This window comes from Achromobacter kerstersii (assembly GCF_902859595.1).
GTDB classification, from domain to species: domain Bacteria; phylum Pseudomonadota; class Gammaproteobacteria; order Burkholderiales; family Burkholderiaceae_B; genus Achromobacter; species Achromobacter kerstersii.
This window is the reverse complement of record NZ_CADIJQ010000001.1, coordinates 1,031,358-1,088,870: the sequence shown is the minus strand read 5'-3', so window position 1 is coordinate 1,088,870 and position 57,513 is coordinate 1,031,358. Positions and strand designations below refer to the sequence as shown.

The window sequence follows — 57,513 nt, the reverse complement described above, 5'->3', positions numbered from 1 at the left end:
CGCCTTCCAGATGCCGGCTTACGCCGCAGTGCAAATCCTGGCCGACAGCATCAACGCCGTGGGCGAAGATCCTGCCAAGGTTGCGGACTACATGCACAAAACCACCTTCAACACCGGCATTGGCAAGGTTGAATACGATGCCAAGGGCGACCTGAAGAACTTCGAATTCGCCGTTTACAAATGGGACAAGGACGGCAAGAAGACCCAGCTGTAAACTCGCGATCCCGCCGGCCGGTGCCGGCGTGTAGGGCCTGCTGTCTTCGTTGTGCCGTAATCCGCGTAGCGATGCGCCAAAAGCGCTGTGCGGCCGGCTATCGGTGACAACAGGCCCTTATAAAATACGCCCAGGTTTCCGGCTCCGGGTCTTACTACCGGGGCCGGAACCATTTGGAGCAAGAGAAATATGTCTGACCTCATACCCCAACTTACCCAGCAATTCTTCAACGGATTGTCCCTGGGCGCGATCTATGCGTTGATTGCCATCGGCTACACAATGGTCTACGGCATCATCGGTATGATCAACTTCGCCCACGGCGAAATCTATATGATCGGCGCCTATGTAGGCCTGGTCACCTTGACGTCCATCGGCACCAATAGCGGTTTGCCGGTGCCGTTCATCATTGCCGCCATGCTGCTTGTGGCCATTACCGTGACCGGTATCTACGGCTTCTCGGTTGAGCGCGTGGCGTATCGCCCCGTGCGAGGCAGCCCCCGATTGGTAGCGCTGATCTCGGCCATCGGGATGTCGATCTTCCTGCAGAATTGGGTGGCCCTGGGCCAAGGCGCGCGCGACATGGCCGTGCCTTCGCTGGTATCCGGCGCTGTGCAGTTCCACATGGGTACCGACTTCGACGTGACGGTGCCGTATTCGCGCATCATGATCATCGTGGTGACGGTGGTGCTGATGATCGGCCTGACGCTGTTCATCAAGTATTCCCGCATGGGCCGCGCCTCGCGCGCCTGCTCGCAGGACATGCACATGGCCAACCTGCTGGGCATCGACACCAACCGCGTGATCTCGTTCACGTTCGTGATGGGTGCGATTCTGGCGGCGGTGGGCGGCGTACTGATCGCCATCACCATTGGCAAGCTCAATCCCTTCATCGGCTTTTTGGCCGGCATCAAGGCCTTTACCGCGGCAGTGCTAGGCGGCATCGGCAGCATTCCTGGCGCGATGCTGGGCGGTGTGCTGCTGGGCCTGGCCGAGACCTTCGCGGCCGCCTATATCTCGTCACAGTACAAGGACATCGTGGCGTTCTCGCTGCTGGTCCTGATTCTGCTGTTCCGTCCCACCGGGCTGCTGGGCAAACCTGAGGTGGAAAAAGTCTGATGTCGAAAAACAATATCAAAAACGCCACGATGGCGGCCGTGCTGACGGCAGTCATCGTTACCCCGGTCTTTGGCCTGCAACTGATCCGTCAGGGCGCTCGCACCTCGATGGAATCGCACTGGGGTCTGGTGGCGCTTGCCGCAGCCGTGGTGTTCTTGTTCCAGATGCTGCGCCCCTGGATCGCCATTCCGTTCAAGAAGCTGAAGACGTCACTGCCGACCTTGCCGTCGGCGCCCGCCAAGAGCCACAAGGGGCTTGCGCTATTGCTGCTGGCCATCGCCGTCGTCTGGCCATTCTTCGCCGGCCGCAGCTCGGTCGACATCGCGACGCTGGTGCTGATCTACGTGATGCTGGGCCTGGGCCTGAACATCGTGGTGGGTTTCGCGGGGCTGCTGGACTTGGGCTTTGTGGGCTTTTATGCCGTGGGCGCCTACACCTACGCCTTGCTGTATCACTGGGGCGGCTGGAGCTTCTGGGAAGCGCTGCCGTTCTCGGGCGCGATGGCGGCGTTGTTCGGCTTCGTGCTGGGCTTTCCGGTGTTGCGGCTGCGCGGTGACTATCTGGCCATTGTCACGCTGGGTTTCGGTGAAATGATCCGCCTGTTGCTGATCAACCTGAACACGCTGACGGGCGGCCCCGACGGTATTTCCGGTATTCCGAAGCCCACGGTCTTCGGCCTGGAAATGACGCGCCGCGCCAGTACGGAAGGCGGCACGACCTTCCATGAATTTTTCGGCCTGACGTTCCAGAACCAGGACATGGTCATCTATCTGTACATGATGGCGTTGTTGCTGGCGCTGGTGACGTTGTTTGTCTCCACGCGCTTGATCCGCATGCCGGTCGGCCGAGCCTGGGAAGCGTTGCGCGAAGATGAAATCGCGTGCCGTTCGCTGGGGTTGAATCCCACGCGCATCAAGCTGTCCGCGTTCACGCTGGGGGCCACGTTCGCCGGTTTCGGCGGCGCGTTCTTCGCGGCCCGCCAAGGCATGGTGAACCCGGAATCCTTCACCTTCATTGAATCCGCGCTGATCCTGGCCATTGTGGTGCTGGGCGGCATGGGCTCGCAGGTGGGCGTGATTCTGGCGGCCATCCTGTTGACGGTCCTGCCCGAATTGGCGCGCGAGTTCGCCGAGTACCGGATGCTGATGTTCGGTCTGGTGATGGTGTTGATGATGATGTGGCGTCCGCAGGGGTTGTTGCCCATGAAGCGTCCCCACGTGGAGCTGTCTAAATGAGCGAGGCATTGCTGAAAGTATCCGGACTCACCATGCGGTTTGGCGGCCTGTTGGCCGTGGACAGCGTGGCGTTTGAAGTGAAGTCCGACGAGGTGTTCGCCATCATCGGCCCCAACGGCGCCGGCAAGACCACGGTGTTCAACTGCGTCGGCGGCTTTTACGCGCCGACGGCGGGCGAGATCATCATGGACGGCAAGCCGATCACCGGTTTGCCCAGCCACAAGGTGGCGCGCCACGGGCTGGTGCGCACGTTCCAGAACGTGCGCCTGTTCAAGCAGCTGACCGTGCTGGAGAACCTGCTGGTGGCGCAGCACACGCAAGTTGAATCGCGCTTGCTGCCGGGCTTGTTGAAGTTGAGGGGCTATCGGCAGTCGGAGTCGGAAGCGCTGTCGCGCGCGGCGCAATGGCTGGACTTCATGGGCCTGCGCGAATTCGCCAACCGTGAAGCGGGCAACCTGGCCTATGGCCACCAGCGCCGCCTGGAGATCGCGCGTTGCATGATCACCAAGCCGCGCCTGCTGATGCTGGACGAACCGGCCGCTGGCCTGAACCCCCAGGAAAAGCGCGATCTGCAATCCCTGATCGATCAACTGCGGCGTGAGTTCGGCGTTGCCGTGCTGCTGATCGAGCACGACATGAGCCTGATCATGGGCATTTCCGATCGTATCCTCGTCATGGAGCACGGCAAGCCCATCACGACCGGCACCCCCGATGCGGTGCGCAACGACGAGCGCGTCATCAAGGCGTACCTGGGGGAGGAATGATGCTTAAGCTGGAAAACATACACACCTATTACGGCGCCATCCAGGCGTTGAACGGCGTGTCGGTGGACGTCAACAAAGGCGAAATCGTCACGCTGATCGGCGCCAACGGCGCGGGCAAGACGACGCTGCTGATGACGGTTTGCGGCAACCCCCGCGCGCGTGAAGGCAAGATCACGTTCGAAGGCGAGGATATCACCAACAAAGACACGCACCACATCATGCGCAATGGCATCGCCATTTCGCCGGAAGGGCGCCGCGTCTTCAAGGACCTGACCGTTGCCGAAAACCTGATGATGGGCGGCTTCTTTTCAAAGCGCGCTGAAATCGAGGCGGGCATCGAACACGTCTACGGTTTGTTCCCGCGCCTGAAGGAACGCTCCGCGCAACGCGCGGGGCTGATGTCGGGCGGCGAACAGCAGATGCTGGCCATCGGCCGCGCGCTGATGACGCGGCCGCGTCTGTTGCTGCTGGATGAGCCGACGCTGGGCCTGGCCCCGCTGGTGATTGCGCAGATCTTCGACATCATCCGCGAGATCCGCGAGCAGGGCGTCACGGTGTTCCTGGTGGAGCAGAACGCAAACAAGGCGCTGGGCGTGGCCGACCGTGGGTACGTGCTTGAGAACGGCCGGGTCGTGCTGCAAGACACCGGCGCCAATCTGCTGGTCAACGACCAAGTCCGCAAGGCGTATCTGGGCGGCTAAACAGGCGGCCGGAAATCAAGCTGACGCATTCCCCGCGAAGGGAGTGGGGCGCATCGAAAGATGCGCCTTTTTTTTCGTCTATGGCGGGCGTAGCGGATTAGGCCGCGATCTGCTGCTTCGCCAAGTCCGCTTCGTAATGCGCAATCGCGGCACGCGCCAGCGCATCAATCGAGTCTGTCAGCGTCACGCCCAAGCTCGGGCGCAGCGCATGCGGCACAGCCAGCGGCAGTTCGGTGCAGCCCAGCACCACGGCGTCGGCGCCGCGCGCCTTCAGGCGGGCGATGCATTCAGCGGCCGGCTCGAAGGCTTCTTCAAGACGGTTGCCCTTGACGGCGCGGATCGAGCCCATGCAGTAGCGCTCGACTTCATCATCGTTGGGGACGATGCATTCGTAGCCTTGCGCTTCCAGGTGCTGTTGATACAGGCCCAGTTTCAGCGTTGCCGCCGTGCCCATCAGTCCGATGCGGCCACGGGGCAAGCCCAGACGGTGCAGGTCGTCAATGACGGCTTCGATGATGTGCAGCACCGGCAAGCCGGTGGACGCGGCGATCTCGTCGTACCAAAGATGCGCCGTATTGCACGGGATGGCGATCAGCTGTGCGCCCGCCTGTTCCAGAAAGCGCACGCCGCCCACCATATACGGCAGCGGATTTTCGCCGCCGGCCATATAGGCGCTGGACCGGTCAGGAATGCGGGGATCGTTGCGCAACAGGGTGGGGATGTGTTGCTGGTCAATCGCGGCGGGGGTCAGCGCCGCCAGGCGAAGGGCAAAGGCCGCGCCGGCCATGGGACCCATTCCGCCCAATACACCCAGGTAGCAGCCCTGGGAAAACGTCTTCACTTTATGAACTCCGAGGTAATGCATCACCGGGCGTCAGAACCTGGCCCGGGCGTTGCGTACTGGTTCGTTCCCCATCCCACACCGGTTTGCCATTGACCCACACCGCGTGGATGCCTTGGCTTGCCTGAACGGGAGCTGAAAAAGTGGCCACATCTGTCACCGTGGCGGGATCGAACAGCACCAGGTCAGCATGATAACCCTCGCGCAGCAGTCCGCGCTGAGCGATGCCATATTGGTCAGCCGCCAGACCCGTCATCTTGTGGATGGCGGCCTCTAGCGACAACAGTTGTTGTTCGCGCACCATCGTGCGCAGCACATTGGGGAAGGTGCCCCATTGGCGGGGGTGCGGATGCGGGTCAAAGGGCAGGCCGTCCGAGCCGACCATCGTGAGCGGATGCGCAAAGATCCGGTTCACGTCGGCGGGGTCCATCAAAAAGTAGATGGCGCCGGCGGGGGCCAGACGCGCCACGGCGGCTTCGTCATCCAGGCCCAGCTCTTGCATGACGTCGCTGAATTCGCGGCCCGTCGCTTCGGGGTAGCCTTTGGACCACGTGATCATCGTGCGGCTGGCAAGACGTGCACGGTCCAGCCGCAGCATGGTGGACGTGGCCGGGTAGGGGTGGCAGTCCAGGCAGACGGGCTGATGGGCGGCGGCGCGGGTGATCATGTCCAGCGTTTCACGCGTGCGGCCATGATTGCGCTCGCCCGCCAGCTTGTGGTGCGAGAACACCACGCGGCAATCCAGCTCGCGCCCGATCAGCAACGCCTCTTCCATGGCGGGCACGATGTGGTCGGCCTCGTCACGCAAGTGCGTGGCGAAGATGGCGCGGCGGCCGATGCTGCGGCGGTCGTTGCTGCGGCGGTCGATACCGCGGCGGTCGACACCGCGGCTGTCGGTACCGTGGCTGCCGTTGCCGATACCGCGACCGTCGATACCGCCGTGGCCAGCATCGCCCGACGGCTTCAGCGGTTGGCACACGTCGATGATTTCATCGGTGGGCGCGGCGCTGGCCGGGGGGTAGAACGTGCCGGTGGACACACCGAAGGCGCCGGCGTCCATCGCTTCTTGCAACAGCGCGCGCATGGCGGCGCGTTCGGATGCGTTAGCGGCGCGCGAGGTGTCGTCCATGACGGCGACGCGCAGCGTGGTGTGGCCCACCAACGGAATCACGTTCACCGCGGCGGGTGTTTCGCGCAGCGCGTCCATCCAGGCGCGGAAGGTGCTGAAACGGAACAACTCGGCGGGGCCGAGCAGGTCCAGCGGCTGCGGGATGTCGGCGCGTTCAAGCGGCGCCAGACTGATCCCGCAATTGCCGGTGACCACGGTGGTGATGCCTTGCGACACCTTGGGCAGCATGTCGGGATGCGCCAGCAGGTAGCCGTCATCGTGCGTGTGCGAATCGATGAAGCCCGGTGCCAACACCTGGCCCCGGCCATCAATCACGGGCACGCCTGCGGGGTGGTCGAAACTGCCCACCGCCACGATCCGTTCGCCCAGCACGGCCAGGTCGCCCTGAACGGCCGGCCCGCCCGAGCCGTCGATAAGCGTGGCGCCCGCCACGATGAAGTCTGCCTGCAAGGTGCGATCCGTCATGGGGCTGCTTAGTCCAGTTTTTCGATGCCGGCGGTTTCGATGATCTTCTTCCACTTGGCGGTTTCACGATCGATCAGCTGCTTGAATTCCGCAGGCGAGCCGGTGGCGGGTTCGGCGCCCAGCGTGGCAAGGCCCGTGCGCACTTCCGGCGCTTGCAGCGCTTTCTGGATGGCCGCGTTCAGCGTGGCAACCACATCGGGCGGCGTGCCCTTGGGGGCGACAACGCCGCCCCAGGCCACGGTTTCGTAACCCTTCAGGCCGGACTCGTCCAGCGTCGGCACGTCAGGCATCAGCGACAAACGTTTCAGGCTGCTGACGCCAATGGCGCGCACCTTGCCGCTCTTGACCAGGGGCGTGGCTTCCGACGTGTTGACGAACAGGTAGTCCAGGCGGCCGCCCAGCAAGTCCTGAATGGCAGCGGGGCCGCCGTTGTAGGGAATGAACATCACGTCGACTTTCGCCATGCTCTTGAAGAGCTCGCCGCCCATGTGGCCGGTGGTGCCGACGCCCGATGCGCCATACGACAGGCGGCCGGGTTGCTGGCGGGCGCGGTCGATCAGGTCCTGCACGCTCTTGACGGGAGAGTCGGCGGGCACGATCAGCGCGTTGTACAGGTCGAACATGTGCGCAACAGGCGTCAGGTCCTGGTCCACGTCGTAGGGCAGGCGCTTGAACAGCGAGCGGTTCACGGCCAGCGTGTTGATGTTGCCGTAGCCCACGGTGTAGCCATCGGCGGCGGCGCGCTTGACCAGCGCGATGCCGATGTTGCCAGCTGCGCCCGGACGGTTTTCGACGACCATCGTGGCGCCGGTATCCTTGGCCAGTTGCGTGGTGATCAGGCGCGACAGCACGTCGGGCGAACCGCCGGCCGCCGACGGCACCACAAAGGTGATGGGCTTGTCCGGGTAGGCGCCCGCCGCCGAGGCGGTGCCGATCAGCGCGGCGCTAACGGCCAGCGCGGAAAGCGTGCGGAAGAATGTGCGTTGCATGGTGGTATTCCCCTTGTTTTGTTGTGTTAAGGGGCGCAGATTACACCCGCCTTGCCGCGCTGCATCATCGAAAAATGTGGCACTCCTATAATCCTGCGTTATCGATGCAAGGGGAAAAAAATGGATGCGGACGCCTACGCGGACGAGGTGGCTCCAAGCGCGGGGCGGCCCTTGAACCTGCGCCAGATTGAAGTGTTCCGGGCGATCATGATGTCCGGCTCGATCAGTGGGGCGGGGCGCATGTTGCACGTCTCGCAGCCCGCCGTCAGCCGCGTGCTGGCGCTGACGGAAAGCCGCTTGGGCTATCGGCTGTTCGAACGCGTGAAGAGCCGCTTGTCGCCCACGGCGGAAGCGCGGCGGCTGTATGCGGAAGTGGAGCAGGTGTATGGCGGCATCCAGCGCGTGAATGATCTGGCGGCAAGCCTGGGGCAATCGGGCGCGGGCATGCTGAAGATTGTGGCCAGCGCCAGCTACGGGCAGCGGCTGATTCCGATGGCGCTGGAGCGCTTCCGGGGCCGCAATGCGGATGCGCGGGTCGATTACCGCAGCGTCACGTTTGACGAGCTGGCGGCGTATTTTTTGTCGGGCCAGGCGGATATCGGCATCTCGATGCAGCCGCCCGATCATCCCAACTTGACGTCGATCCGGCTGGCGCGGGTGCCGGTGGTCTGCGTGCTGCCGGTGACCCATCCGCTGGCCAGCCACGACGTGGTGCATCCCGAGGATTTCTCATCCGCCGCGTGGATCGGCTATCCGCGCGATACGCCATTGGGCCGGGCGCTGACGACGTTCTTTGGCGGCGGCCCGCTGTGCGCGGCGGCAATCGAAGTGCATTCGCCGGTGACGGCATGCTCGTTTGTGCAGCAGGGCTTGGGCCCGGCGCTGGTGGACGCGTGGTGCGTCACGCCCGATCAGGCCGCGCACATGGTGTTGCGCCCCATCGCCCCTGAGGCCAGCGTCGAGGTCTGGGCGACGCATTCCAACCTGAGCGCGCCGCCGTTGCTGGCGCGGCGGTTTTTGGCGGCAGTGAAGAAGACGCTGGAAGGGGCGGGGTGGGGGGCGTCAGACGACGTGCCCGAAGACCATTGAAGCTTGCGAGGGCGCCGGCAAAGATAGGGCCGGCGCGGTCTCGCATTGGGCTTATAACCGCATTGGGCTTAAAAGCGCATAGGGCTTAAAACGGCATAGGGCTTAAAAGCGCGTCGGGCTTACAACCCTTCCGCCTTCAACGCCGTCTGCACGGCCTTGTCGGCTTCCATGCGCTTGAAGAATGCGGCCAGGTTCTCTTGGCCCGACAGGTCCACTTCCTTGGCGTGCGCCCAGCGCAGCACCACGTACAGGTAGGCGTCGGCGATCGACGGCGCATCACCCGCCAGATACGGCTTGCCCGCCAGTTGGGCGTCCAGTTGCGAGAACAGCTTGGTCAGCAGCTTGGAGGCCGAACCGGCCAGTTCCTTCTGCGCGCCTTCGTCAGACACGAAGCGGCCGGCGCCAAAGATCATCGAGAAGGTTTTGTGGATGTCGGAATTGATGAAGCCGAGCCAGCGGCGGACTTCAGCGCGCGATCGGGCGGTGCCGTCGCCCAGCAGTTTGCTCTGCGGCGATTGTTCGGCGATGTATTCCAGGATGGCGGCGTTTTGCGTGACGGTCCAGCCGTCGTCGGTCAGCGCGGGCACGGCGCCCAGCGGATTCACTTTCAAAAATTCAGGACCCTTGAGGGCTTCACGGCTGAGCTGATGCGTCTCGTAAGGCTTGCCCACCCACTCCAGAACGATGTGGGAAGCGAGCGAGCACGCGCCGGGCATGTAGTACAGTTTCATGTGATGGAGTCTCCTGAAAGGAAGAACGGGAGGCACCCGTCCTTGGGCGTTATGGTACGCCACCGACGGTGCGTTTCGCGTCACGGACGCGTCACATGTTGCGCCATTTGTTATGCCGTCCCTGCCCGCATTCAACCCCGTTGCCGCCGGAGATGTCCATGCAGTCACGCACCGCCGCGAGCCCGCGCGCGATTCCCCTTTTTGTTTCCTCGATGCTGATTGTGGCCGGTGCGTTATATGCCGCAGCGCCTGCGCGCGCCGCGCAGGAGCCGCCGTCGGTGGCCGCGCGCGTCACGGCCGTGGTGGGCGGATTGGATCATCCTTGGGCCATGGCTTTTCTGCCGGATGGTGGCGTATTGATCACGGAGCGGCCCGGTAAGTTGCGCTTGCTGCGCACCCCGGGCGGTTTATCCAAGCCGCTGTCGGGCGTGCCCAAGGTGGCGGCGTCGGGGCAGGGCGGGCTGTTGGATGTGGCGCTGTCGCCCGACTTCGCGACGGATCGCTACGTCTATCTGTCTTACGCGGAATCGGATGGTGATAAAAGCGGCACGGTCGTTGGCCGGGGCCGCTTGTCGGACGACGCGACCGGCCTGCAAGATTTCAAGGTGCTGTTCCGCCAAGAACCCAAGCTGTCTTCCGGGCTGCATTTCGGATCGCGCCTGGTGTTCGACGGCAAGGGCTATCTGTTCATCTCGCTGGGCGAAAACAACCAGCGCCCGACGGCGCAAGATCTGGACAAGCTGCAAGGCAAGGTGGTGCGGCTGAAGGTGGATGGCACGGTGCCGGCGGACAATCCTTTCGTGGGCAAGGCAGGCGCCCGCCCCGAGATCTGGTCGTATGGGCATCGCAATCCGCAAGGCATGGCGCTGAACCCCTGGTCGGGCGAGCTGTGGGAAAACGAGCACGGCCCGCGCGGCGGCGATGAGATCAATCTGATCCAGCCCGGCAAGAACTATGGCTGGCCGCTGGCCACCTATGGCATCAACTATTCCGGCCAGCCTATTCCTGAAGCCAAAGGCGAAACCGCGCCTGGCACCGAGCAGCCGCTGTTCTGGTGGGCGAAGTCGCCTGCCATCAGCGGCATGGCTTTCTATAACGCGGATCGTTTTCCCGCCTGGCAGAAATCGGTGTTCATTGGCGCGTTGGCCAATCAGAACCTGATCCGCCTGACGCTGGAGGGCAACCGTGTGGTGGGGCAGGAGTGGTTGCTGGTGGACCGCAAGAGCCGGATACGCGACGTGCGGCAAGGGCCGGACGGGTATGTGTATGTATTGACCGACGCATCGCCTGGACAATTGCTGCGGGTGGCGCCGGCCGAATCAGGGGGGTAAGCGATGAAGACCTATGAGCTGATCGGATCTCTGGGCTGCGGTTCGGCCATCGTTGAAATGGCGTTGGTGCTGGCCAATGTGCCGCACAAGCTGACGGACGTGCCGTATTTGAAGCCCGGCCCTGAGCGCGACCGCTTGTTGCATCTGAATCCGCTGGGGCAAGTGCCCACGCTGATTACGCCGGATGGCGAAGTTATGACTGAAAGCGCCGCGATGATTCTGCATCTGCATGACGTGGCCCCGCAGGCAGGCTTGGCGCCCGCAGCGGACAAGCCCGAGCGCGCGCATTTCTTGAACCTGCTGTTGCGGCTGGTGGGGGCTATCTACCCGACGTTCACGTATGGCGACAACCCTCCGCAATGGACAACGGAAGGTGCGGCCGCCGAGTTATTGCGCGAGCGCGTGCATTCCCGGCGGGCAGAGTTGTGGCAGGAATTGGAACGGCAAGCGGGCACGCCGCACATGCTGGGAAAGCGTTTTTCGGCGTTGGACCTGTATGTGACGGTGATGACGCACTGGCGCCCCGGCCAGGCGTGGTTTACCGCGGAATGCCCGGCCTTGACGGCGGTGGCGCGCGAAGCCGCGTTGGAGCCGAACGTGGCGCGGGTACTGCGACGGAATTTTCCGCCGCCTACTGAATAGCGGCGACGAATTGCGGCAACCAATGGCAGCAACCCGTAGCAGCAACCCGTAGCAGCAATCCGTAGCAGCATCCCGTAGCGGCAACGAATCGCGTCCGCTCAAAGCGCAATGCCTGGCGGCGAGCCGCACGCCGACGCGCACTGCTCGCCGCTATTCGCTTACGCCTTGACGCGGCGTTTGCCTTTGCCTCGCGCTTCACGCACCGCGATGTACACGCCGCTGCCCGCAATAAACAACGCACCCAGGTACGCAAAGGCATCTGGCGCTTCACGCCAGAAGATCCAGCCCAGAATCGTGGCCCAGATCAAGCCGGTGTAATCGAAGGGCGCAACGACGGATGCCGGGCCAATCCGGAAACCCTGCGTGATCAGCGCCAGGCCCAATGTGCTGAACAGCGCAATGCCGAAGAAGTAGGGCAGATGCTCCATGGCGGGCGTCTGCCATACCCACGGCAGGGCGACCGCGCTGCACACCAACTGCCCCAGCACGATATAGAACGTGGTTGTCAGCATGCCTTCGCCGCGGTTGATGCCGCGCGCGGTGATCATCATCACGGCATACAGCAGCGCGGTTGTCAGCGGGTACAGGGTGGCCGCCTGGAAAGTAGCGGAACCGGGCCGCACCACGATCAGCACGCCGGCAAAACCGGCCAGCACCGCCAGCCAGCGCTTGCCGTCCACGCGCTCTTTCAGGATCAGCACAGACAGCGCCGTCACGAACAGCGGTGCGGCAAAGGCGATGGCGGTGGCTTCGGCCAGCGGCAGCGCGCGCAAGCCCAGATAGAAGCAACAGGCTGACACGACGTTGATGGCGCCGCGCGTCAGATGCAGGCCCGGGTGTGTCGTGCGCAACACGCGCCGGCCGCCCAGCCACAGGGCCAGCGCGGTTACGAAGGGCATCGCGATCAAGGCGCGCAGGAACAGGATCTGGAGCGGGTTGTAATGTTCACCCAGCCACTTGGCGTTGGCGTCGCTGAGCGTCAGAAAGAAGATGCCGCCCACCACGCAGGCGATGCCTGCGGCAGCGGAATGGTCCCGGGCGGCGGGTAATACAGTCGAGGAAGACATCGGAAACCTGCAAGGGCGGCGGTTCCTGCCGCCGTGGGGAAAGGGGGGCGCAGCCCGCGTGTGCAAGGGGCGCTTGCGGTGGCCGTGCGGATCAGCGCAGAGGGGTTAGCCCTGCGCGCGGTAGGCGGCCAGCGCCACCATCGCCCACGCAGCCAGGAAAGCCGTTCCGCCAATGGGCGTAACTGCGCCCAGCCAATGGATGCCGGTCAGCGACAGCACATACAGGCTGCCCGAGAACAGCACGATGCCCATGAACATGACGAAGCCGGCGGCGGACAGCAGCGGCGAGCCGAATCGGGCGCCCAGCAGCGCAATCACGAACAAGCCCAGCGCGTGGATCAGGTGATACAACACGCCGGTTTGCCAGACGGACAACAATTCGGGGCTCAGCATGCGCTTCAAGCCGTGCGCGCCAAAGGCGCCAGCACCCACCGCCACCATAAGATTCAACGCCGCGAGTATCGTGAGCTGCCGGTCCGTCATTGCCAGTCCTTAAAAGTGATCGTGTGTAACGCCGCCTATGATATGCCCAAATTCGGTGCATGCCCGCCAGGCCGCGCCTTGTTTAGCGCATTCCAAATGGGATATCATAAATTCTGTTTGGAAAATACGTGCTTCTGGCGACAGGCCGGAAGCGACGCTACGGGAGCCCGCCATGACCATCGCCATCACCGGCAAAACCGCTGAAAAACGTGACGCATCGTCCAAGCGGCCGCCGCGCCGTGTGACTGCGGCCCGGGCCAAGCAACTGTTTCAGGAACTGGTGGACAGCCCGCTTAGCGACATGGCCCGCGATGTGCGGCGGGGGCTGCCCGCGCAAATGGTGGACGACGCGGCCGACTTCCTTCAAGTGCCCAAATCCGAAATCATGGCGATCACCGAGGTCAAGGCGGCCTCGTTGTCGCGCTGGACGCGCGAAGGTCAGATGCTGCCGCTGGGCGAATCCGACCGCCTGGCGCGCGTTGCCCGCGTAGCGCGGGTGGCGCGGCAAGTGTTGGGCAGCGACGAAGAGGCCGTGCTGTGGCTGAACACGCCCGTGCCGGCATTGGGCAACGTCAAGCCCTTGTCCTTGCTGACGTCGGATGCCAGTAGCCGCATCGTTGAAGACACGCTGGCCCGCGCGGCGGCTGGCGTCTACGCCTGACCCCATGAGCGACTACGTTTCCTTATGGCGTATCGGCACAACCGCCGGCACGTACCGCGCCGATGACTTGAGCGGCGCGGGCGCTGCGGCGGTGGGCGGGCGCTACAACAGCCCGGGTACGGCGGTGGTGTACACCTCTTCAAGCGTGGCGCTGGCCGTTTTGGAAACCGTCGTGCATTTCGCCGTGCGCGCATCCGAACAGGCCAACCGCTATCTGATCGAAGTGGCTGTGCCGCGCGCGGTGTATGACGCCCGGCAGGTGCTCACGGTCGACCAATTGCAGCGGGACTTTCCGTTCTGGGAGGCCGTGCCGTTTGCCGAGGCGTCGCAGGCGGTAGGCGACAACTGGGTGGAATCCGGGGTGTCGGCCTTGTTGGAGTTGCCCAGCGCCATCGTCGGCTACCGGGGCGTGCCGGATTGCAACGTCCTGATCAATCCGGGTCATCCCGATGCTGAGCAGATTGTGGTCGTGCGGCGCGAACGTTTTATCTACGACCCCCGGCTGCGGCCGGGCTGAAAATAACCCGATAAAAAGCAAAAAGGGGAGCTCGTGGCTCCCCTTTGTTGCGTTTAGGCCTCCGTCGTCAGCACCGCGCGTCCCACCACTTTGCCTGCGCGCAACGACGCCAGCACGCTGTCGGCTTCCGCCAGCGCGTGACGGTGCACCGGCATCGGCGGCACTTTGCCTGCACGCACCAGGTCCATCAGCTCTTGCAGTTCGGTCAGGTTGCCGACATAGCTGCCGATGATCGACATCGCCTTCATCGGGATCAACGCGATCGGCCACGACGAAGCGCCGCCGAACAGGCCCACGATGATCAGCTTGCCGCCCTTGGTCAGGAAGTCGAACGCCAGCGACGTGGTGGCGGGCGCGCCGACGAGATCGATCGCGGCTTGCACGGGTTTGCCGCCCGCCGCCTTGATGATCTGCTGCGCGGCATCGGGCGCAGCGCCGTCAATCGCGGCCAGTGCGCCGGCTTCCAATGCGGCCTGGCGCTTGGCGGGGTCGATGTCGACCACGATGGCGCCCGCGCCGCCCAGCGCCTTGATCAGCGTCAGGCTCATCAGGCCCAGGCCGCCTGCGCCGAAGATCACCACCGGGTGCTCGCGGTAGACGTCGGCGCCAATCTTCTTCAGTGCGGAGTAGGTCGTCAGGCCCGAGCACGCATACGGCGCGATCTGCGCGGGTTCCAGGTCGCCGATGTCGATCAGGTATTTCGAGTGCGGCACGACGATGTGGTCGGCGTAGCCGCCGGCGCGGTGCACGCCCAGGCAGGCGGGGGCGCTGCAATGGTTTTCCATGCCCGCCAGGCACGGTGCGCATTTGCCGCAGCCGATCCACGGGTAGACGAGGTAGTTACGGTCGTTCGACAGCCCTTGCGCGTCGGGCCCGGCCGCTACCACGCTGCCAACGGTTTCATGGCCCATCGTCAGCGGCAGCGACACGCCGCGATCTTTCAGGGCCAGGGTGCGGCCCTGGCCCAGGTCGTAGCCGCCTTCCCACAAGTGGATATCGCTGTGGCACACGCCCGCCGCGCGAACCTTGAGCAGCACCTGCGTGCCCTGCGGCGTGGGCGTAGGCTGCTCCATTTCCTGCAAGGGTTCGCGGAAGTTGACGACGCAATAACACTTCATGGGAAAGTCTCCTTGGGTTTTCTTATGTCCGGGGCCTCAGCCTACACCTGGGGCGAAGCGCTGACGATTCACTTTTTGATGAGGGGGCATTCGCTGTCGGCCAGCGACACGAACACCTTGTCGCCCGGCACCGTGGACAGGATGCGGTAGAAGTCACCCGGGTATTTCGATTCGGCGGGCTTTTTCACTTCGACCAGATACAAGTCCATGATGACGCGCCCGTCTTCAGGACGGATACGGGCATTCTTGATGAGTTTGGTGGTGATGGGCAACTCGCGCATCTTCTGATTGACGGCGGCGGCCTCGAAGGTGCCGGCGGCTTGCGCCGCTTGCAGATAATGCGTGGTGGCCACGTAGCTCAGCGCCTGCACGATTGACGGCGGACGCGTCACGCCCATCTTTTTCTGCCAGCGCTGCGTCCAGGCGCGGGTGTCTTCATCGGCATCCCAGTAAAAGCCGGTGGGAAACGTCAGGCCTTGCGCCACGGGCAGGCCCATCGCCTGCACATCATTGATGAAGGTCAGGAAGGTCAGCATGCGCTGCTTGCCGCCCGTCAACCCGAATTCCTGCGCCTGCTTGATCAGATTGACGAGGTCGCCGCCGGCGCTGGCCAGGCCCACGACATCGGCCTTGGACGATTGCGCCTGCACCAGGAACGACGCGAAATCCATCGCGCCCAGCGGATGCCGGGTGCTGCCCACCACCTTGCCGCCCGCGTTCTGCACAAAGCGGGTGGCATTGCTTTCCAGTGATTTGCCGAAGACGTAGTCGGTGGTGATGAAGTACCAGGACTTGCCGCCGCTTTCCACCACGCTTTTCACGACCGCGTTGGCCAGCGCATAGGTGTCGGGCGCCCATTGCGTGCTGAGATTGCTGCATTGCTTGCCGCTGAAGTCGCCGGCAAAGCCGCCGCTGATCAGCGCCGTGCCGCCTTTTTCCTTGGCCACGCCCTGGGCCGCCAGGCCGGCAGAGCTGGCGCCGCCGTCCACCACCGCTACCAAACCCTGCGTGTCGAACCACCGCCGCACCAAGGCCGAGGCCACGTCGGCCTTGTTCTGGTTGTCGGCGCCGATGACTTCCACGGTCTTGCCCGCCACCTTGCCGCCGAAATCTTCAACGGCCATGCGCACGGACATCTCAGAGCCCAAGCCGCCCAGGTCCGAGTAAATGCCAGAGCGGTCATTGGACACGCCCAGGCGGACGACGTCCGATTGGGCGTGGGCTGGCGTGACGGCGAACGGGCCGAACGCAGCCGTCGCGGCGGCCACAGCCGCCAACAGGGGTTTGATACGCATCTTTCTGTCTCCTCAGCCCCATCCGGGCCGAATGTTTGAGTTTTTTGGTGATGACGCGAGACCGCTGGCGGGGCGCCGGTTCTCCAGCCGGCTGAAATTTATTTCTTATTGGTGAATAAAAATTCCTGTGCAAGAATTTAGGTTCGCCCATATGAAAAGTCAACATAGTGGATTACCTAGCAGATTCAGGCATTTCGCTCAGGTAAATCCGAACAGGGGTCGCCACCATGGAAGTGAAACTTGTTGCCCGCACGCTGGATGTGATCGAGCTGTTTGCGCAGGCCCGCCGGCCGCTGCCGCTGACCGAATTGGCGCAAGGCCTGGGCGCGCCGATGTCCAGCTGTCTGGCGCTGGTGCGCACGCTGGTCGCGCGCGGCTATCTCTACGAAGTGCGTCGCCGCGGGGGCTACTACCCCACGGCGCGATTGCAGGCGTTGAGCGCGTTGATTCAGACGGGTGACCCCTGGCTGGAACAGGTGCGCCCGCATCTGCTGGCGTTGCGCGACGCCGCCAATGAAACCGTGATGCTGGGCAAGATCCAGGATGGCGCGGTGGTGTTCCTGGATGTCGTGGAATCCACGCAGCCCGTGCATTACGCGGCGCGGCCGGGTGAACGGCGGCCGTTGCATACCAGCGCGGTGGCCAAAGCGATCTTGGCGCGCATGACCCCAACGGAACGCGATGGCGTCTTGGCCGCCGCCGATTTCCGTCGCTATACGGAACACACCTTGGCCACGCGCGACGCGCTTTGTGCCGAGGTAGAACGGGTTCAGGTGCAGGGCTGGGCCGCGAACGTGGGGGAGAGCGTGGAAGATTTGACCGGGCTGGCCGTGGCGCTGGATCTGGGGGGGGAATGGTATGCGCTATGCATGGCGGGCCCGACACCGCGCGTCTGGGCGCAGCGCGAACCGAACCTGCAACATTTACAGGCGGCGGCAGAGGCCATCCGGCGCACGCGGGAAGGGTAGCGGTGGGGCCGGCGAAGGCGCAGGCCCACCAGGGGATCAACGGTGGATCAACGGCGGATCACCAGCGGATCAACCGCGGATCAACCGCGGATCAGCTGCCGCGCCGCATCAGCGTGGACTTGCCGAACAGGCTTTCGATCAGGTCCACCGCCAGTTCGGCCGTCTTGTTGCGCACGTCGAAGGCGGGGTTCAGTTCCACTACATCCAATGAACGCATCAAGCCCGTGTCGGCAATCATTTCCATGCAGAGCTGCGCCTCGCGGTAGGTCGGGCCGCCCGGCACGGTTGTGCCCACGCCCGGCGCGATGTCGGGGTCCAGGAAATCCACGTCAAAACTCACGTGCAGATGCGTGTCGGCATCCAGGCCGGCCAGCGCCGCTTCCATCGTGGCGCGCATGCCCATCTCATCCAGATAGCGCATGTCGAACACTTCCAGCCCCGCTTCATGCACCAGCCGCTTTTCGCCCTGGTCCACGCTGCGGATGCCAATCTGGCGCACCCAGCCGGGTTCGATGTCGGGCGTCTGGCCCGACATGCCGATGATCTGTTCCGGCCCATAGCCGCACAGGCACGCCACCGGCATGCCATGGATATTGCCGGTGGGCGTCAGTGCGTGGGTATTGAAGTCGGCGTGCGCGTCCAGCCACAGCACGCGCAGCTTCTTGCCTGCTTCGCGGCAATGGCGCGCGACGGCGCTGATGGAGCCGATGCCCAGGCAGTGATCGCCGCCCAGCAAAATGGGCATGCGGCCCAGGCTTAGTTCGGCATAGACGGCGTCGTGCACCGCCTGGTTCCAGGCGGTGACTTCTTCCAGATGGCGATAGCCGTCCACGGGAGGCAGCCACGGGTTCGCGGGCCCGTACAGGTTGCCGCGGTCTGTGACTTCAAACCCCTGGGCTTCGATGACCGCGCCCAGGTCGGCCACACGCAAGGCTTCCGGGCCCATCGATGCGCCGCGAGCGCCCGCGCCAATATCCGTGGGCGCGCCGATCAGGGTGATTTGGGTGGGCAGGGTGGCGGTGTTCTGCAAAGTGCGGACTCCGGTTGGGTTCATCAAGGGGCGGATAGTACCGCGGCTAATTGGTCGCACGCCCAGTCGATCTGTTGGCGCGTCACGATCAGCGGCGGCGACAGGCGCAGCGTGTGCCCGTGCGTGTCTTTGACCAGCATCCCGCGTGCCTGCAAGCGTTCGCACCAGCGGCGCGCGCCGCCCGCGTCGGGCTCCAGTTCCACCGCCAGCATCAGCCCGCGTCCGCGCACGTCGCGCACCGGGCCGGGCAGGGCGTGCAACCGCTCCAGGAAATAGGCGCCCATGGCCGCGGCGTTATCGATCATGCCTTCGTCGGTCAGCACCTGTAGCGCGGCGCGGGCCACGGCGCACGCCAAGGGGTTGCCGCCAAACGTGCTGCCATGCTGGCCGGGCTGGAACACACCCAGCACGTCCGCATTGGACAGCACCGCCGACACCGGATAGAAGCCGCCCGACAACGCCTTGCCGATCAAGGTGACGTCGGCTTCGATGCCTTCATGTTCTTCAGCCAGCAGCTTGCCCGTGCGGCCCAGGCCGGTCTGGATTTCATCCAGGATCAGCGTGATGCCTTGCTCGGTGCAGCGCTGCCGCACGCGCGTGAAATACCCTGGGGGCGGCAACACCACGCCCGCTTCGCCCTGAATCGGTTCCACCAGAAAGGCAACGGTGTTGGGGGTGATGGCGGCGTTGAAGGCATCGTAATCACCAAAAGGCACCACCTTGAATCCCGGGGCGAAGGGGCCATAGTGGCCGTAGGCGTCGGGGTCCGTTGAAAAGCCCACGATGCCCAGCGTGCGCCCATGGAAGTTGTTGGCGCAGACGATGATTTCGGCCTGGTCTTCCGGCACGCCGCGCACTTCGTAGCCCCATTTGCGTACGGCCTTGATGGCGGTTTCGACGGCTTCCGCGCCGCTGTTCATCGGCAGGATCTTGTGCGCGCCGGTCAAGCGCGCCAGGTCTTCGTAAAACGGCGCCATCTGGTCATGGCGAAACGCGCGAGACGTCAACGTGAGCTTTTGCGCCTGCTCGACCATGGCCGCCAGAATGCGTGGGTGGCAGTGCCCTTGGTTGACGGCGGAATACGCTGACAGGCAATCCAGATATTTGCGGCCTTCTACGTCATAGACCCAGACGCCGCTGCCGCGCGCGATGACGACGTCAAGGGGATGGTAGTTGTGCGCGCCCAGTTGGTCTTCGATCTGGTCGCGGCGGCGGGCGGCGGACCGCAAGCTGGGCAGGGTGGTCAGAACGTCGTTCATGGGGCCTCCCGAGGCGAATGACAGCCAACATCGGTGCGGTCATCTTAGCGCTGTCGCCCGCGCCATGGCATTGCCATTGCGTGACAAAGGCTATTGGGCGGGGGGCGGCCAAGCTGCTGCACAATAGCGCCTATGCCGGGCGGCGCCCGGTTTTCCCTATTTACCGGAAGGCATTCATGTTTTTGCACCCCTTGCTGTTGAAACTCACGCGCGGCGCCGCCGTGGCGGCCTTGAGCGTGGCGGCGTGCGCGCCCGCGCTGGCGCAAGACAAGCCCCTGCGCATCGGCGTGATTCCCAGCGTGGCGAACGAAGCCACCGAGCTGGCCATTGCCCAGGCCAAAAAGGAAGGGTTGGACGTCAAGCTGGTGGAGTTCAATGATTGGGTGCTGCCCAACATCGCCGTGGCGGATGGTTCGGTGGATGCCAACTTCTTTCAGCACGAGCCGTTCTTGCAGCTGTTCAACCAGCGCCGCAACGCCAACCTGACGCCCATCGCCTACGGCTACTCGACCACGATCGGCCTGTTCTCCAAGAAGCTGAAAAAGGGCGATACGGTGCCGGACGGCGCCACCATCGCTGTGCCGAATGACCCCGTCAACACGGGCCGCGCGTTGCTGCTGCTGGAATCCGTCGGGCTGATCAAGCTGAAGCCGGGTGTGGCGCATCAGGCCACGTTGCAGGACGTGGTGTCCAACCCGAAGCAGCTGAAATTCGTGCAGATCGAAGGGTCGCAATCCGCGCGCACGTTTGACGACGTGACTGCGTCGGTGACCTACACCACGTTTGCCAAGCAGGCCGGCCTGAATGAAAAAGATGGTCTGGCGTTCGACAACACCGACCCGGAAAGCATTCGCCGCTATGCCATCCGCTGGGTGACCACGCCCGACAAGGCGCAAGACCCGCGCCTGTTGAAGTTCATTGCCATCTACCAGAATTCGCCGGAAGTGAAGAGCACGCTGAAGCGCCTGTACGGCGATCTGATTTCATTCCCCTGGTAAAGCGGGCTCAGGCGCCCGGTCAGGCGGCCGCTTCGCTGCGTGCGGCGCGGCGGCCGTTCAAGCGCCAGTGCAGGCTTAGCGCCGCAATACCGACGGCGGCCGACGCGCACAAGCCCAGCGTTTCAAACCCGGCATGGGTGTAGAGGGTGCCGGCCACCGCGGTGCCGACGCTGGCGCCCAGATAGGTCGTGCAGGTGTTCAACCCGAGCACCGCGCCGCGCTCTTCAGGCCGGGCGCGCGAGAGCAACAGCACCAGCAGGTTCAGGCTCAGTTGCGACGCCGCGCCCCATAGCGTGGCGATGGCGAGCACCGCCGCCAGCGAATGCGCGGCCGGCAACAAGCCCAGATAAACCAGCGCAATCGCCGCCAACGCCAGTGGCAAGGCACGGCGCGGCCCCAGGCGTTCGATCAAGGGCGCACCCGCGATACCGGCCAGCAAGAACCCCGCACCATAGGCGAAAGCGATAAACCCCACTTGGCCGGCCGACAGCGCCAGCAGCGTGCGCACGTGATCTGCCAGAAAGGCATACACGCCGTAGAACGCCGACGAGAACGCCAGGCAGGCCAACAGCAGAATCGGCACATCGCGATACGACAAAGGCGCAAGCAGGCGCGACAAGCGCAACGGCGCGGGGTTTTCGGCGCGGCGCTCAGGCAGCGTGCGCAGGCCCAGCAAGGCAACCGTGCCGCACAAGGCCAGCACGCCGTACGTGGCGCGCCAGCCCACGGCGTCGGAAATCAGTGCAGACAGCGGCACGCCCACCACCAGCGACACCGACCAGCCCGCGATCACGCGCCCAAGCGTGCGCGCCTCTTGACCCGGGGCCGCCACCAGCGACGCAGACCCATAAGCCGCAGGAAGAATCACGCCTGCCGCCGCGCCCGCCAGCGCTTGCGCCAGCGTCAGTACGATCCAGTGCGGCGCGGCGGCGGACAGAAGCAGGGCGGCAATCAGCGCCACCATCGCCCCTAATAGCGACCGGCGGATGCCGATGCGGTCGATGCGCCCGGCCAGGAAGAACGCGCTGGCCGCGGTGGCCGCGCCGTAGGCGGAAATGGCCGTGCTGATCGTCAACGGGGACGTCGAGAAGGAACGTGCGACGTCGCTCAAGATCGGGCTGAGCGCCAGGCCATTGGAGCCAACGACGCTGACGGCGAACATCAGGGCGGGTACGGACGAAGCCGCCCGGGGGTTTTGCTTGCTACGATTCTGCATGGCCCGAATTTTATTGGAATAAAATAAGGGTTAACTCCAATAATTCCTTATTCCATAAAAGTTCGAATGCCGTAAGGCAGAACCTGATTCCGATGGCAGACCTTGACGATCGCGACCGAAAACTATTAACGCTGCTGGCGGACGACGCGACGCCCAGCTACGCCGAATTGGGCAAAGTACTGAACTTGTCCGCCCCGGCCGTGCACGAACGCGTCAAGCGATTGAAGCGTGATGGCCTGATCAAAGGCATTGCCGCCAAGCTGGACGGCGCACGCATAGGCCGGCCCTTGCTGGCGTTTGTGCACGTCGACACCAATAACTGGAGCATCACGCAACAAGTGCTGGGCCTGGCCGAGCTGACCGAGGTGGAAGAGATTCACACCATCACCGGCAAGAGCGCCATGCTGTTGAAGGTGCGCGTGCGCGACACCCAGGCGCTGGAACTGCTGCTGGCGCGCATTCATAAGATCGACGGCATCACCAACACCACCAGCGATATCGCGCTGACCAGTTATCTGGAACGTGGGCCGCTACCGGATACCGCGGGCTGATTTCCAGCGGGCATCGCCGGTATTTCGGGCATTGCGAAAGCGAAGGGCCGCGTTCTCAGACGCGGCCTTTTGCCGTGCGCAGGCGCAAGCGCGTGATTTCGGACGGCGCGCCCAGCCGCTTGGGCGGACCCCAGTAGCCGGTGCCACGGCTGGTGTACACCCACATCTTGCCCAGGCGATGCAAGCCGGCCGTGAACGGTTGCTGGAAGCGCACAAAGAACCCCCACGGAAAGAACTGGCCGCCGTGCGTGTGGCCGGACAGCTGCAAGGTATAGCCCACGGGTTCCGCGGCGGCGGCGCTGCGCGGCTGATGGGCCAGCAGGATCTTGGCGCAAGCGTCGGCGGGCGCGCCGGCCAGCGCGGCCTTAGGGTTGCTGCGCTGCTGCGGGTCGAAGGCGCCGGCGCTGTAATCCGTGACGCCGGCCACCACCACGGGCAAGCCCGACGGATGAATCACCGCGTGTTCATTCATCAGCACGCGCAGGCCCATCCGGCGGAACTCGGCGACCCAGGCCGCCGCGCCTGAATAATATTCATGGTTTCCGGTGACCAGGTACACGCCGTAAGGCGCGCGCAGGGCGCCAAGCGGACTGGCTTGCTCGGACAGATGCTCGACACTGCCATCGACCACATCGCCCGTGATGGCGATCACGTCGGGCAACTGTTCGTTCACGGCATCGACAATGGCCTGCACATAGCGCTTCTTGATGGTTGGGCCGACGTGAATATCGCTGATCTGCACGATGGTGAAACCGTCCAGGTCTTGCGGCAGGCCGGCCACAGGCACATCCACATCCACCACACGCGCCAGGCGGCGCGCGTTATAGAAGCCGATCAGCGTGCTGGCCAGCGCCAGCGCGGCAACCGTCCAGGCGCTGATGCTGCGAATCTGCATCCAGGGCAGCGCTGCGCCGATCACCAGATTCGCCAGCCACGTCAATAGCAGCACGACGTCGCGCACCACCGTCAACACGAAGAACGATGAGAACAGGCCCATCGCAATCAGCCCGACCCACGCAATGCGGTCGCCCCAGGGCGGGTTCACGGAGGAACGCGCCAGCATGCCCAGCGGAATCAGAATGCACGACAGCAGCAAGGCCAGGATGGCGGCGGCAGCGCCTGCGCCGCTGAGGAGCGCGTCGGGAATCAAGCGGGCGCCCACATAGACGTGGGCCAATGCCCCAAGCGTCAGAAAGCGCAGAAAAAACGAGGATTGGCGTAGGGACACGGCGCGGGCGAGAGGCGCGCCGGCCTTTTGACCCGGCGCGCACGTAGCAAAGGAAACGCCATTCTATGCCGGGCTAGCGTCCCCGGTTCATGGCAATGGGCCGGATGCGCTGGGCAAGCCGTCGCACCATAGGAGGCTGGCGTCCATCTCCCGGACGTTGTTGATGCCCAGCATCGCCATGTTGCGGTCCACTTCGGCCCGCAGCAGGTTGATGGCGTGTGCGACGCCTGCCTGTCCGCCCACCGCCGACGCGTAGTTGAAAGGCCGGCCCACGAACACAAAGCGGGCGCCCAAGGCCAGCGCCTTGAGCACGTCGCCGCCGCGGCGCACGCCGCTATCCATCATCACCGTCATGCCGCCCGCCGCATCCACCATCGCTGGCAGCGCGCGTAGCGGGGATATCGCACCATCCAGTTGGCGCCCGCCGTGGTTGGACACGATGATGCCGTCCGCGCCATGCTGGCGGGCCAAGGCCGCATCGTGGGGATGCAGAATGCCCTTGATGATCAGCGTACCCGGCCATTGGCGGCGGATGCGCGCCACATGCTCCCAGCTGAGATGGTCGCGCGCGGTGAAGTCGCGCAGCACCGACGCGGACACGATAGGGGCGCCGCGTGTCGCAAATGAATTCTCGAAGTGCGGCATGCCATGCGCCAGCAGCGTGCGCAGAAAGGTGCCGGCCAGCCAGCGCGGCCGCGTCAGGCCGTCCCAAGCCAAACGCAGGCTGGGCTTGAGTGGCGTGGAAAAACCCGTGCGCACATTGTTTTCGCGGTTGGCCGACACGGGGATGTCCACCGTCAGCACCAGCGTTTCGTAGCCAGCGCGGCGGGCGCGTTCGACCAGGGCGTCGATCTTCGCCGGGTCGCCCGGCAGATAGGCCTGGAACCAGGTGCCGGGCGCTTCCTGGATAACGTCTTCCAACGCAATGAGCGATGTGCCGCTAAGGATGGCCGGGATGTTCGCTTCGCGGGCGGCTCGGGCCTGAACCACGTCACCGCGATAGGCCGACAAGGCGCTGATACCCATTGGCGCTATGCCGAAGGGCGCGGCGTAGGTGCGGCCGAACAATTCGGTTTGCGTCGTGCGGTGCGACACATCGACTAGCACGCGGGGCGCAAAGCCGTACTGCGCGAACGCACGGCGGTTGTCTTGCAGCGATTGGTTGTCTTCCGCGGCCCCGACAACGTAGCCAAAGATGGGCCGCGGCAAGCGCTTGCGTGCGGCAGCTTCGAAATCGTCCAGGGACAACATGCGCGCAAGCGCGCGCGGCAAGGGCCGGGTGGTGGTGGCGCGGTCGGTGGCGCGATCGGGCGCGGTGGCGGGCAGGGCGTTGGATGTCATGGCGGGCCGGCAAAGCCCGTAATCTAGCAACGCCGATTTATCGCTGAAAGCGAATTAATAAAGAAAACCTTATTCGCTTTTTGGCGCATAGATGCGCCGGGTGTCCGAAGTTCATTCAACTTGAGATTTGGTTCACTGAAGTTGGCCGTAACCTAGGCGGAAAGTACCTCGAGCCAGCAGACCGCTTCCGACCCATTCCGGCCGTCTGGGTGTGTGGGCTCATAAGTCTCGTCTTAGGTGTGGCACAGTCGCCGCAGTGCAGATGTGCACTAATCCATCAGCTCAGGTTGCGCCCTATGGCTGTGGCTATAGCCGCTTAATTAAGCTCTTGACCCATGACATGCAGAACTCGATGGAATAAGGAAGGAACCGATTTGCTGCATGGAGATCCGGTTCCACGGGGTTTTCCTCGACGAAAGGAATCCCAATTTCACTAGCGAAAAAGGTGCTTACGACTGAAAGGTGGCGCTAATGCGGGCCGACGGCAGGCGCTCTGAATCTCCGTCCATACGTAAAAACCCGCTCGCTCGCACCGCCGGTCATGGGTAAAGTGAGGTAACGTGACTTCAGCCAGCACTCGGGCGGGCTGTTACACAGCAATGCTGCTGTCCTGAAACCAAGTAAAAGGTTATTCGCCCACTGTAATTTTTAAACCACAAAGGAGAGCATTGATGGCACTTAAACCAGGACCAAAGCCGATAGCACAATCAACAGGAAAACCGGATCAGCGCCGCCGCGATAACAAAACTACACCAGGGAATACACCATCCCTCAAACCTAGCAAATCTAGCAATCCCCCCAAAAGTAAATGATAGGGGGCTCTCGTTAATTTTCCGATCTAACCCGGCAGTCGATCGGATCTGCACGAAATACCGCGCAGGCCGATCACTTCTACATTGGATGACGGCTCTTGACCGATGATCCGGCCGACCGCTCCTGGCCGAAAGCAGACCTCCATGGCTGGAATGGGCGTCGCGTCGCGCGCTGGCAAGACGCAGCCATTTAGTGGGTGTATATCGGATAGAAGCCCCAGCTTTCATACTTGCCGCATCGGCCCGCAGCAGTTCATACAGGGGATGCAGACGCTCACGCGCTTGCCGCCCCATCCCCCAGCCGCTCCGCGATCAGTGGCGGTACGACAGCGTTAAAAGGGTGATGCGTCCATCGCCCAGCGCGACCGCGTTGCGTACTCCGCCTGCGTAATAGGGTTTGTCGAACAGGTTGTTCATGGTTAGCGCTGCGCGCCAGCGGCGCGCGTTATATGCCACGCCTGCGTCGGCAACGACATAGCCGGGGAGGTCATAGCCGTAGGTATAACGGCTTCCTTCACCGCGAAGCCCGCCGGTCAGTTCCCAGCCGGCCAGGTCGCCGTGCATCCGATAGCGCGCAGTTACATTGAAACTGTGACGCGGAACGCTGTTGAGGCGGGTATTGTTGGTGGACGGCTGCTGGCCGCCATCGTCAACGACGACGGCCGATAGATACGCGTATCCCCCCATCAAGCTCAGGCCGTCGGTCAGGTCCGTTGCCCATCCCAATTCCGCGCCGCGTGTGCGTTGCTTGCCGACCGCAATGCTGTAGCCGTCGTTCAGCGGATCGGATTGGAGAACATTGCGGCGCTCCAGATCGAACGCCGCCACGGTGATGCTGGTGGCGCCGTCGTTAAGGTCGAACTTCACGCCGGCTTCCCATTGCCTGCCGCTTTCCGGTTTGAATGTGCCGCCGTCTACGCGGGTGCCGCTGTTGGGATAGAACGACGTGGCGTAGCTGATATAAGGCCGCACGCCGGGCAGGACCTCGTACATCAATGCGCCTGAACCCGTGATGGCGTTATCGCTGCTGTCTTCGCGCGCCTGCGTGCGATGTTCCGTCGAATAAGTGGTGGCGCTGTCATGACGCAGGCCGAAGACCGCGTTCCATCGATCTCCCAGCGCGATCTGGTCGCGGGCATACAGGCCAATCGAGCGCACGGTGGTGCTGCTGTCGGTGCGCGGATTGGCAGGGCAGTTGATGGCGCTGCCGTATACGGGTTGGTAGACGTCCAGATCCCGCACCGAGCAGTTGTACGACAGGCTGTTCTCCCGCGTGCGCAGGTAATCCACGCCAACCGTGATGTCATGGCGGCCAAAGCCGGTTTCAAATCCGCGCTGTGCGTTGGTATCCAGCGTGATCGTGTCGCCGTCCCAGTGCTGGTCGGTGGCGGTGCGCCGCAGCGTTCGATTGTCCGCGCGCAAAAGGCCATTGGCGACCAACTGGCCATTGAGCGTAAATGACTGCCAGCGCGCGTTCTGGTTGACCGTCCAGCCATTGTCAAACCGATGCGTCAGCGCATAGCCCACGCGGCTTTGGTAGCCGCGATAGGGGTCCTGCCCGGGCTCGCCGGTAAAGCGGTTTCGGGGGATCTGGCCATTAGGATTTGACTGGACTGACCCGGCGACCGGCAATCCCTGCTGGCGGATGTAGCGGCGTTCCTGGTAGCTGGTGAGGATGGTGAAATCCGTTCGCGCGCCCAGATCCAAAGACAGCGAAGGGGCGATGAACCGATTCTTGAACCACACGTGGTCTGTTTCGTCATCCGAATTCATGGCCAAGGCATTGATGCGAAATGCCGCCTTGCCGTTGTCCGACAGCGGCGTACCCATGTCCAGCGTAGCCTGCCGGAAATCGTGGCTGCCCACGGTGGTGGCCACTTCCGCAAAACTTTCGGCACGCGGGCGCTTGCTGGCCATGTTGACCAGGCCGCCGGGCAGGACCTGCCCATAAAGCAGCGAGGCGGGGCCCTTCAACACCTCTACCTGCTCCACGCCGAACAGTTGTTCGGCGATGCGGTTGCTTGCCGCTGTGCGCAGCCCGTCCAGGAACAAGGAATCCGAAGCGACCTGGCCGCGGATGATGAGGTCGTCCCAGCCGCGGCGGCCAAACTGATTGCTGACGACGCCGGGCACGTTATGTAGCGCGTCGGCCAGGGTCTGCGCCTGCTGCGCGTCCAGGACCGCCCGGGGTATCACGGTGATCGACTGCGGCGTCTTGGCCAGGGGAACCGACGACTTGGTGACCGTGGGCGGCGCGATAGGGTTGAACAGGCTTTCCTGGCCTGCGTCGTCGCCAGTTACGCGCACGGCGGGCAGTTCCACGGCGGAATCGGAGTTCTGTGCAACGGCGGCAAAGGGGGCGGCCAGCGCCAAGGCGGCAGCGAATGCCGGATAGGGATGCAAGGGCATGAAGGGACGGCAGGGGAGGTGAAGCGGTGGAGAGGATGCGCCACAGCGCGCTTTCTGAAAGCGCACCACGATATGCGAATGAGAATAACAACGATTAATTATAAGCATTGCAATGCACGACGAGCGCGGCAAGGCGCTCGAAAATTTTGCCTTGCGATGTCTTCACGCTGGCGGTGATGGCGGCCGAGATTGATTGGCTGATTGAACCTGCCATGCGGGTCACGCCTCAGGAAAGGCAGTTCGGCGTGCCGCTGGTCGCCCTGATGTCCATCCCGCTCCTGTTGATGCTGGCCAGCAGCCTTTTCATCTACAAGCGCTGGTGGCGCGGCTTTCTGACATGGCCGCGCAAGGGAAAACCGCGATTGACCTGGGGTGATGTGCATCGGCTGGCCGGCGTCTGGAGTCTCGGTTTCATGCTGCTTATTGGCATGACTGCGTTCTGGTATCTGGTCGAGTCGCTGGGGGCGAAGGCGCCGCTTCTTCCCGCGATTGTGCAGCTCAAGGGCAATGCCAAGCACGCGCCGTTGGCGGCCGATGACGTCGACAGGGCAATCTCCGCGGCACAGGCGGCGTGGCCCGATCTGAAGATCTCCAGCTTGCGGCCGACCCCCAACGGGAAGGCCCTGTTGTTGGAAGGGCAGGCGAATGGATTGCTGTTGCGTGAGCGCGCCAACGTCATCGGTGTCGAGCTCGTTTCAGGCGAGATCCTGGGGCGCAACGACGGGCAGGACATGAGTGTGCACCAGCGCATCGGCGAGCTCGCGGACCCGATCCATTTCGGCACGTTCGGCGGGTGGCCTGTGCGCGTGCTGTGGTTCATTTTTGGGCTACTGTTGACCACGCTATCCCTGACGGGGGCGTGTCTTTATGGCATCCGTGTTGCCGAGGCCATGCGGGCGGCACTCAAGCGGCGCGGTGCGCCAGCCGGCGCACCGCATTCCCGTGACCTGTCCGCCTGGGCCGTCGCGTGGTTATGTCAGGTCTTGGCCGCTGGCAGACGTTCGTCAACCGCGTCTAGCTCACAGCCGTTGTAGGGTAGGGCAGGCGCACTGGCATGGGGGCCTCGAGATGTGATGGTCCCAATCATCACCCAAGTTCAATGAACTTCGACACCGGGCGTTTCAGCCCGAAAACTTCGGCAGGGCCAGCAGTTCGCCCATGCGCACCGGGCCCGTCACCGAGGGGGTATCGGCCCAGCGGATTTTGTCAGGGCCGAACAGCACGATGGCGGTCGAGCCCAGCTTGAAGCGGCCCATTTCCGCACCCTTGGCCAGATGGATCGGCGCACGCGCGGCGGCGTCATAGCGCACGGACTTCACGCGGCGCTTGAACGGGGTCACCAAGCCTGCCCAGACGGTTTCGATGGACGCAACGATCATCGCGCCCACCAGCACCACAGCCATGGGGCCATGTTCCGTGTCGAAGATGCAGACCACGCGTTCGTTGCGCGCGAACAGGCGCGGCACGTTGCGGGCGGTCAGCGGGTTCACCGAGAACAAGCGGCCCGGCACATGCACCATCTCGCGCAGCGTGCCGGCTACCGGCATGTGGACGCGGTGATAGTCTTTCGGCGACAGATAGATGGTGGCGAATTCTCCACCCTGGAAGGGGGCGGCGCGTTCGGCGTCGCCGCCCAGCAAGTCCACCAGGCCGTAGTTGTGGCCCTTGGCCTGGAAGATGCGGCCTTGTTCGATGGCGCCCATCTGGCTGATGGCGCCGTCAGCCGGACAGAGCACCGAACCGGGCTCGTCGTCCAGCGGGCGCGCGTCGTCTTTGAGCGCACGCGTGAAGAAGTCATTGAAGCACTCGTAGGCCAACGGGTCTTCTTGCAAGGCCTGGCTCATGTCCACGCCGTACTTGCGGACAAAGCGCGAGATCATCCAATTCTTGACCGCGGGTTCCCGGCAGTCTGAGGCGTATCCGAAGAAGCGCGACACCAGGTGATGGGGCGCAAGATACTGGCTGGCGAGAAATAGTTGGTCTTTGATCGTCATCTACGAGCGCTGAAAAAACTCGTCCCGCGTACAGCGGGACGGGGTTGAAGGTTGCGTTGCAAGCCGTCTAGCGGAGACAGCTGCGTGCAATTCGCGGGATTGTAACGCGATCAGGCGGCTTTGGCGGCCAGCTTGGTCTTGTAGAGCCAGTCCTTGTAGTCGTCAAGGTCGCCATCGAACGGTTTGACGACGCCGTCGGCCACGATGATGAACTCATCGGTGGTGGCGCGCAGCAGATGGCGATCGTGCGAGACCAGCATCAACGTGCCTTCGAACTGCGCCAGCGCGGTGGTCAAGGCTTCGCGCGTTTCCAGGTCCAAGTGGTTGGTGGGCTCGTCCAGCAGCAGCAGGTTGGGACGCTGCCACACGATCAGCGCAAGCGCCAGGCGCGCCTTTTCGCCGCCGGAGAACGGCGCGATGGAGCTGGTGGCCATGTTGCCGTTGAAGTTGAAGCTGCCCAGAAAGTTGCGCAGCTCTTGCTCGCGCACGGTGGGCGCGATCTTCATCATGTGCCACAACGGCGATTCGTCGTGGCGCAACATTTCAACCTGATGCTGGGCGAAGTAGCCAATCGACAGGCCCTTGTTGAATTGCGTGTCGCCCGCCAACGATTCCAGATCGCCCGCGATGGTCTTGATGAACGTGGACTTGCCCGCGCCGTTGATGCCCAGCAGCCCGATGCGCTGGCCCGCTTGCAGCGAGAAGTTGATGCCCGACACGATGATCTTGTCGGACACGGCTTGCGTGTCTTCGTCTTCCACGCGGTAACCCGCGCTGACCTTGTCCATGGTCAGCAACGGGTTGGGGGCGCGCAGCGGTTCGCGGAATTCGAACGAGAATTCGGCGGCGGCGCGCAACGGGGCCACTTCTTCCATGCGGGCCAGGGCCTTGATGCGGCTCTGCGCCTGACGCGCCTTGCTGGCCTGGGCCTTGAAGCGGTCGATGAACGATTGCAGGTGCGAACGTTGGCGCATCTGCTTTTCCATCATGCCGGCCGCCAATTCCAGCTGGGCGGCGCGTTGGCGTTCGAACGACGAGTAGTTACCCGAGTAGCGCTTGAGCTTGCGCTCGTCGATGTGGACGATGACGTTGACCACGCCGTCCAGGAAATCGCGATCGTGAGAGATCACGATGAGCGTGCCCGGGTAACGCTTGAGCCAGTCTTCCAGCCAGATGATGGCGTCCAGGTCCAAGTGGTTGGTGGGTTCGTCCAACAGCAGCAGGTCGGACGGGCACATCAGCGCTTGCGCCAGGTTCAGGCGCATGCGCCAGCCGCCGGAAAAGCTTGTCAGCGGCAGATGCATCTGTGCTTGCGTGAAGCCCAGGCCGGTCAGCAGCTGTTCGGCGCGCGAGTGCACCGTGTAGGCGTCGGCGTCGGCCAGCGCGGCGTAGATGTCGCCCATGCGCAGGCCGTTCTCGGCGCTTTCGGGTTCGGCTTCCAGCGCGGCGAGTTCCGCTTCCAGCTTGCGCAACGTGACGTCGCCGTCGATGGCGTATTCGATGGCGGGGCGGTCAAGCGCGGGGGTTTCCTGCGCGACGTAAGCCATGCGCCAGCTGGACGGATAGTCGAGATCGCCTTGGTCGGCGTGCAGCGTGCCGCGCAAAAGGCCGAACAGGCTGGACTTGCCAGCGCCGTTGGCGCCGATCAGGCCGATCTTGTCGCCGGGGTTCAAGAGCAGGTCGACCTTGTCGAGCAAGGGCTTGACGCCGCGCATGAGTGAAACTTGTTGGAAGCGGATCATGAATCTTGGGGCAGGGGGTGGCGCGGCAACCGCGCGGCAAGGCTCCCGCCACAATGGCGCGGCGCAAAAAAGGGAACCGGAGAGGGTTCGCGCCATGCCGGGAACTTGCTTGGGGCTATCGGGCGCGAAAGGCGAAGGGACGGGACGCCGGATAAGCGCGTCGTCGGATCGTGGGCAGTATTGTACCGGGCCGCGCGCATCGGCGCATCGGGCGGTGGAAAACGGGGCGGAATTGCCCCAGGAAGGGGGGGCGATGCCGCGCGTGGGAGCGGCTATGCCGCAGGCAAAGCAAGCGATGCCTCAGGCAAAGCAAGCTATGCGGCAGGCAAGGCAAACGATGCCTCAGACAAGGCAAGCTATGCCGCGGCGATGGCGGCGGCCAGCGCCAGCACCCGTTCGGCTTCTTGCGCGTGCAGGTTTTCCACCAAGGCGCCATCGACCACGGCAACGCCCAAGCCGGCGGCTTGCGCGGCGCGCCAGGCGTCCAGCCGTTTGCGCGCTGTGGCCAATTCATCTTCCGTGGGCGCGAATGCCGCATTGGCTGGGGCGATTTGCTTGGGATGGATCAGCGTCTTGCCGTCAAAGCCCTGATCGCGCCCTTGGCGGCACGCGGCTTCCAGGCCCGCGTCGTCCTGCAAGTCCAGATGCACGCCATCCAGCACGGCCAATCCGTGCGCGCGCGCGGCCATCACGGCCAACGAACGCGCCAGCAACGTTTCTTCGCGGCCAGGCGTGTGGCGCGCGTGCAGGTCTTTCACCAGGTCTGACGTGCCGACGACAATGGCGGCCAAGCGGGCGTGGCCGCCTGCAATCGCGTCCAGACGCAGATAGCCCAACGGCGTTTCAGCCATTGCCCAGAGCGGCAAATCCGGCGGCGCGCCGGCTGCGTCCAGCGCATCAGCCAAGGCCGTCAGCTGCGCGGCGGATTGCACCTTGGGCAGCAACACCGCATGCGCGCCGGCTTGAGCGATGGCGTTGATGTCGTCGTGGCCCCAGGGCGTGTCCAGTGCGTTGATGCGTACGATGCATTCGCGGCGTCCATATCCGCCTTCTCGCAAGGCGGCGGCCACTTGTTCGCGGGCCTGCGTCTTGGCGTCGGGCGCAACGGCATCTTCCAGGTCAAGAATCAGCGCGTCGGCATCCAGGCTGCGGGCCTTGTCCAGCGCACGTGCATTGGCGCCGGGCATGTAAAGCACCGAGCGGCGGGGGCGGATGGGAAGCGTCATGGGATGCGGATCAGGGTTTGAGGTTGCCAACAATCTGCACCGGCGTTGTGCAGACATAGCCCACGCCATACACCGTGCGGATGCCGATGTCGCCGCCCGCCAGCGCGCGCAGCTTGCGGCGCAGCCGGTGCATGTGCGCGTCCAGGCGGTGCGTGTCGTAGGCGTCGGCGCTGGCGCCCAGTGCTTCAACGAGACGCCCGCGCGTCAAGGGCAGCGGTGCGGCCTGGATCAGGGCGCCGATCAGCCGGCTTTCGGTATCAGTGATGTCCACGCACACTTGGCCGGGCGATGTCAGCATGCGCCGCGCGGGGTCAAAGCGCCAGGTGTCAGACTGAGCGTCGTCAGTCGCAGGCACGACGCGCAAGCGGCGCGACAAGGACACCAGCGTTGCGCCCAATTCATTCAGGTTGACGGGCTTGGTCAGGTAGTGGTCGGCGCCCAGACTCAGGCCCGACACCTTGTCTTCGCTGAGCAAGCGGCCGGTGAGCATGATGATGCCCATGGCCGGATATGTGGTGCGTAGATGCGACACGCGGGTCAGCGCATCGCCGTCGGGCAGCATGGCGTCCAGCACCAGGATGCCGGGCGTGACGCTCAACAGCAACTGATCCAGTTCCGCCAGCGAACCCGCAGTCAGGATGACTTTGTCCAGACCCAGGTCGTGGATGTATTCGGCGATGGTGTCGCGCCAGTCTCCGTGGTCGTCAACGACGATGATCGTCACGGTGTCGCCGCTTGCGTGTGCACGCAAAGCGCTCCAAGGGCAAACACGCTTTTCGCTCCTGACATGCTGGGTTTCTTGGTGTGGGGACGGTTCGCTTGCGCGGGGGGCAACGCCGAATGGGTGATACGGGGATGATACGTTTCGTATCGTTGATGTTTGCGGAGAATATCATCATCGACGATGCGGCGGCGCGGCAAACCAGACGGATGTGATCCAAGCCCTGCGCAAACAGCGTCTGATCAAAAAATGCGCAGCCCGTTGCGCATCGCCCGAACGGCCATCCACCGTGCTTGCGGGCGAGTTTTATCCACAGAAATTGTGGATAAAACTCACTCCACTGGCGCCATCCGATTTATGTAGGCAGGTATTCCACTGGCACCCCTTGTGGCACCTTGCGCATGCGGTCGCGTTCGATGCGCGCCGAGGCGAAGCGCGTCTTGCGCGCCGCCGCGTTCTGCAGCAGGACGGACAGCACGGCGCCCTTGTCCTGAATCCACTGCGTTTTGCCCCGCAGCAATTTCATCGCGTTCTCCGCCGTGCCCAAACGGTACGACATGGCGTTGATCTGCACGGACGTCTTGCCGTTGAACGCATCTGGCTCGTGTTCGGTGATGGCGGCAGCATCCAGATTGCTGCTTTCATGGTCGACGCGATAGATGAACTTCAGGCCGCTATGCGGGTCTTGCGCCACGACAAGTTTGTCGGAACCCGATATGTCCGACAGCATGCCGATGACAAGGGATTCGACCAGCTGGTTGCCCCGCTGTTCTTCCGTGTAGATAAAAATGCTGTGCCGGGACTTGGCGCCGGCGGCCGGGAGGAGGGGAGAACTATCCATACCTGACTTGAAAAAGGCGGGGCGGACAATGGCGTCCGATGATCCACCGGTGCTGCGGTACTGCATCGACGGCGCCGCTTGCAGAAATGCGGAACCGCCTGTGAAAAGAACAATGCGCGCGGTTTACGACGAGCGGTGCATCCGCGCCATCAGACGCGCTTTGACGGACGGCCAGTCGTCATCCAGGATGGCGAAATAGACCATGTCGCGGGCGCGCCCCGATTGCGCGATCAGATGCTTGCGAAACACGCCTTCTTCGATGCCGCCGATGCGCAGGATGGCCTGCCGCGACTGCGTGTTGCTCAATTCCGTTTTGAAGACCACGCGCATGATACCAATTGTTTCAAAGGCGTGCTGCAATAACAGGAATTTTGCTTCCGAGTTGGCGCCCGAACGGTGGCAGGCGGGCGTCAGCCACGTCGCGCCGATCTCCAGCCGTTTGTGCGCCAGCGCAATATCCATATAGCGCGTGGCGCCTATGATCTGGCCGGTGCTTTGCTGCACGATGACAAAGGGCAGACAGGCCCCGTCGCGCCAGCCGGCCAGCGCCCGTTCCACATAACGCCGCATGTCGTCCGGCGTGGCGACGGGCTCGGGCTGCAATCGCCAAAGCTCAGGATGCAGGCCCACCGCCGCCAGCGCATCGGCATGATGCAGGGCCATGGGTTCCAGGCGCACGATGTCGCCGTGAAGCGTGACGGGCTGCAAAGGGGGAAGGGGCATGGTGCGGTCCTGATGCGGGTCCGGGGGCGGTCTTGGCGCTAGGGAATAGCGCTAGGGAATGGCGCTAAGGCATAGACAATGAAGCATGCAAAGCCATGGCGAATTCTACGCGCGCAATGTCTTGCCGAACACGTGGGGCTGGCGCAGAATTTGGCGCATGAAAACAGACGTTGTGGTTCTAGGCGCGGGCATCGTGGGCGTGAGTACGGCGCTGCATTTGCAGGCGCGCGGCCGTTCCGTGGTGCTGCTGGACCGGCGCGGCCCCGGTGAAGAAACCAGCTACGGCAATGCGGGCCTGATCGAACGGGCCAGCGTCATTCCGTACGCCTTTCCGCGTGACTGGCGCAGCCTGTGGCGCTATGCGCGCAACAACACGCCGGACGTGAGCTATCACCCCCGCTTTCTGCCCCGCATTGCGCCGTGGCTGCTGCGCTACTGGTGGCATTCATCGCCCACCCGGCTGGCGCGTGCGGCGGACGCCATGCTGCCGCTGATCGAACGCAGCGTGGCCGAGCATGACGCGCTTAAAGACGACGCCAACATCACCCACCTGTTTCGCCGCAATGGCTGGATCGATGGCGCCCGCACCGACGCCGGCATGACGCGCGCCATTGCCGAAGCCGAAGCCCTGTCGCCCTACGGCCTGAACTATCGCGTGCTGGATCGCCAGGCGTTGACGGCGCTTGAGCCGTCGCTGTCATCGCGCATGGTGGGCGCGGTGCATTGGTTGGACCCGGTGAATGTGTCTGATCCCGGCGCGGTAACGCGGGGCTATGCCGCCCTGTTCCAGAAGCGCGGCGGCCAATTGGTGCGGGGCGACGCCCGCAGTTTGAAGGCGGCGGGCAAGGGCTGGCAGGTGCAAAGCGTACAGGGGATGGTCGACGCCCGCGATGTGGTCGTGGCGCTAGGGCCGTGGTCGGCCGACCTGTTGCGCCCGCTGGGCTACCGCATTCCGATGGCGGTCAAGCGCGGTTATCACCAGCACTACGCGCTGGAAGACGGCGCGACCTTGTCGCACCCCGTGGCGGATATCGATAGCGGTTTCGTGGTGACGCCGATGACGTTGGGCGTGCGGTTGACGACGGGCGCCGAGTTCGCGTCCCGCGATGCGCCGCCGTCACCGATCCAGATCCAACGCACGCGCGCGTTGGCAGGCCAGTTGCTGCCGCTGGGGGCGGCCGTGGAAAAAGAACCGTGGATGGGGTGCCGGCCATGCATGCCCGACATGCGCCCCGTCATCGGGCCTGCGCCCAAGCATCCGGGCTTGTGGATGGCGTTCGGCCACGCGCACCATGGCTTCACGCTGGGGCCGGTGACCGGCAAGCTGATGGCCAGCTTGATCACGGGGCAGGCGCCGGATATGGACCCGGCGCCTTACGCGCTACGCCGCTAGTAGCACCGCCAAGGCGGGGGGCACCGGAGCGGTACCTCGCGGCGGCAACCCGCGGCGGTACCCCGAGGCGGTACCCCGCAGCTGCAACCCCGGGCGGAAACCCGGGGCCGCAATGCCATTAACGCGACGCCGCCGCCTTTTCGCGGCGCTGACGCACGGCCAGCGCCAGCGTGTCCAGCACGGGCTCGGTCTGGGACCAGCCCAGGCAAGCGTCGGTGATCGACACGCCACGGCGCAGCGGCTGGCCCGGCTTCAAGTCCTGGCGGCCTTCTTCAAGATGGCTTTCGATCATGACGCCGGTGATGCGGGCGTCGCCCTGGGCGAGCTGCGCGGCGATATCGTTGGCCACATCAATCTGGCGCAAGTGGGACTTGTTGGAGTTGGCGTGCGAGCAGTCGATCATGACCTGTTCACGCTGGCCGGCTGCCCGCAGCGCGGCGCAACAGGCGTCCACGCTGGCGGCGTCGTAGTTCGGGCCTTGCTTGCCGCCGCGCAGGATCACGTGCGTGTCCTGGTTGCCGCGCGTTTCGAAAATGGCGGCCATGCCCATCTTGGTCATGCCCATGAACGCATGCTTGGCGCTGGCGGCGACCATGGCGTCGGCTGCAATCTGCACGCCGCCGTCGGTGCCGTTCTTGAAGCCCAGCGGGCAGCTCAAGCCAGAGCTCAGTTGGCGGTGGCTGGGGCTTTCGGTGGTGCGCGCGCCGATGGCGCCCCAGGCGATCAGGTCAGCGATGTACTGCGGGCTGAGCAAGTCCAGGAATTCGGTGGCAATCGGCAGGCCCAGGCCGCTAATGTCCAGCAGCAGTTCACGGGCGCGGCGCAGGCCTTCGTTGATGCGGAAGCTGCCATCCAGGCGCGGGTCATTGATGTAGCCCTTCCAGCCCACGGTGGTGCGCGGCTTTTCGAAATACACGCGCATGACGATCAGCAGGTCTTTCTTGTGCTGGTCCACGGCGGCGCGCAATTGGCGGGCGTAATCCATGGCTTGGCCATGGTCGTGAATGGAGCAGGGGCCCACGACGATCAGCAGGCGGTCGTCACGGCCGTGCAGCACGTCGGCGATTTCGGCGCGGCTTTGCTCGACGAGCGTCTGGATGGCGGGGGAAACGGGCAGCTCGTCCTGCAGCAACGCGGGCGAAATCAACGGACGCACGGCGCTGATGCGGGTGTCGTCGGTGCGCGTGTTGTCCTGGGTCGAGTCGGCCGTGCCGACCTCGCGGTCGTGCTGGGGGTCGTCAATGCGGGTCAAGGGATGCTCCGTGCCGTAGATGCTAAAAGACGTCCATTATCGCACTGGCGGGCGACGCGCGCGCCGGAAGGCGGCGTCCGTCCGGAGGAAGCCGGTGCGCTGCCTTCGGACAACGGGCCGCGCCGATGGCGGGAAGTCGGTCCCAAACCTACGCCTATCGGCCCGGAAATTGCATTAACCCTTTTCCAATCACGACAGAGTCGACGCGGATGCCGTAGGATTGAGTCCGGAAAGTTCAAGCGGCTGCCTGCAGAGGCCCCGCCCTATAAGCTAGGACGGAACGTAATGCCTAAAACCGAAGCCGGAGGCACCCGACGGATTCTTCTGGTCGAAGATCACCCCGTCGAACGCGCATATCTGCAGAACATGCTGCTGGCGTTGGGCTATCGGCGCGTGGCGGGCGTGGGCAGCAGCACGGAAGCCGTCAGCGCGCTGGGGCGGCAATTCTATGATCTGGTGATCAGCGACATCGTCATGAGTGACGGCGATGGCACGCACCTGCCCAATGAATTGCGCCGGCTGGTGGACGTGGGCCGCGTGAAAAGCATGCCGCCCATCATCTGGATCAGCAGTTTGGCCGACGAATTGCTGGAGTCCCACGTCAGGCTGGCGTTGCAGGCCGGTTGCCCATCGGCGCAGGCGCTGTCCAAACCGGTTTCGCGCACGGCCATGCAGCAGGCCATCAAGGTTGCGCTGGCCGCGGAAGACGTGGCCTCGCCGCGCCAGCAGTCGGTCCGGCGCGAAGTGATCGAAGCGGAATTGGGGCGGGCGCTGATCACCGGCGAGGGCATGAGCGTGGTGCTGCAACCCCAAATGAGCCTGTCAACGGGCGAGGTCTTGGCGGCCGAAGCGCTGTCGCGCTGGGACCATCCCACGCTCGGCCCCATTGCCGCAGCCGACTTCGTGCCGGCCGCGCATCGTCTGGGCATGGACCGGGTGTTGTTCCTGCGGGTGACAGATCGCGTTATTGAAGTGTTGCAGCGCATGCACGACGAGGACATCGCCGTGCCAATCGCCATCAATGCGTCGTCCTCCACGCTGTGCTCGCGCGACATGGCGGCGCTGCTTGAAAAGCGGGTCGCGCAGGCCGGCCTGCCCGCCAGGCTGGTAAAGATCGAACTGACCGAAGACGAGCCCGTCAATGACTGGCTGGCGCTGTCGTCCGTGCTGAATCTGTTGCGGGTGCGGGGCTTTGAACTGGCCATGGATGACTTCGGCGCCGGCATCGCGTCGATGCGCCTGTTCTCGGCCATGCCATTCACTGAACTGAAGATCGACCGGGATTTTATCGTGCACATGCACCGTGAAGCGGCGTCGCGCGCGGTGGTGGCGGCCGCCATCGAAATGGGCCGCGTACTAGGCCGGCGCGTGGTCGCCGAAGGGGTCGAACAAGAACGCGACCTGCAACTGCTGCGTGAGCTGGGTTGCGACGTGGCCCAGGGGTACGGGCTGTGCCTGCCGCTGGAGGCCGACGCCTTCATCGATTTCTGCCGCAGCCATTGAAAAGCAACAAGGCGGCCAGAATGCAATAAGGCGGCCAGAATTTGGCCGCCTTATTGCGTGCCGCCCCTGAAGGGCGGGACTCAGATGCCCGAAACGTCGATATCGCCCGGGTAGTCGATCGAGAACTTCAGGACGGTTTCGCGGGACTTGCCCGGCTCCATTTCCCATTCCCAGACGAGCTTGCCGTCTTCTTCGCGCTTGACGTCGCGGTCGGCGGGCGACAGCAGCTTGACCACGATCTTCTCGTTGCGAGAGACGGGCAGGCGATCCTTGAACGACACCTGTTCCTTGGTCGCCTTGTTGTTCTTCACGGTGATCTTGTATTCGTAAGTCACGCGTTTTCCGCCACCCGAAAAGCCCGTGCTTTCCGTAAAGCGGTTGACCAGCTGGCGCTTGATCGAAATGCCGTCGTCCGCACCCAGCGCCAGCTCGACCTTTTCGCCCGGCATCACGGCTTTCATGGCGCTTGAAGCCACGAACGCGTCGTCCAGGAACGTGTTCAAGGGGCCGGGCAGGAAGGGAAAGTCGGTGTTGTTGCTGGCCTGAGCGGTCAGGAAAACCGCTTCACGCAGGCCTGGCGAGGCCTGGTACTGCAACGTCGCCGGCAGCTTGGCGCTGGCGATCGCGACGCGTTGCGACGTGTTGTCCGAGGGCAGGGTCGCCGGGTTCCGGATCTGGAACGACGCGCTGGTGGCATCGTTCTGCAATTGGGATGTCGTGACCTCAATCGCCTCGGCCGCGGGTTCAGCCATGGCGGCATCCGCATAGGCCTGCGGCGCGGGGCGCATGCGCTTTTGCATCATTTCGCCCGCCACGGAGGGGGCGGGTGCGGCGACCGGACGGGGAGGTGGCGGCGGCGCGGGCGGGGGCGCCACGTCAATGATCCACGGTTGCAGCGCCGGTGCGCCGCCGCCCAGCGCGGGCCGCGCGGTGGACAGCGTGAGCTTCACGTTGTTCCAGTCTTCGCCGGTGTTCTGACGAATCACACCAAAATAGCCCAGATCGACATTGCGGTCGGCGGGGCGCAGGCGGGCATCGTAGGCCGGTGTCCAACGAGCGCCGCCCACGGCGTACGACACGGCCAGATCCACCTTGCCCGCGCGCGCCAGGTTCACGCGCAGCGTGACCGTTTTCGTGCGGCGGCTCAATTGCCCCTGCACGACATTCAGCTGGCTCTGCAAGGCGTTCAGCTCGCGTTCCATCACGGCTTTGCGCTCGGCCACCTGGCGCAAGCTGGCCAGCGTCTTGCTCAGGGTGTCGGCGCTAAGCGTCTGAATGGCTTTGAGTTCGTCTAGCGTCAGGCGCGCACCGTCTTTGGACGGCTCGGTGGCGCCACGCTGCATCATCAGAACCAGTTCACGCTGGTTGTCCAGCACGGTGGCTTCATCGTCCAGCTCGGCCAACTGGCCTTCCAGCTTGCGCACCTGTTCCTGCAGCGTCCGTACGCGCTCGTTCGGGGTGTCGGCTAGAAACGCATCGCGCACCTTGACGTCAAGCAGCGCCGCCTGGCCGGTGCTCTTGGCCGAGACCTGCAAGGAATTCTCTTGCAGCGTGGCGGGCAGGTTCTCCAGCACCAGTTCATGTTCGCCAGCAGTAAGGTCACTGGTGGCGGTGCGCGTCACCACGGCGCGGTCCTGGTAGACCGTCACCGCGCCAATGGAAGAGGCCAGCCCGGCCGCCGCGCCCAGGCCAGGAATCGTTGCGATGGCCAAGGCCAGGAGGGTACGTCGCACTAGGTCACCTTTAGGAAGGTTGATTCGTTGAGTTGGTCCGCGACATCCGTGCCGGTTGTCAGGGACGGATCGCCAATAGCGCGCCAATTTACTCCGCCGTGCGTTCAGCGGGTTTACAGGAAGTGACAAACGCGACAGGGCAATACCGCCCCAATTTTGCTTGCACTCAATTGCGCTCCGGATGCGCCAGCCGGCGGAGCATGTCGACGGCGTTGATGGCCGCGATCGAGCGGTCGTGCCGGCGATACGCCATGTCCAGCAACGCGTGCGGCGCGTCGCCCTTGATGGGCCGGTATTCGATGCCTTCCGCACCCATGTGCCGCATCGCGGCCGGCACCACCGAAATGCCCACGCCCGCGGCCACCAAACTAACAATTGACGCCATTTGCGGCGCCTCTTGTATGACGCGCGGCGCAAAGCCCGCCCGCTGGCAAGCGGATTGGATGGCGTCGTACAGCCCTGCACCAATGGGGCGCGGGTACAACACGAAATCCTCGTCCGCCAGCGCCGCGATCGGCACGCTGCGGCGCCGGCTCAAGGGGTGGTCCGGGGGCAGGGCGACGAGCATGGGTTCGTCCAGGACGCGTTCGGATTCAAACTCCGGGTCCAGCAAATAGGGGGGCCGCACAAACGCGACATCCACTTCGCCCAGCCGCAGGCCGCGCAGCAGTGAAATGGTGTTGCTTTCGGTGAGCGTGACGCGGACATCGGGATAGCGGTCGCGATAGGCGCGAATGGCGCGCGGCAGGTAAGGGTGGAACACGGCCGACGCGGTAAAGCCGACGGTGATGGCGCCGCGCTCGCCACGCCCCAGGCGGCGGGCGGTGTCGACGGCCCGATCCGCGCTGGCCAGAATGGCGCGCGCGTCTTCCAGAAACTGCGCGCCGGCTTCCGTCAACGCGATGCCGCGCGGCAGCCGCAGAAACAGAGGCGTGCCGATCTCGCGTTCCAGCTGCTGAATCTGCTGGCTAAGCGGCGGTTGCCCGATCCCCAGCCGCGCCGCCGCCCGCGTGAAATGCAGCTCTTCGGCAACGGCCGTGAAATAGCGCAGGTGGCGGAGTTCCATCGTTTTTAAATATAGGCAGGGTGGGTTTCATATATTGGACATATGCAGGGGAAAAGTCTACTTTTACTGCACGGGCTACATGCCCGTTGTCATTCGAGAACCCTGATGTCTACCCCCTCTGCCAGTTCCTCCACCGCTGCATCGCCCGAATACCTGGCGCGCGGCACGCCTGGGCTGCGCCGCGCCCAATGGGCCTTGTTCGCCGCCGGCTTTTCCACCTTCTCCTTGTTGTATTGCGTGCAGCCGCTGATGCCGATGTTCACCGGCGCGTTCGGCGTATCGCCCGCGCAAAGCAGCCTGGTTTTGTCGCTATGCACGGGCCTGTTGGCCATCGCAATCTTCTTTGTGGGCCTGTTTTCGCAAGCCTTGCCGCGCAAACGCATCATGGCGCTGTCACTCTTCGCGTCGGCCGTGCTTGGCACCATCGCCGCCGTGGCGCCCGACTGGCACAGCCTGCTGGCGCTGCGCGCCTTGCAGGGCGTAGCGATGGGCGGCGTACCCGCCGTCGCCATGGCCTACCTGGCTGAAGAAGTCGAGCCGGACACGCTGGGCTTCGTCATGGGCCTGTATATCAGCGGCAGCGCGTTCGGCGGCTTGTCTGGCCGCGTGATCACGGGCTTGGTGTCTGACCACTTTGGCTGGCGCGCGGCAATGGGCACGTTGGGCGTGCTGGGTATCGTGGCGGCGGTGCTGTTCGTGTGGCTGCTGCCCGCGTCGCGCCGCTTCACGCCGCAACGCGGCCGGGGTTGGGCGGGCGTGTTGGGCGACATGCGCGCCGGTGTCGGCACCCACATGAAAAATGGTCCGCTGTGCGCCTTGTTTGCGATGGGCGGCCTGCTCATGGGCGCCTTCGTCACGGTCTACAACTACGTGGGCTTTCGCCTGCTGTTGCCGCCGTTCTCGCTCAGCCAAACGTTTATCGGCTTCATCTTTGTGGTGTACCTGGTGGGCATCTTCGCCTCGACGTTCTTCGGCCGGCTCGCCGACCGCCACGGCCGCGGCCCCATGCTGTCCGCCGCCACCGGCCTGGCGCTGGCGGGCTTGCTGCTGACCTTGTCCGATTCCCTTGGAGTGCTGATCGCCGGCATCGTGCTGTTCACCTTCGGCTTCTTCGCGGCGCACGCCGTAGCCAGCGGCTGGGTCGGCCAGATGGCGCGCGGCTACAAGGCACTGGGCGCATCGCTGTACCTGCTGGTGTACTACGTGGGTTCCAGCGTGCTGGGCGCCTGGGGCGGCCACTTCTGGGCCGCAAGCCAATGGCCGGGCGTCGCCGCGATGGCGGGCGGGCTGCTGACGCTGGCGCTGGTCATCAGCGCGGGGCTCGTGTGGCGCACGGGCGGGGTTCGCGGTGCCGATTCCAATCATCCCGCGGTACTGCGCGGCTGAACCTGCCGGCCGCGATGATCGACAAAGATCACGCCCTTGTCCATGCCGACGTAGCGGTAGAAGTAGCGGATGCTGGATTTGACGGGGCGGGTGTCGTAGGCGGACAGGTCAGCGCCAGGCGCGCATAGGCGTTCGACTTCTTCGGGCCAGCGGAAGGAATTGGCTTTGTGCTTGATCCAGCGGTCTAGGAGGGGTTTGAAGCTGATGAGGTTGAAGCAGATATCCCAGATAAGGAAGATGTCGCTGAGCTTGCCTGTTCGAACGACTGGATGGTCTCCGGTGGGTTTATCGACCAATCCTTCTTTGACCCATTCGGGTTTGGGTTGAATGGCGTCCAGCCCGTGTTCCATGTAGCGGCGGATGAATTCCAGGCGGGTAAGGTTGCCGTCCAGGGAGTGGTCGTGCGCGTCGAAATCTCCTCCGACAATAAACGGCACTTTCCTTGTCCTTACGCGCTCGGGGTCCAAATCAGGTTGGCTCATGATTTCGGCATACGGAACAGGAAAGTACAGACGCAAGCGATAGTCATGACCGATCTCGGTGTATGGCCTGACATCGCGCCAAGGGACATGAACGACGTAATCGCCGTAGGTCACGTGCACCAGCTGGGCTTGCCGATTGAACCGAATTCGGCTTTGAGCCATTCCCGTTCCCATCCAAAGAAAGAACCAGGCCATGAGAAAAAATGGGATGCAAATCAATGCGCCCCTGATGTGGAACTCCCCAAACAAGGGTGCCATGACAAAGACGATCAGCAGAGACATCGGGACACCCAGTGTGGACAATTGCATCAGGAACGTGATCTGGCCTTCCACTCGGGGTTCTATATAGCGATCGTTGAATTGGGCCGGGTCCGATACATCATCAAAAAAGCAGACTGTGTCTGGTTCCATGGCGTAGGTGATATCCGGCAAGGCGGCGTGATCGGTACGCTCGTCAAGTGCAGCGCATTGGCGGATGAACTCGACCTTGCCGTCGGGGACGGTAGCAGGGTCGATGATGCGGAGTGGCTTGGTGGCCATATGCTGCTCAAGCTCCGCTGCTGCGCGGCTGCACCTGCCGGCCGCGATGGTCGACAAAGATCACGCCCTTGTCCATGCCGACGTACCGGTAGAAATAGCGGGTGCTGGATTTGACGGGGCGGGTGTCGTAGGCGGACAGGTCAGCGCCGGGCGCGCATAGGCGTTCGACTTCTTCGGGCCAGCGGAAGGAATTGGCTTTGTGCTTGATCCAGCGGTCTAGGAGGGGTTTGAGGCTGATGAGGTTGAAGAAGAAAAGGAACACGATCACGATGTTGTTAAGCCCCCCCAAGTTCATCAACTCGACATCGCCCGTCGGCTTGCGGGTCAATCCTTCGTTGACCCATTCGGGTTTGGGTTGAATGGCCTCCAGCCCGTGTTCCATATAGCGGCGGATGAATTCCAGACGGGTAAGGTTGCCGTCCAGGGATAAGTGGTCGTGCGCGTCGAAATCTCCGCCGACAATAAATGGCAGTTTCCTTTTTCTCACGCGTTCTGGGTCTAAATCGGGCTGGCTCATGAGTTCTACGTAGGGCACAGGGAAGCACAGCCGCAATCGATAGTCGTGACCGAACTCCGTGTAGGATCTGACGTCGCGCCAGGGGACATGCACGACGGCCTTGCCGTAAGTTACATGCACCAGTTGTGCTTGGCGATTGAACCGAACGCGGGTTTGCGCCATGGCTGTTCCCATATAAAGAAAGAACCAGGCAATGAGAAAAAATGGGACGCAAAAGAGCACTCCACTTAGGTGGAACTCACCAAACAATGGAGCCATCACGAACACTATCAATATAGACATCGGGGCGCCTAGCGTAGACACCTGCATCAAGAATGTGATCTCGCCTTCCACTCTTGGTTCTAAGTAGCGATCGTTGAATTGCTCAGTGTTCGATACATCGTCAAAAAAGCAGACTGTGTCTGGCTCCATGGCGTAGGTGATATCCGGCAAGGCGGCGTGATCGATACGCGCGTCAAGTGCAGCGCATTGGCGGATGAATTCCACCTTGGCGTCGGGGACGGTAGCAGGGTCGATGATGCGGAGTGGCTTGGTGGCCATGCTGCTTAAGCCCCGCTGCTGCGCGGCTGAACCTGCCGGCCTCGATGGTCGACAAAGATCACGCCCTTGTCCATGCCGACGTACCGGTAGAAATAGCGGGTGCTGGATTTGACGGGGCGGGTGTCGTAGGCGGACAGGTCAGCGCCGGGCGCGCATAGGCGCTCGACTTCTTCGGGCCAGCGGAATGAGTTGGCTTTGTGCTTGATCCAGCGGTCTAGCAGGGGTTTGAGGCTGATGAGGTTGAAGCAAATATCCCAGATAAGGAAGATGTCGCTGAGCTTGCCTGTTCGAACGACTGGATTGTCACCGGTGGGCTTGTCGACTAATCCTTCTTTGACCCACCTGGGGTTTGGCTGGATCGCGTCTAGGCCGTGTTCCATATAGCGGCGGATGAACTCCAGACGTTGAAGGTTCTTGTCGAAGAACAGATGGTCGTATTTGTCGAAGTCGCCGCCGAGGCAAAATGGCGCCTTACTTCTTCTGACGCGTTCTGGGTCTTGAAAGGGGAGCTGCATCATCGCGAGATATGGCACGGGAAAATACAGTCGAAGGCGATAGTCATGTCCAAATTCGGTGTACGGCCTGACATCGCGCCACGGCAAATGCAAGACAGCCTTTCCGTAGCTCACATGCACGACCTGCGCTTGACGATTGAATCGAACCCGCGATTGGGCCATTTCTGTACCCATCCAAAGGAAGAACCATGCAAAGAAGAAAAAGGGGATGCAGATAACGGCCCCCTTTATATGAAACTCGCCGAAGAGCGGGGCCAATACGAAGACGATGATCAATGAGAAGGGAACGCCTAGCGTGGACACCTGCATCAAGAATGTGATTTGACCTTCGAGCCGGGGTTCGATGTAGCGGTTGTTAAATTGCTCAGGATCAGACACGTCGTCGTCGAGCCAAACTTGTGCGGGCTCCATGGCATAGGTGATATCGGGCAAAGCAGCATGATCGATACGCTCGTCCAGCGCTGCGCATTGCCGGATGAACTCCGCCTTGGCGTCGGGAACCGTCGCAGGATCAACGTCGCGAAGTTTCTTCACCACAGCTGGCTCTCTTGCATCACGAAGTCGGCGTCCGTGAAACCGTTGGGTCGGTACTCCACGTTGGTTTTCCCGATCAGCGTATTCGTCGTGATGTGGATGATGCCGACGCCATTCTCAACAGAGACCAATTTTGGATCTTCGTAGTGCTTGGTCGTTCCGATGAAGTCTCCCGCACTCGCGGCTTGATGTTGAGTGATCGTGTAGTGGCTGATCTGCGGCTGCCATCCCGGAAGACGGACCGTGATGGTTCGAGCAACTTCGGGAAGTCCGACTACGCTGGTGATCAAATTAATCGCCGCAAGGCTGCGAGCGATTCCGAAGATGTCGGCCTCCGATTCGATGGTCGGTTCTTGAAATAGGCGGTGGAACTCGTGGAGTTCTTCTTCATCACTGGCGAATGGGGCGTGATTACCCTGGATGCCCCAAATGCTGCGTGCAATCCATGTCGTGATCTTTGCCTCGTTAGCAACGGTTTGATGATGGTTTTGAAGAATTATGTAGAGTGCTTCCGCTGCGAGGAGAATCCAGCCAATCTGGCCCGCTCCTATCCGAGCAATATTTGCGCCACCTTTCAACACTCGAGAGTTTGCCCGGTCCCATCGCTGAAGGAAGGGCGCTTTGCTTTTTCCCGCCAGATGCAACATCCCAAGGCCGCCAGCTGTGATCTGCACCGATCCACTGAGGAAACTAATGCCGGCCGTCTCTCCCGTTTCTTTTATCGCAGCATGCCACCAGTCCTTGGCTCCAATGGCAAGAGCAGCCACGGCTGCTGCTGCAATTACTCGTAACTCCCAAGTGCTTGCGAGGTCGCGATAAGCCGCGGCGGCACCGGAATCGCCCCGCAACTTCGCCAAATCCCGCTGTTTCTCAAAGTGCATCCGCGTCATCGCCATCCCGGCTGCGCTGACGCCCAGCACTCGCCCGGTTGCATTCAGCGCATTCCCCAGCGTCAACCCGTCTTCTTTCCCCAGCGCCCGGAACGCTTCGCCCGCGCTGTACACCGTGGCAAACACCGCGACGCCACCCAGCGACAGCTGGACGTTGTGCCAGAAGCGAATACGCTGCGGCAGCGTTCTGACTTGGGCGAGTTTTTCCTGTACTTCCTGCGTGTCGTAAAGCGTGACAAGCGTATGGGCCGCCCGGTCCACGGTTTTCGGGCGGAAGCCGTTGACGCCTTTCAGGCCCATTTGGTCGCGCACCCAGTTGCCGACGTCGGACAGGGGAACGTCATGTGCGCGGGCGAGGGCGCCGTCCAGCACCTCCATGATGGGGCGGTACACGCTGGTCCAGAACGCGCCGGGGGATCTGAGTTGGCCTTGGGCGACCAGCGCGCCCAGCATGACGCTCAGCTGATGGGATGCGCCGTCGGCGGGCAGCGCTTCCAGGACTTTTTGCAGGGCGGCCAGCGCGGCGTTGGAGGCTTGTCGGATGGGGCCCGCGCTGAGTTCGGCGTAGCTGATAACTTGGGGTGTACCGAAGACGGCTTTTCCCAGCAGGCCGGTGGGGCCGGCGGGGCCAACCTGTTCAAGCAGGTAATCGTTGCCGGCCTTGCAATGGATGAGCGCGGGAAGGGTGTGGCCGACCAGGCAACGCAGATCTAGATGGCCGATCGTGTCCGGCGCGTGGGTAGCGATGATCCTGTCGAACTGCTCGCGTTGGTCGTTGAACACTGTCCACAGGTCGGTAGCGGCGCGGGTGACGGCGTCGATGTGGTGCTTGAGTTTTTCTGGATGCGCGTCTTCAAACCGCTTGCGCTCCGTGTTGCGGGCATAGGCAAGACGCTTGCGTTCGGCGGCCAAGCCGGCCTGGTAGGACCTCTCGCGCGCAGCCCTGCCGCTGCCTCCGTTGTCATTAACAGGTATCGCGCTGCGAATGACGTCATTCTTTTCCGAGTAAAGCTCGGCCTCGCGTCGTTTCAGGCTACCAAGTTCGTCGATCATTTTCGATACGCGGAGCTTGCGCGCGGCGTCGGCGCTATAGGTTTGAAGCTGATCCAGACGGCTGCCCACCAGCACATTGAGCTCGCTGAGCAGGCCCGCCAGGTCATGAACGGCCACGGCTTTGGGAACCAGGTCACTGCGGGGCCGGGCGGCGGCGCTCATGGCGTTCAGGATGGATTGAAAGCCGTCGGTGTCCGGCTGGCTTTCGCTCCACGAATACGGTTTGGGTTCGTTTTGTGGAGCTGGCGCCAATTCCGGCACTTGGGTCAGCAGCGACGCCGGGAAGACGTTGGCTTGCGCCACTTGCTCCAAATTCACCGGAGTGGATAGCAGGCTGCGCCATCCTGCGGTGTCGTTCTCGATGCGCCACAGCGCCGCGTGGCTGAGGATCGTGTCGGTGATCCGCACATGCACGGTGTCATCTTCCACGTCGGGCGGCACCAGCAGAAAGCGCGCCGCGCCGGCTTCGTCGGGGGCTTGTGCGCGCCCGGGCACGTCGGCGGCGTAGTCGGCCTCGGTCCACCAGATGGGCGCGAAGCGGATGTTGTCGGTGACCTGGTAATGACGCGTCCACATGCGCCCGTGCTGCCTAAAGAAAAGATACACATAGCTGCGCGGACGCAGCACGCGCAATCCATATGTCTTGCCATCGACAAGTTTGGGGTAAAGCGCGGCGGTCAGTGTGGGAAAGATCTCCGCGTTAACGGGCTTGTCCGTGATGCCATACCGCAAGGGATACAGCGGGGTGCCCCGTTCGCAGGGCGGCGGGGAAATGGCTTTGCCTAATTGCTTGGCGCTGGGGTGGGGCGGTTGCAGCGCCTTGGGGCAGGCCGGAAACGTGTGGGTCATGTTGCAAGTCCTGATGCCGAGACGGCGTGAATCTGATTCAGGCGCTGTTCCGCGTGATGCAGGCGTTGCAGGCCGGGAACCGTTTGCTGCGCCAAGATCGTGCGCAACTCGGTGTCCTTCTCGAAAGGCTGTTGGGGAAAGCGCAGCCGCAGCCCGATGTAGTGGCGCACGTCGCGTTCGATGACCAGCCCGATCTGGCCTGCCTCGGTCGCGAAGATGGAGAATTGACGCAGCAACTTGGCGTGCGCCGCGGGATCGGTCGTCGCGAAGTCTGGGGGAAGGGTGCGCCGGACGGTTTCGCGCATGAACCATTCAAAGCTCGCCTGGTTGATCGCGTCTTCGTCGGCCTCGTGCAGGGTGTAGATATCCTCATAGCCGGACATCGACGCGGCAGCATCAGAATCCGGGAGGTCAATGCGCAGCCATTGCGCGCCGTCCGCGTCGGCCGTGCGCCAGATCACGCCGCGAATCGGGCCGAACCATTCAGCCAGCCGGTGCGGCGCCAGCCCCTCGCATAGCTCTTCCAGCTGGCGGGTGGCGGTCAGGTTGAAGCGCAGGGGCAGGCCGTCAGGCGCAAGCATCTGGTGCAACGCTTGCAGGTGGGGGCTGGCGTGAGCATCATCGGGCGCAAAGATCAGTACTCCCATTTGCCGCGGTGCCCAGTCCTCAACAAACCGTTGCAGCAGATCGGCATTGACCCGCGTCAGCAGCGGCCCGTGGCGGTAACCGGGGGACGAATAGGCCCACGCGGTGTCGCGCCATAACCAGTGGTGATCAAATCCGGGCGTCAACGCCACCACCTTTTCTTCGAGATCAGCGTCCTGCGCACCATCCAGCCACAGCCACCCTTGGCCCGAACCCGCCAATGTCTCGACGCTGGGCGCTTGCGCGGGCTGCACGATGCGGCGTGGCCATCCCGGATGCGACGTCATGGCCGGCATCATGCGGCCCCCATGCCGCAGGGGCAGGGCACGCGCGGGCAACTGCCATCTGGGCGCATGGCGCAGAGCTTATCCATGGCAAGGCCGGGGTTTGGCGCGCCTGCCATGGATGGCGCGCTGGCTCCGCCTGATTGCTGGCTGATTGGCCCTTTGAATTTGATGGCGACGGCTTCAATCGTGATGCCGCCGCCATCAATCGTGATCGTCCCGCCCGGCCCCTTGATGACGGCGCGCTGGGCGGACTGCAATTCATACACCACCGTCTTACGCGCAATCCGCTGACCCGCATGCAGCTGATGATGCCCCTGCACCGTGTGTTCCACATTCCCACCGGTTTCAATCCAGTGGTTCGCCGCGGTCTTGTCACGCCGGTTGTTGCCGACGTCTTCCGTCCGGTCCTTGCCCGTCATCACCGTGTGATTACGCCCGATCGTCAGAAAATCATCCTGGCCGATGTCGTGACGCCGGTCGTGCCCGATGTTCACTTGTTCGTCGTTACCCACCGTCTCCTTGCGATCGTGGCCAATCACGATGGTCTCGTCGTGCTCCACCTGTTCGCTGCGGTCATGGCCGACGAAGGTGGTTTCGTTGTGGTTCACATGGATGTTCTGGTCTTTCTGGGCATGAACGTAGATTTCTTCCTGGTCCCGTTCGTCTTCAAAACGCAGCTCGTTATAGCCATCGCCTTTATGCGTCTGGCTTTTGATCGTCATGCGCGTTTTGTGACGCGGCAGTTCATACGGCGGTGGGTTGATCGACCGGTGCGTGCGGCCCGTGATGATCGGCTGCGAACTATCGCCATCCAGAAAGCTGACGATGACTTCCTGCCCGATACGCGGAATGGCCATGTGGCCCCAGCCCGCGCCCGCCCAGTTTTGTGACACGCGTATCCAGCAGGAGCTGTGTTCGTTGTGCTGGCCCAGGCGGTCCCACGGGAATTGAACTTTGACGCGGCCGTAGGCGTCGCAGTAGATCTCTTCGTTGGGGGGGCCGACCACGCTGGCGATCTGGGGGCCATCGACCAGCGGTTTGCGGCTGGGTTCGGGCTTCCAATCGACTTTGTCGGGCACGATATCGGCCGTGTAGTGATAGCGCGTGCCGTATTCTGCGCCCGCGCTGTCTTCTTCCTGGCTGGTGTGCTGCACGCCGTGATGGCGCATGCGCACGGGCCGCCAGCCGTGGTTCCAGTCGTCACGCGGATGTCCGGTCAGGTCAAACGCCACGCCGGGTATCAAGCGCGCATCGTCGCCTTCCACTTGCGCCATGCGCGCATCGCGGCGCAGGCCCAGCAAGCGGCTTTGCGTGAAGGGCTTGCCGGCTTCGTCGCGCTTGTAGCGGCCGGGATAGTCGTAGCGTTCGTAGCGGCGGTCTTGGTGTTGCAAGTCTGACGCGACGTGCGTGTGCTCTTGTTCGTACTGCGGGTGCGTGTAGGTGTAGTCGCGCTGGGTCTGGCGGGCGGTGCGCAGCTGCTCGGTATAGGTGAAACGATGCAGCGCGGGCTGAGCCGGGTCGCCGCCTGCAAGCGGCACGTATACGACCGGGCCGCCAGCGATTTCGCCGTGGATGTAGATGCGGTCGCCGTGAATCAGCCGATGGCTTTTCTCGGTATGTTCGTAGCGATGGAAATAGCCTTCTTCGGCGGCCAGTCGGTTCAGAAATGCCAGATCGGTCTCGCCGGCCTGCACACAATATTCCCGTGGCAAGTGCTCGTTCGTGGTGACCTGTTCGTAGTCGGTGATGCCATGGCGCTTCAATACATCAGCCAAAATCTCTGGCACGGACAGCTGCTGAAACACGCGCCAGTCTGAACACAACGCCGCGCGCGCAAGCGATGGCTCGACCACGGCACGGTAGCGAGTGCGCCGAAAGCCGGTGTCGCCTTGTTGAAAGGCCGTCACGATGCCATGCACATGGCGCACCGCCTGATCGCCGCGCCAAATCGTGAACAACGCGGGTTCATCCAGCATGGCGCCGAAGTCGATGGCGGGGTTGAAGCTGGATAGGTCGAGCTCCAGCCGATAGGTCTCGGACAGCGCCTCGTCCAGCGTGAATTCGATGACGTCGAAGTCCAGACCGCGGCCAGAGGGCGTGAAGGTGAAGCGCAAATCGGATTGGCGGGACATCAAGGCCTCTCAGGACGAACGAAGTGTGCGGACGAACCGTGCAAATCAACAGGCAGGAGCGCCGCATGAAAAACCGCGGCTGCGCCCATTCGCAGCCGCGGCGGCATGCCTTAGCTTTCCAGCGGTTTGCGCCAGTCGTCCGAGGCTTCCGTGCCGGCGATCTCATGCGTCCACGTGATCTTGCGGTAGGCCATGGCTACCTTGATCAGTTGCGTGAATTCCGCCTTGCTGGGGTCTTGCGCGTGCGGGAGCACGCTGGTGATGTCCACGATCGTGGCGTCTTCCAGGGCGGTGGTGAAGAAGTGTTCCTGCTTGCCGTCGATAGAAGTGCGGTACCACTTCACTTCCACTTCGGGCAGCATTTCGCCGGAGGCCAGGGCTTGATACAGCAGCGGCGTGGCCTTGTTCAACGCGCTGGTAAACGTGAAGGGCTTGTGCACGCGCTGACCCGACGGCTGACCGCTTTGCGGGTCGGTCGGGGTGTTGACGCGGTGCTCGATTTCCTGGACCAGGATTTGGTCCTCGTGACCTTCTACATAGACGTTGCCGACCGAATCAGCGGTGAAGGCGCCTTCGGTGAGGTTGCCTTGGGTTTTGCCGGAAATGCTGATGTAGGCGGGGGTAGGCATGACAGACTCCGTTGTCGTCGTAGTAATGAATGGCCGTTCAAGGCCGGGATGCTTCCCGAAGGAGGCGCTACGAGGACATATGCAACATCCGTGCCAGGTGCTACGGAGTCAAAAAAATATCAATTAAATCAATGGGTTGAAAGGGATTTAGGACGATTACGAAAAAACGAAATCGCAAAAAAACCCGCGAATAGCGGGTTTTGGACCGAAAATCAGGCCACATTTGACCCGAATAAAAATAAGTGCTTATGAATCAATAACTTGGGGCGGGCCAAAACTGGCCCGACCGAGTCAAATCTGGCCCAGGGAAGCCGCCGGGGTAGATAGCCCGTCGGGCAATTCGGTACGAGCGCGTGCGGTCAATGTGGTGTCAATGCCCTGGCTAAGCGCCGTCAGAAGCAGATGCGGCGCCAGATTCAGTTGCGCCAGCAACACGCTGTTCTGCGCCAACTTCACCAGCGCCTCGGGCTGCAACGCCGCCAGCCACAGACAGGCCTCAGGCGACAGCGGCACCCCCGCCATAGCGCCGGCCTCGCCCGAGCGCGCCAAGCGCTGCAATAGCAGCAGGTACATCAGATTGGTTTCGTGGATATCGCGCAGAAGTTCGGTGGATCTCGGCATCGGGCACCCCAGACTTCGTTGATTCCACAACATGGCCGCGGCCAAGGCGGAATGGCGCGTGGCGTCCTCAGGGGAACGTCTATTTCAAGCCCGAGACGGGCTTGCGTGCCGATATGGTTTGTCGATCATATTTAAGCGACTCTGACGCGTCAGTAATGGATTTCCCTGTACGGCGCGCCGACATATCTACATATTCTAAAAACGAAGCATTCTCATTTATAATTCGGCGCATGCCAAGTGGCGCGCGCCGAAGAATGACGGCGTGCGGTTTCTCGTTTCAACCCAAGGCGCGCGATGACATCCTCTTTCCAAGACAGCCAGACGTTGCAACGCGAGCATGCCGCGCTGCTTGCCGCATATGGCCATGCGCAGGCGCATTGCAGCCAGTTGCTGAGCGCGCAGGCGGCTCGAATCGTGCACCTGGAAGCGGAAACAATGCGCTTGCGCGCGGCGCTTATCGTCAGGGACACCGCGTTGGCGTGGTCGCGCGCTGACCGTGCCGCGTTGGAAGCGTCGATTCCCGGCTTGCCCAAACGCGTCGCGTTGTCGCGCCGCGTGGCCCAACTGGTGGAACGTGTTCAGACGCTGATGCGCGAACGGCTCGCATGGCAGGACTGGATCAGCCAGGCGCGCGCCAAGCCCACGACGACCCTTGCGGACACTCCGGCCGCCCGCGCGTCGGGGGCCACGGTGGCGGCAGTGGCGTTACGCGAAAAATCCGTACTCTGCGTAGGCGAAGATGCGATGGCGTTGATGCTGACGCGCAAGGTCGTTGAAATGGCGGGGGGCCGCTACCTTGGCCATAGTGGTGGCGATGATCTGGACGGCGCCACCCTGGAAGCCAGCCTTGTCCAGGCCGATCTGGTCATCTGCCAGACGGGATGCGTCAGCCATGGCGCTTACTGGCGCGTCAAAGACCATTGCACGCGCACCGGCAAGCAATGCGTGCTGGTGGACAAGCCGGAAGCCCTGAACGCCTTGCGTCTGGAAGCCGAGCAGGAACGGTAGCGTCGCGTTACCTTGCGTTTCCGCATCATGGCGTCCCCCCGCAATACAGTAGACGTTGGCAAAGGGGCAGACATGTTGAAAAAGCGGGACCGCGTGGCGCTTCCCTGGACGGACACGCTTGCGCGTCTGGAAGATGAGCGCATCATGTTGCAGCGCATTGCCGCCGGCATGCCGCTGGCGCACGTGCTTGAACATGTGTTGAATGCCATTGAGGCCCAGTCCAGCGTTGAACTGCGCGCCGCCATCGCCCTGATCGATGAAACCGGAACGTTCCTGCTTCATGGCGCCGCGCCCAGCCTGCCGGCGGAGTTCAGCGAAGCGGTGCAACGCACGCCTATCGGGCCAAATATCGCATCTTGGGGTACGGCCGCTTACACCGGCAGCCCCGTTTATGTGGACGACATCGCATCGCACCCCGATTGGGCGCGCTGGCGTGACTTGGCCTTGGCGCATGGATTGCGGGCCTGCTGGTCCACCCCGATCAAAGCGCCGGACGGCCGCTTGTTGGGCGTGTTCTCGAACTACTACAGCGCGGTGCGCTCACCCTCGGCCTACGACATCGACGCGATTGCGCTGGTGACCCGCAGCGCGGCGCTGGCCATCGAGCGCCATCTGACGGAAGAGGCGTTACGCAGCAGCGGGGAACGCTGGCGGGCCATGTTCGATGGCATGCAGGAAGCGTTTTTTCTTAGCGAGGCCCTGCGCGATGAAGACGGCCGCATTGTGGACTTTCGTTTTCTGGAGGTGAACCCCGCCTTTGAACGGCAGACCGGCATGAAAGAGGGCGACACGCTGGGCCACACCTTGCGCGAGATGATTCCCGGTGTGCCCGGACAGATCATGGACGCCTTCGCGCAGGTCGTTGAAACGGGCGAGCCGACGCAGTTTGAATTTGCCGTGCCCGCGCCGAAAGAGTCGTGGTATGAAGCGCGTGCGCGCAAGGATGGGCCCGATCGCATGATGGCTCTGTTCCTGGACGTTACCGCGCGCAAGGCGGCCGAGACCGAGCTGTGGGAAGGGCAGCATCGCAAGAATTTCCTGCTGGCGCTGGGCGACCGCATGCGCGAACTGCATTTTCAGGAAGAGATTGAACAGGCCGCCTGCGAGGGCCTGGGCCAGCATCTGGCGCTGGGCATGGTCGCCGTGCTGGACTGGTCGGGTGACGCCGAGCCGGCCACCGTGTCGACTTCGTGGCGTTCGGAAGCGGACTTGGCGGGGCAGCAAGCCCTGGCGCCCGAAAAATTGGGCAGCGATTTTACTGAGGCGCTCCGCAAGGGGCGCACGGCGTATCTGCAACCGCTGGTGGCGGAGCCGGGCGGGGAGGTCCGCCCGTCTGCGATCGTGGTGCCGATGCGCCGATGGGGCCGGCAGGGGGGTGCGCTGCTGGTTCGCCCGCTGGTCAACAGCCGGCTCAAGGCCGGTGACATTGCGTTCATTGAAGAGGTGTCCGAGCGGCTGTGCGACGCCGTCGAGCGTTCGCAGTATGCGCGCATGCTTGAGCAGCGCGTGGAAAATGCCATCGCCGAACGAGATCGGATCTGGCGCTTGTCTCCTGAGCTGCTTGCCGTCGTCGATGGCACCGAGCGTTTTGTCAGCGTCAACCCGGCTGTGCGCCCGATTCTTGGCTGGACGCCGGAACAGTTCCTGTCCATGGGCTTGGCCGAAGTGATCCACCCCGATGATCAGGCCGCCACGCGCAACGCCATTGCGCAAGCTTCGCGGGGTAACCCGGCCCAAGCCGTCAGGCACATGGAAAACCGGTTGCTGAAACGCGATGGCAGCTACCGCTGGATTACGTGGAGCATGTCGTGGTCGCAAGACAGCTTGTACATGACCGGCCGGGACGATACCGATTTGAAAGTGCAGGCCGAGACCCTGCGCGAAACCGAACAGGCGCTGCGTCAATCGCAAAAGATGGAAGCGGTGGGCCGCTTGACGGGCGGTATCGCGCATGACTTCAACAACATGCTTCAGGGCATCACGGGCGCCCTGTACCTGATCCAGCGCAAGCTGGCCGCTGGCACGCCGGAGCAGGCGCAACGCTTCATCAATGTGGCCATGGATTCGGCGAACCGCGCCGCGCATCTGACGCAGCGGCTATTGACGTTTTCGCGCCGCCAACCCATCGACCCGAAGCCGTTCAGCGTAGCCTCGACGCTGCAATCCATGGCGGATCTTTTCCATCGCTACACCGGCGAGCGGGTGCGCCTGCTATTCAATTTGGAACCCACGCTTTGGACGGTGCGTTGCGACAGGAACCAATTTGAAAATGCGGTGCTGAATCTGGTCATCAACGCCTGCGACGCCATGCCCAACGGTGGCGCGCTGACGGTATCGGCATTGAACAAACCCTTGGATGGGGTGGCGTTGCGCCCTTATCCCGGCGTGAAATCGGGCGACTTCGTCGAGGTGTCGGTCACCGACGTTGGCTGCGGGATGCCGCCAGACGTGCTGGCCCACGCCTTCGACCCCTTCTTCACCACCAAGCCAC

The 57,513-nt window shown here is 63.3% G+C and carries 50 protein-coding genes (2 of these 50 running past the window's edge); 19 read left to right on the top strand and 31 right to left on the bottom strand.

Annotated features, from left to right (window positions below):
• From HV765_RS04790 to HV765_RS04770, 5 genes are all read left to right on the top strand, one after another.
• Positions 1-214: the 3' portion of a high-affinity branched-chain amino acid ABC transporter substrate-binding protein gene (locus tag HV765_RS04790; protein WP_054421980.1), read on the top strand. It extends 902 nt beyond the left edge of the window; 214 of the gene's 1,116 nt are visible here — the last part of the coding sequence; the start codon falls outside the window, past its left edge; the stop codon is at positions 212-214.
• Between the two features lie 189 nt (positions 215-403).
• Positions 404-1,330 carry a high-affinity branched-chain amino acid ABC transporter permease LivH gene (gene livH, locus HV765_RS04785; RefSeq protein WP_006219631.1) on the top strand — a complete coding sequence of 309 codons (927 nt, stop codon included), beginning with the start codon at positions 404-406 and terminating at the stop codon, positions 1,328-1,330.
• Positions 1,330-2,565: a high-affinity branched-chain amino acid ABC transporter permease LivM gene (locus HV765_RS04780; RefSeq protein WP_175168980.1), complete on the top strand. Its 1,236-nt coding sequence runs from the start codon at positions 1,330-1,332 to the stop codon at positions 2,563-2,565. Before livH ends, HV765_RS04780 begins: the two co-directional genes overlap by 1 nt.
• Positions 2,562-3,329 (top strand): high-affinity branched-chain amino acid ABC transporter ATP-binding protein LivG, encoded by a 768-nt coding sequence (livG, locus tag HV765_RS04775; RefSeq protein WP_054421985.1) that lies wholly within the window; start codon positions 2,562-2,564, stop codon positions 3,327-3,329. Before HV765_RS04780 ends, livG begins: the two co-directional genes overlap by 4 nt.
• Positions 3,329-4,030 (top strand): ABC transporter ATP-binding protein, encoded by a 702-nt coding sequence (locus HV765_RS04770; protein ID WP_054421987.1) that lies wholly within the window; start codon positions 3,329-3,331, stop codon positions 4,028-4,030. Before livG ends, HV765_RS04770 begins: the two co-directional genes overlap by 1 nt.
• A 97-nt stretch (positions 4,031-4,127) precedes the next feature.
• Here the strand turns inward: HV765_RS04770 and cuyB are convergent, their stop codons facing one another.
• Genes cuyB through HV765_RS04755 form a run of 3 tightly spaced genes read right to left on the bottom strand, consistent with a single transcriptional unit; the run spans position 4,128 to position 7,454 of the window.
• Complete coding sequence (gene cuyB, locus HV765_RS04765; RefSeq protein WP_175168979.1) at positions 4,128-4,871, bottom strand: cysteate racemase; 744 nt, start codon at positions 4,869-4,871, stop codon at positions 4,128-4,130.
• A 1-nt stretch (position 4,872) separates the two neighbouring features.
• The gene (locus HV765_RS04760) at positions 4,873-6,465 is read right to left on the bottom strand and encodes an N-acyl-D-amino-acid deacylase family protein (RefSeq protein WP_254600447.1); all 1,593 of its coding nucleotides are present in this window, start codon (positions 6,463-6,465) and stop codon (positions 4,873-4,875) included.
• A gap of 8 nt (positions 6,466-6,473) precedes the next feature.
• Complete coding sequence (locus HV765_RS04755; protein WP_175168978.1) at positions 6,474-7,454, bottom strand: Bug family tripartite tricarboxylate transporter substrate binding protein; 981 nt, start codon at positions 7,452-7,454, stop codon at positions 6,474-6,476.
• Between the two features lie 120 nt (positions 7,455-7,574).
• Here HV765_RS04755 and HV765_RS04750 point away from each other — a divergent pair, with 120 nt between their 5' ends.
• On the top strand, positions 7,575-8,543 hold the full coding sequence (locus HV765_RS04750) for a LysR family transcriptional regulator (protein ID WP_054421997.1): 969 nt from the start codon (positions 7,575-7,577) through the stop codon (positions 8,541-8,543).
• A gap of 119 nt (positions 8,544-8,662) precedes the next feature.
• Here the strand turns inward: HV765_RS04750 and HV765_RS04745 are convergent, their stop codons facing one another.
• On the bottom strand, positions 8,663-9,274 hold the full coding sequence (locus HV765_RS04745; RefSeq protein ID WP_054422003.1) for a glutathione S-transferase family protein: 612 nt from the start codon (positions 9,272-9,274) through the stop codon (positions 8,663-8,665).
• Positions 9,275-9,486: 212 nt separating this feature from the next.
• On the opposite strand from HV765_RS04745, the gene HV765_RS04740 reads away from it, so the two are divergent.
• On the top strand, positions 9,487-10,605 hold the full coding sequence (locus HV765_RS04740; RefSeq protein WP_175169513.1) for a PQQ-dependent sugar dehydrogenase: 1,119 nt from the start codon (positions 9,487-9,489) through the stop codon (positions 10,603-10,605).
• A gap of 3 nt (positions 10,606-10,608) precedes the next feature.
• A complete protein-coding gene (locus tag HV765_RS04735) occupies positions 10,609-11,247 on the top strand; it encodes a glutathione S-transferase family protein (protein ID WP_054422006.1) in 639 nt (212 codons plus the stop codon).
• Positions 11,248-11,405: 158 nt separating this feature from the next.
• Here the strand turns inward: HV765_RS04735 and HV765_RS04730 are convergent, their stop codons facing one another.
• Both HV765_RS04730 and HV765_RS04725 read right to left on the bottom strand, forming a co-directional pair.
• The gene (locus HV765_RS04730) at positions 11,406-12,314 is read right to left on the bottom strand and encodes a DMT family transporter (protein ID WP_175168977.1); all 909 of its coding nucleotides are present in this window, start codon (positions 12,312-12,314) and stop codon (positions 11,406-11,408) included.
• 105 nt (positions 12,315-12,419) lie between these two features.
• Complete coding sequence (locus tag HV765_RS04725; protein ID WP_175168976.1) at positions 12,420-12,797, bottom strand: DUF423 domain-containing protein; 378 nt, start codon at positions 12,795-12,797, stop codon at positions 12,420-12,422.
• A gap of 172 nt (positions 12,798-12,969) precedes the next feature.
• On the opposite strand from HV765_RS04725, the gene parS reads away from it, so the two are divergent.
• Both parS and HV765_RS04715 read left to right on the top strand, forming a co-directional pair.
• Positions 12,970-13,458: a type II RES/Xre toxin-antitoxin system antitoxin gene (gene parS / locus HV765_RS04720; RefSeq protein ID WP_175168975.1), complete on the top strand. Its 489-nt coding sequence runs from the start codon at positions 12,970-12,972 to the stop codon at positions 13,456-13,458.
• A 4-nt stretch (positions 13,459-13,462) separates the two neighbouring features.
• Complete coding sequence (locus HV765_RS04715; RefSeq protein ID WP_054422012.1) at positions 13,463-13,975, top strand: RES family NAD+ phosphorylase; 513 nt, start codon at positions 13,463-13,465, stop codon at positions 13,973-13,975.
• A 53-nt stretch (positions 13,976-14,028) separates the two neighbouring features.
• Here the strand turns inward: HV765_RS04715 and HV765_RS04710 are convergent, their stop codons facing one another.
• Both HV765_RS04710 and HV765_RS04705 read right to left on the bottom strand, forming a co-directional pair.
• Positions 14,029-15,093: an alcohol dehydrogenase gene (locus tag HV765_RS04710; protein ID WP_175168974.1), complete on the bottom strand. Its 1,065-nt coding sequence runs from the start codon at positions 15,091-15,093 to the stop codon at positions 14,029-14,031.
• Positions 15,094-15,161: 68 nt separating this feature from the next.
• A complete protein-coding gene (locus HV765_RS04705; RefSeq protein WP_054422017.1) occupies positions 15,162-16,388 on the bottom strand; it encodes an ABC transporter substrate-binding protein in 1,227 nt (408 codons plus the stop codon).
• Positions 16,389-16,615: 227 nt separating this feature from the next.
• Between HV765_RS04705 and HV765_RS04700 the strand changes: the two genes are divergently transcribed.
• Positions 16,616-17,356 (top strand): IclR family transcriptional regulator, encoded by a 741-nt coding sequence (locus tag HV765_RS04700; RefSeq protein WP_175168973.1) that lies wholly within the window; start codon positions 16,616-16,618, stop codon positions 17,354-17,356.
• A gap of 91 nt (positions 17,357-17,447) precedes the next feature.
• Here HV765_RS04700 and rocF read toward each other — a convergent pair whose 3' ends face one another.
• Positions 17,448-18,410: an arginase gene (rocF, locus tag HV765_RS04695; RefSeq protein ID WP_175168972.1), complete on the bottom strand. Its 963-nt coding sequence runs from the start codon at positions 18,408-18,410 to the stop codon at positions 17,448-17,450.
• On the bottom strand, positions 18,410-19,645 hold the full coding sequence (rocD, locus tag HV765_RS04690) for an ornithine--oxo-acid transaminase (RefSeq protein WP_175168971.1): 1,236 nt from the start codon (positions 19,643-19,645) through the stop codon (positions 18,410-18,412). Before rocD ends, rocF begins: the two co-directional genes overlap by 1 nt.
• 176 nt (positions 19,646-19,821) lie before the next feature.
• Between rocD and HV765_RS04685 the strand changes: the two genes are divergently transcribed.
• Positions 19,822-20,643, top strand: a complete 822-nt coding sequence (locus HV765_RS04685) for a MetQ/NlpA family ABC transporter substrate-binding protein (RefSeq protein ID WP_156336423.1) — start codon at positions 19,822-19,824, stop codon at positions 20,641-20,643.
• Between the two features lie 19 nt (positions 20,644-20,662).
• Here HV765_RS04685 and HV765_RS04680 read toward each other — a convergent pair whose 3' ends face one another.
• Entirely contained in the window at positions 20,663-21,859 is a 1,197-nt protein-coding gene (locus HV765_RS04680) for an MFS transporter (protein WP_175168970.1), read from the bottom strand.
• A 92-nt stretch (positions 21,860-21,951) separates the two neighbouring features.
• On the opposite strand from HV765_RS04680, the gene HV765_RS04675 reads away from it, so the two are divergent.
• Complete coding sequence (locus HV765_RS04675; RefSeq protein WP_054422028.1) at positions 21,952-22,410, top strand: Lrp/AsnC family transcriptional regulator; 459 nt, start codon at positions 21,952-21,954, stop codon at positions 22,408-22,410.
• A gap of 55 nt (positions 22,411-22,465) precedes the next feature.
• On the opposite strand, the gene HV765_RS04670 is transcribed toward HV765_RS04675, so the two are convergent.
• The 3 genes from HV765_RS04670 to HV765_RS04660 all read right to left on the bottom strand — a co-directional run bounded on the left by HV765_RS04670 (position 22,466) and on the right by HV765_RS04660 (position 28,200).
• The gene (locus tag HV765_RS04670) at positions 22,466-23,638 is read right to left on the bottom strand and encodes a metallophosphoesterase (RefSeq protein ID WP_175168969.1); all 1,173 of its coding nucleotides are present in this window, start codon (positions 23,636-23,638) and stop codon (positions 22,466-22,468) included.
• A gap of 87 nt (positions 23,639-23,725) precedes the next feature.
• Entirely contained in the window at positions 23,726-24,979 is a 1,254-nt protein-coding gene (locus HV765_RS04665; RefSeq protein WP_175168968.1) for an alpha-hydroxy acid oxidase, read from the bottom strand.
• 1,124 nt (positions 24,980-26,103) lie between these two features.
• Positions 26,104-28,200: a TonB-dependent siderophore receptor gene (locus tag HV765_RS04660; RefSeq protein WP_175168967.1), complete on the bottom strand. Its 2,097-nt coding sequence runs from the start codon at positions 28,198-28,200 to the stop codon at positions 26,104-26,106.
• 107 nt (positions 28,201-28,307) lie between these two features.
• On the opposite strand from HV765_RS04660, the gene HV765_RS04655 reads away from it, so the two are divergent.
• Entirely contained in the window at positions 28,308-29,234 is a 927-nt protein-coding gene (locus HV765_RS04655; protein ID WP_175168966.1) for a PepSY-associated TM helix domain-containing protein, read from the top strand.
• 87 nt (positions 29,235-29,321) lie between these two features.
• Here the strand turns inward: HV765_RS04655 and asd are convergent, their stop codons facing one another.
• The 6 genes from asd to HV765_RS04625 all read right to left on the bottom strand — a co-directional run bounded on the left by asd (position 29,322) and on the right by HV765_RS04625 (position 35,447).
• Complete coding sequence (gene asd / locus HV765_RS04650; protein ID WP_054422050.1) at positions 29,322-30,194, bottom strand: archaetidylserine decarboxylase; 873 nt, start codon at positions 30,192-30,194, stop codon at positions 29,322-29,324.
• 110 nt (positions 30,195-30,304) lie between these two features.
• Positions 30,305-31,936: an ATP-binding cassette domain-containing protein gene (locus HV765_RS04645; protein WP_082386955.1), complete on the bottom strand. Its 1,632-nt coding sequence runs from the start codon at positions 31,934-31,936 to the stop codon at positions 30,305-30,307.
• Between the two features lie 356 nt (positions 31,937-32,292).
• Positions 32,293-33,162 (bottom strand): HpcH/HpaI aldolase/citrate lyase family protein, encoded by an 870-nt coding sequence (locus HV765_RS04640; RefSeq protein ID WP_175168965.1) that lies wholly within the window; start codon positions 33,160-33,162, stop codon positions 32,293-32,295.
• Between the two features lie 10 nt (positions 33,163-33,172).
• A complete protein-coding gene (locus tag HV765_RS04635; protein ID WP_175169512.1) occupies positions 33,173-33,886 on the bottom strand; it encodes a response regulator transcription factor in 714 nt (237 codons plus the stop codon).
• A gap of 352 nt (positions 33,887-34,238) precedes the next feature.
• Positions 34,239-34,724: a hypothetical protein gene (locus tag HV765_RS04630; protein ID WP_054422425.1), complete on the bottom strand. Its 486-nt coding sequence runs from the start codon at positions 34,722-34,724 to the stop codon at positions 34,239-34,241.
• Between the two features lie 123 nt (positions 34,725-34,847).
• Positions 34,848-35,447, bottom strand: a complete 600-nt coding sequence (locus tag HV765_RS04625; RefSeq protein ID WP_175168964.1) for a GNAT family N-acetyltransferase — start codon at positions 35,445-35,447, stop codon at positions 34,848-34,850.
• Positions 35,448-35,604: 157 nt separating this feature from the next.
• Here HV765_RS04625 and HV765_RS04620 point away from each other — a divergent pair, with 157 nt between their 5' ends.
• A complete protein-coding gene (locus HV765_RS04620) occupies positions 35,605-36,840 on the top strand; it encodes an NAD(P)/FAD-dependent oxidoreductase (protein WP_175168963.1) in 1,236 nt (411 codons plus the stop codon).
• 118 nt (positions 36,841-36,958) lie between these two features.
• On the opposite strand, the gene HV765_RS04615 is transcribed toward HV765_RS04620, so the two are convergent.
• On the bottom strand, positions 36,959-38,092 hold the full coding sequence (locus tag HV765_RS04615; RefSeq protein ID WP_054422054.1) for a 3-deoxy-7-phosphoheptulonate synthase: 1,134 nt from the start codon (positions 38,090-38,092) through the stop codon (positions 36,959-36,961).
• 285 nt (positions 38,093-38,377) lie between these two features.
• On the opposite strand from HV765_RS04615, the gene HV765_RS04610 reads away from it, so the two are divergent.
• Positions 38,378-39,595, top strand: a complete 1,218-nt coding sequence (locus HV765_RS04610) for an EAL domain-containing response regulator (protein ID WP_175168962.1) — start codon at positions 38,378-38,380, stop codon at positions 39,593-39,595.
• Positions 39,596-39,675: 80 nt separating this feature from the next.
• On the opposite strand, the gene HV765_RS04605 is transcribed toward HV765_RS04610, so the two are convergent.
• Entirely contained in the window at positions 39,676-41,328 is a 1,653-nt protein-coding gene (locus HV765_RS04605; protein WP_254600446.1) for a mucoidy inhibitor MuiA family protein, read from the bottom strand.
• Between the two features lie 166 nt (positions 41,329-41,494).
• On the bottom strand, positions 41,495-42,394 hold the full coding sequence (locus tag HV765_RS04600) for a LysR family transcriptional regulator (RefSeq protein WP_175168961.1): 900 nt from the start codon (positions 42,392-42,394) through the stop codon (positions 41,495-41,497).
• Between the two features lie 105 nt (positions 42,395-42,499).
• On the opposite strand from HV765_RS04600, the gene HV765_RS04595 reads away from it, so the two are divergent.
• The gene (locus tag HV765_RS04595) at positions 42,500-43,780 is read left to right on the top strand and encodes an MFS transporter (protein ID WP_054422058.1); all 1,281 of its coding nucleotides are present in this window, start codon (positions 42,500-42,502) and stop codon (positions 43,778-43,780) included.
• Here the strand turns inward: HV765_RS04595 and HV765_RS04590 are convergent.
• The 8 genes from HV765_RS04590 to HV765_RS04555 all read right to left on the bottom strand — a co-directional run bounded on the left by HV765_RS04590 (position 43,756) and on the right by HV765_RS04555 (position 54,014).
• The gene (locus tag HV765_RS04590; protein WP_175168960.1) at positions 43,756-44,859 is read right to left on the bottom strand and encodes a hypothetical protein; all 1,104 of its coding nucleotides are present in this window, start codon (positions 44,857-44,859) and stop codon (positions 43,756-43,758) included. The genes HV765_RS04595 and HV765_RS04590 overlap by 25 nt on opposite strands.
• A complete protein-coding gene (locus tag HV765_RS04585) occupies positions 44,810-45,859 on the bottom strand; it encodes a hypothetical protein (RefSeq protein WP_175168959.1) in 1,050 nt (349 codons plus the stop codon). Before HV765_RS04585 ends, HV765_RS04590 begins: the two co-directional genes overlap by 50 nt.
• A 5-nt stretch (positions 45,860-45,864) precedes the next feature.
• Complete coding sequence (locus HV765_RS04580) at positions 45,865-46,911, bottom strand: hypothetical protein (RefSeq protein ID WP_175168958.1); 1,047 nt, start codon at positions 46,909-46,911, stop codon at positions 45,865-45,867.
• Positions 46,905-49,700, bottom strand: coding sequence for a toxin VasX (locus HV765_RS04575; RefSeq protein WP_175168957.1), 2,796 nt, complete (start codon positions 49,698-49,700; stop codon positions 46,905-46,907). Before HV765_RS04575 ends, HV765_RS04580 begins: the two co-directional genes overlap by 7 nt.
• Complete coding sequence (locus tag HV765_RS04570; RefSeq protein ID WP_175168956.1) at positions 49,697-50,632, bottom strand: hypothetical protein; 936 nt, start codon at positions 50,630-50,632, stop codon at positions 49,697-49,699. The genes HV765_RS04575 and HV765_RS04570 overlap by 4 nt, the downstream gene beginning before the upstream one ends.
• Before the next feature lie 8 nt (positions 50,633-50,640).
• Positions 50,641-52,764, bottom strand: coding sequence for a type VI secretion system Vgr family protein (locus HV765_RS04565; protein ID WP_175168955.1), 2,124 nt, complete (start codon positions 52,762-52,764; stop codon positions 50,641-50,643).
• A 110-nt stretch (positions 52,765-52,874) separates the two neighbouring features.
• The gene (locus HV765_RS04560) at positions 52,875-53,393 is read right to left on the bottom strand and encodes an Hcp family type VI secretion system effector (RefSeq protein ID WP_054422131.1); all 519 of its coding nucleotides are present in this window, start codon (positions 53,391-53,393) and stop codon (positions 52,875-52,877) included.
• 291 nt (positions 53,394-53,684) lie between these two features.
• Entirely contained in the window at positions 53,685-54,014 is a 330-nt protein-coding gene (locus HV765_RS04555) for a flagellar transcriptional regulator FlhD (RefSeq protein ID WP_175168954.1), read from the bottom strand.
• A 294-nt stretch (positions 54,015-54,308) separates the two neighbouring features.
• Here HV765_RS04555 and HV765_RS04550 point away from each other — a divergent pair, with 294 nt between their 5' ends.
• Entirely contained in the window at positions 54,309-55,022 is a 714-nt protein-coding gene (locus HV765_RS04550; protein WP_175168953.1) for a DUF2325 domain-containing protein, read from the top strand.
• 72 nt (positions 55,023-55,094) lie between these two features.
• On the top strand, positions 55,095-57,513 hold the 5' portion of the coding sequence (locus tag HV765_RS04545; RefSeq protein WP_175168952.1) for a GAF domain-containing protein. The gene runs 578 nt beyond the window's last position; only the first 2,419 of its 2,997 coding nucleotides appear in the window; it begins with the start codon at positions 55,095-55,097; its stop codon lies off the right edge, out of view.

Coding starts and splice junctions, on each gene's coding strand:
- livH (WP_006219631.1), top strand. CDS start 404: ATGTCTGACCTCATACCCCAACTTACCCAGCAATTCTTCAACGGATTG.
- HV765_RS04780 (WP_175168980.1), top strand. CDS start 1,330: ATGTCGAAAAACAATATCAAAAACGCCACGATGGCGGCCGTGCTGACG.
- livG (WP_054421985.1), top strand. CDS start 2,562: ATGAGCGAGGCATTGCTGAAAGTATCCGGACTCACCATGCGGTTTGGC.
- HV765_RS04770 (WP_054421987.1), top strand. CDS start 3,329: ATGCTTAAGCTGGAAAACATACACACCTATTACGGCGCCATCCAGGCG.
- HV765_RS04760 (WP_254600447.1), bottom strand. CDS start 6,465: ATGACGGATCGCACCTTGCAGGCAGACTTCATCGTGGCGGGCGCCACG.
- HV765_RS04755 (WP_175168978.1), bottom strand. CDS start 7,454: ATGCAACGCACATTCTTCCGCACGCTTTCCGCGCTGGCCGTTAGCGCC.
- HV765_RS04750 (WP_054421997.1), top strand. CDS start 7,575: ATGGATGCGGACGCCTACGCGGACGAGGTGGCTCCAAGCGCGGGGCGG.
- HV765_RS04745 (WP_054422003.1), bottom strand. CDS start 9,274: ATGAAACTGTACTACATGCCCGGCGCGTGCTCGCTCGCTTCCCACATC.
- HV765_RS04740 (WP_175169513.1), top strand. CDS start 9,487: ATGCTGATTGTGGCCGGTGCGTTATATGCCGCAGCGCCTGCGCGCGCC.
- HV765_RS04735 (WP_054422006.1), top strand. CDS start 10,609: ATGAAGACCTATGAGCTGATCGGATCTCTGGGCTGCGGTTCGGCCATC.
- HV765_RS04730 (WP_175168977.1), bottom strand. CDS start 12,314: ATGTCTTCCTCGACTGTATTACCCGCCGCCCGGGACCATTCCGCTGCC.
- HV765_RS04725 (WP_175168976.1), bottom strand. CDS start 12,797: ATGACGGACCGGCAGCTCACGATACTCGCGGCGTTGAATCTTATGGTG.
- parS (WP_175168975.1), top strand. CDS start 12,970: ATGACCATCGCCATCACCGGCAAAACCGCTGAAAAACGTGACGCATCG.
- HV765_RS04715 (WP_054422012.1), top strand. CDS start 13,463: ATGAGCGACTACGTTTCCTTATGGCGTATCGGCACAACCGCCGGCACG.
- HV765_RS04710 (WP_175168974.1), bottom strand. CDS start 15,093: ATGAAGTGTTATTGCGTCGTCAACTTCCGCGAACCCTTGCAGGAAATG.
- HV765_RS04705 (WP_054422017.1), bottom strand. CDS start 16,388: ATGCGTATCAAACCCCTGTTGGCGGCTGTGGCCGCCGCGACGGCTGCG.
- HV765_RS04700 (WP_175168973.1), top strand. CDS start 16,616: ATGGAAGTGAAACTTGTTGCCCGCACGCTGGATGTGATCGAGCTGTTT.
- rocF (WP_175168972.1), bottom strand. CDS start 18,410: ATGAACCCAACCGGAGTCCGCACTTTGCAGAACACCGCCACCCTGCCC.
- rocD (WP_175168971.1), bottom strand. CDS start 19,645: ATGAACGACGTTCTGACCACCCTGCCCAGCTTGCGGTCCGCCGCCCGC.
- HV765_RS04685 (WP_156336423.1), top strand. CDS start 19,822: ATGTTTTTGCACCCCTTGCTGTTGAAACTCACGCGCGGCGCCGCCGTG.
- HV765_RS04680 (WP_175168970.1), bottom strand. CDS start 21,859: ATGCAGAATCGTAGCAAGCAAAACCCCCGGGCGGCTTCGTCCGTACCC.
- HV765_RS04675 (WP_054422028.1), top strand. CDS start 21,952: ATGGCAGACCTTGACGATCGCGACCGAAAACTATTAACGCTGCTGGCG.
- HV765_RS04665 (WP_175168968.1), bottom strand. CDS start 24,979: ATGACATCCAACGCCCTGCCCGCCACCGCGCCCGATCGCGCCACCGAC.
- HV765_RS04660 (WP_175168967.1), bottom strand. CDS start 28,200: ATGCCCTTGCATCCCTATCCGGCATTCGCTGCCGCCTTGGCGCTGGCC.
- asd (WP_054422050.1), bottom strand. CDS start 30,194: ATGACGATCAAAGACCAACTATTTCTCGCCAGCCAGTATCTTGCGCCC.
- HV765_RS04645 (WP_082386955.1), bottom strand. CDS start 31,936: ATGATCCGCTTCCAACAAGTTTCACTCATGCGCGGCGTCAAGCCCTTG.
- HV765_RS04640 (WP_175168965.1), bottom strand. CDS start 33,162: ATGACGCTTCCCATCCGCCCCCGCCGCTCGGTGCTTTACATGCCCGGC.
- HV765_RS04630 (WP_054422425.1), bottom strand. CDS start 34,724: ATGGATAGTTCTCCCCTCCTCCCGGCCGCCGGCGCCAAGTCCCGGCAC.
- HV765_RS04625 (WP_175168964.1), bottom strand. CDS start 35,447: ATGCCCCTTCCCCCTTTGCAGCCCGTCACGCTTCACGGCGACATCGTG.
- HV765_RS04620 (WP_175168963.1), top strand. CDS start 35,605: ATGAAAACAGACGTTGTGGTTCTAGGCGCGGGCATCGTGGGCGTGAGT.
- HV765_RS04610 (WP_175168962.1), top strand. CDS start 38,378: ATGCCTAAAACCGAAGCCGGAGGCACCCGACGGATTCTTCTGGTCGAA.
- HV765_RS04600 (WP_175168961.1), bottom strand. CDS start 42,394: ATGGAACTCCGCCACCTGCGCTATTTCACGGCCGTTGCCGAAGAGCTG.
- HV765_RS04595 (WP_054422058.1), top strand. CDS start 42,500: ATGTCTACCCCCTCTGCCAGTTCCTCCACCGCTGCATCGCCCGAATAC.
- HV765_RS04585 (WP_175168959.1), bottom strand. CDS start 45,859: ATGGCCACCAAGCCACTCCGCATCATCGACCCTGCTACCGTCCCCGAC.
- HV765_RS04575 (WP_175168957.1), bottom strand. CDS start 49,700: ATGACCCACACGTTTCCGGCCTGCCCCAAGGCGCTGCAACCGCCCCAC.
- HV765_RS04570 (WP_175168956.1), bottom strand. CDS start 50,632: ATGACGTCGCATCCGGGATGGCCACGCCGCATCGTGCAGCCCGCGCAA.
- HV765_RS04565 (WP_175168955.1), bottom strand. CDS start 52,764: ATGTCCCGCCAATCCGATTTGCGCTTCACCTTCACGCCCTCTGGCCGC.
- HV765_RS04560 (WP_054422131.1), bottom strand. CDS start 53,393: ATGCCTACCCCCGCCTACATCAGCATTTCCGGCAAAACCCAAGGCAAC.
- HV765_RS04555 (WP_175168954.1), bottom strand. CDS start 54,014: ATGCCGAGATCCACCGAACTTCTGCGCGATATCCACGAAACCAATCTG.
- HV765_RS04550 (WP_175168953.1), top strand. CDS start 54,309: ATGACATCCTCTTTCCAAGACAGCCAGACGTTGCAACGCGAGCATGCC.